The organism is Streptomyces camponoticapitis (genome assembly GCF_014646115.1).
GTDB lineage: Bacteria > Actinomycetota > Actinomycetes > Streptomycetales > Streptomycetaceae > Streptomyces > Streptomyces camponoticapitis.
The window spans coordinates 173,015-230,235 of the sequence record NZ_BMMV01000008.1 but is presented as its reverse complement, the minus strand read 5'-3'; the positions used below and the strand labels follow the sequence as shown (position 1 = coordinate 230,235).

Annotated in this window: 50 protein-coding genes (2 of these 50 running past the window's edge); 21 read left to right on the top strand and 29 right to left on the bottom strand. The window is 71.0% G+C overall.

The window, feature by feature from the left end; translation table 11 throughout:
* Positions 1-560, top strand: the final stretch of a protein-coding gene (locus tag IEY79_RS15330) for a WD40 repeat domain-containing protein (protein WP_189108007.1). The gene continues 673 nt to the left of window position 1, outside the view; the window shows 560 of its 1,233 coding nt (coding positions 674-1,233); its start codon lies off the left edge, out of view; it ends in the stop codon at positions 558-560.
* Here IEY79_RS15330 and IEY79_RS15325 read toward each other — a convergent pair.
* Positions 522-1,880 carry a hypothetical protein gene (locus IEY79_RS15325; RefSeq protein ID WP_189108006.1) on the bottom strand — a complete coding sequence of 453 codons (1,359 nt, stop codon included), beginning with the start codon at positions 1,878-1,880 and terminating at the stop codon, positions 522-524. The two genes, IEY79_RS15330 and IEY79_RS15325, sit on opposite strands and share 39 nt — an antisense overlap.
* A 204-nt stretch (positions 1,881-2,084) precedes the next feature.
* Here IEY79_RS15325 and IEY79_RS15320 point away from each other — a divergent pair, with 204 nt between their 5' ends.
* The gene (locus tag IEY79_RS15320; RefSeq protein ID WP_229700880.1) at positions 2,085-3,299 is read left to right on the top strand and encodes a sialidase family protein; all 1,215 of its coding nucleotides are present in this window, start codon (positions 2,085-2,087) and stop codon (positions 3,297-3,299) included.
* A gap of 7 nt (positions 3,300-3,306) precedes the next feature.
* Here IEY79_RS15320 and IEY79_RS15315 read toward each other — a convergent pair whose 3' ends face one another.
* Both IEY79_RS15315 and IEY79_RS15310 read right to left on the bottom strand, forming a co-directional pair.
* A complete protein-coding gene (locus tag IEY79_RS15315) occupies positions 3,307-3,966 on the bottom strand; it encodes a response regulator (protein WP_189108005.1) in 660 nt (219 codons plus the stop codon).
* Positions 3,954-5,279, bottom strand: a complete 1,326-nt coding sequence (locus IEY79_RS15310) for a sensor histidine kinase (protein WP_189108004.1) — start codon at positions 5,277-5,279, stop codon at positions 3,954-3,956. Before IEY79_RS15310 ends, IEY79_RS15315 begins: the two co-directional genes overlap by 13 nt.
* 179 nt (positions 5,280-5,458) lie before the next feature.
* Between IEY79_RS15310 and IEY79_RS15305 the strand changes: the two genes are divergently transcribed.
* The 3 genes from IEY79_RS15305 to IEY79_RS15295 are packed head-to-tail and all read left to right on the top strand — an operon-like array spanning position 5,459 to position 9,146.
* Positions 5,459-5,701, top strand: a complete 243-nt coding sequence (locus tag IEY79_RS15305; protein ID WP_189108003.1) for a hypothetical protein — start codon at positions 5,459-5,461, stop codon at positions 5,699-5,701.
* 38 nt (positions 5,702-5,739) lie between these two features.
* Positions 5,740-6,525 carry an ABC transporter ATP-binding protein gene (locus tag IEY79_RS15300; RefSeq protein ID WP_189108117.1) on the top strand — a complete coding sequence of 262 codons (786 nt, stop codon included), beginning with the start codon at positions 5,740-5,742 and terminating at the stop codon, positions 6,523-6,525.
* A gap of 2 nt (positions 6,526-6,527) precedes the next feature.
* Positions 6,528-9,146, top strand: coding sequence for an FtsX-like permease family protein (locus IEY79_RS15295; protein WP_189108002.1), 2,619 nt, complete (start codon positions 6,528-6,530; stop codon positions 9,144-9,146).
* Positions 9,147-9,227: 81 nt separating this feature from the next.
* Here IEY79_RS15295 and IEY79_RS15290 read toward each other — a convergent pair whose 3' ends face one another.
* Positions 9,228-10,409, bottom strand: a complete 1,182-nt coding sequence (locus IEY79_RS15290; RefSeq protein WP_189108001.1) for an epoxide hydrolase family protein — start codon at positions 10,407-10,409, stop codon at positions 9,228-9,230.
* A 193-nt stretch (positions 10,410-10,602) separates the two neighbouring features.
* On the opposite strand from IEY79_RS15290, the gene IEY79_RS15285 reads away from it, so the two are divergent.
* The gene (locus IEY79_RS15285) at positions 10,603-11,178 is read left to right on the top strand and encodes a CGNR zinc finger domain-containing protein (protein WP_189108000.1); all 576 of its coding nucleotides are present in this window, start codon (positions 10,603-10,605) and stop codon (positions 11,176-11,178) included.
* Positions 11,179-11,228: 50 nt separating this feature from the next.
* Here IEY79_RS15285 and IEY79_RS15280 read toward each other — a convergent pair whose 3' ends face one another.
* Positions 11,229-11,951 carry an alpha/beta fold hydrolase gene (locus IEY79_RS15280; protein WP_189107999.1) on the bottom strand — a complete coding sequence of 241 codons (723 nt, stop codon included), beginning with the start codon at positions 11,949-11,951 and terminating at the stop codon, positions 11,229-11,231.
* A gap of 141 nt (positions 11,952-12,092) precedes the next feature.
* Between IEY79_RS15280 and IEY79_RS15275 the strand changes: the two genes are divergently transcribed.
* The gene (locus IEY79_RS15275) at positions 12,093-12,680 is read left to right on the top strand and encodes a TetR/AcrR family transcriptional regulator (RefSeq protein ID WP_189107998.1); all 588 of its coding nucleotides are present in this window, start codon (positions 12,093-12,095) and stop codon (positions 12,678-12,680) included.
* 47 nt (positions 12,681-12,727) lie between these two features.
* Positions 12,728-13,288, top strand: coding sequence for a hypothetical protein (locus IEY79_RS15270; protein WP_189107997.1), 561 nt, complete (start codon positions 12,728-12,730; stop codon positions 13,286-13,288).
* 1,039 nt (positions 13,289-14,327) lie between these two features.
* On the opposite strand, the gene IEY79_RS15265 is transcribed toward IEY79_RS15270, so the two are convergent.
* Positions 14,328-14,846: a hypothetical protein gene (locus IEY79_RS15265; protein WP_189107996.1), complete on the bottom strand. Its 519-nt coding sequence runs from the start codon at positions 14,844-14,846 to the stop codon at positions 14,328-14,330.
* Positions 14,847-15,613: 767 nt separating this feature from the next.
* Here IEY79_RS15265 and IEY79_RS37365 point away from each other — a divergent pair.
* Positions 15,614-15,961, top strand: a complete 348-nt coding sequence (locus tag IEY79_RS37365) for an RRQRL motif-containing zinc-binding protein (protein ID WP_229700878.1) — start codon at positions 15,614-15,616, stop codon at positions 15,959-15,961.
* Between the two features lie 506 nt (positions 15,962-16,467).
* Here IEY79_RS37365 and glnA read toward each other — a convergent pair.
* Positions 16,468-17,877, bottom strand: a complete 1,410-nt coding sequence (gene glnA / locus IEY79_RS15260) for a type I glutamate--ammonia ligase (RefSeq protein WP_189107995.1) — start codon at positions 17,875-17,877, stop codon at positions 16,468-16,470.
* A gap of 318 nt (positions 17,878-18,195) precedes the next feature.
* On the opposite strand from glnA, the gene IEY79_RS15255 reads away from it, so the two are divergent.
* Positions 18,196-18,660 carry an RDD family protein gene (locus IEY79_RS15255; protein WP_189107994.1) on the top strand — a complete coding sequence of 155 codons (465 nt, stop codon included), beginning with the start codon at positions 18,196-18,198 and terminating at the stop codon, positions 18,658-18,660.
* Between the two features lie 139 nt (positions 18,661-18,799).
* On the opposite strand, the gene IEY79_RS15250 is transcribed toward IEY79_RS15255, so the two are convergent.
* The 4 genes from IEY79_RS15250 to lipB all read right to left on the bottom strand — a co-directional run bounded on the left by IEY79_RS15250 (position 18,800) and on the right by lipB (position 22,135).
* Positions 18,800-19,498, bottom strand: a complete 699-nt coding sequence (locus IEY79_RS15250) for a DUF4191 domain-containing protein (RefSeq protein ID WP_189107993.1) — start codon at positions 19,496-19,498, stop codon at positions 18,800-18,802.
* 10 nt (positions 19,499-19,508) lie between these two features.
* Positions 19,509-19,751, bottom strand: a complete 243-nt coding sequence (locus tag IEY79_RS15245) for an SCO2195 family GlnR-regulated protein (RefSeq protein WP_444544900.1) — start codon at positions 19,749-19,751, stop codon at positions 19,509-19,511.
* 335 nt (positions 19,752-20,086) lie between these two features.
* On the bottom strand, positions 20,087-21,052 hold the full coding sequence (gene lipA, locus IEY79_RS15240) for a lipoyl synthase (RefSeq protein ID WP_189107992.1): 966 nt from the start codon (positions 21,050-21,052) through the stop codon (positions 20,087-20,089).
* Between the two features lie 207 nt (positions 21,053-21,259).
* Positions 21,260-22,135 (bottom strand): lipoyl(octanoyl) transferase LipB, encoded by an 876-nt coding sequence (lipB, locus tag IEY79_RS15235; RefSeq protein ID WP_189107991.1) that lies wholly within the window; start codon positions 22,133-22,135, stop codon positions 21,260-21,262.
* 313 nt (positions 22,136-22,448) lie between these two features.
* Between lipB and IEY79_RS15230 the strand changes: the two genes are divergently transcribed.
* Positions 22,449-24,047, top strand: coding sequence for an NsdA family TPR-like regulatory protein (locus IEY79_RS15230; RefSeq protein ID WP_189107990.1), 1,599 nt, complete (start codon positions 22,449-22,451; stop codon positions 24,045-24,047).
* 55 nt (positions 24,048-24,102) lie between these two features.
* Here IEY79_RS15230 and IEY79_RS15225 read toward each other — a convergent pair whose 3' ends face one another.
* Together IEY79_RS15225 and IEY79_RS15220 are read right to left on the bottom strand one after the other, a co-directional pair.
* On the bottom strand, positions 24,103-25,491 hold the full coding sequence (locus tag IEY79_RS15225; protein WP_189107989.1) for an NAD(P)/FAD-dependent oxidoreductase: 1,389 nt from the start codon (positions 25,489-25,491) through the stop codon (positions 24,103-24,105).
* 582 nt (positions 25,492-26,073) lie between these two features.
* Complete coding sequence (locus IEY79_RS15220) at positions 26,074-26,976, bottom strand: TIGR01777 family oxidoreductase (RefSeq protein WP_189107988.1); 903 nt, start codon at positions 26,974-26,976, stop codon at positions 26,074-26,076.
* A gap of 36 nt (positions 26,977-27,012) precedes the next feature.
* Here IEY79_RS15220 and IEY79_RS15215 point away from each other — a divergent pair, with 36 nt between their 5' ends.
* Positions 27,013-27,507, top strand: coding sequence for a GNAT family N-acetyltransferase (locus tag IEY79_RS15215; protein WP_189107987.1), 495 nt, complete (start codon positions 27,013-27,015; stop codon positions 27,505-27,507).
* A 10-nt stretch (positions 27,508-27,517) separates the two neighbouring features.
* Here IEY79_RS15215 and IEY79_RS15210 read toward each other — a convergent pair whose 3' ends face one another.
* Positions 27,518-28,042, bottom strand: a complete 525-nt coding sequence (locus IEY79_RS15210; RefSeq protein ID WP_189107986.1) for a DUF4240 domain-containing protein — start codon at positions 28,040-28,042, stop codon at positions 27,518-27,520.
* Between the two features lie 165 nt (positions 28,043-28,207).
* On the opposite strand from IEY79_RS15210, the gene IEY79_RS15205 reads away from it, so the two are divergent.
* Positions 28,208-29,137 (top strand): SDR family oxidoreductase, encoded by a 930-nt coding sequence (locus tag IEY79_RS15205; protein ID WP_189107985.1) that lies wholly within the window; start codon positions 28,208-28,210, stop codon positions 29,135-29,137.
* Here the strand turns inward: IEY79_RS15205 and IEY79_RS15200 are convergent.
* The 8 genes from IEY79_RS15200 to IEY79_RS15165 form a co-directional block, all read right to left on the bottom strand.
* Positions 29,128-30,093 carry a helix-turn-helix transcriptional regulator gene (locus IEY79_RS15200; protein WP_189107984.1) on the bottom strand — a complete coding sequence of 322 codons (966 nt, stop codon included), beginning with the start codon at positions 30,091-30,093 and terminating at the stop codon, positions 29,128-29,130. The genes IEY79_RS15205 and IEY79_RS15200 overlap by 10 nt on opposite strands.
* Before the next feature lie 226 nt (positions 30,094-30,319).
* Positions 30,320-31,138 (bottom strand): MerR family transcriptional regulator, encoded by an 819-nt coding sequence (locus IEY79_RS15195; protein ID WP_189107983.1) that lies wholly within the window; start codon positions 31,136-31,138, stop codon positions 30,320-30,322.
* A gap of 139 nt (positions 31,139-31,277) precedes the next feature.
* Entirely contained in the window at positions 31,278-33,947 is a 2,670-nt protein-coding gene (aceE, locus tag IEY79_RS15190; protein WP_189107982.1) for a pyruvate dehydrogenase (acetyl-transferring), homodimeric type, read from the bottom strand.
* A gap of 216 nt (positions 33,948-34,163) precedes the next feature.
* Positions 34,164-34,787 (bottom strand): GntR family transcriptional regulator, encoded by a 624-nt coding sequence (locus IEY79_RS15185; protein WP_189107981.1) that lies wholly within the window; start codon positions 34,785-34,787, stop codon positions 34,164-34,166.
* Positions 34,788-34,928: 141 nt separating this feature from the next.
* Complete coding sequence (gene sucB / locus IEY79_RS15180; protein WP_189107980.1) at positions 34,929-36,761, bottom strand: 2-oxoglutarate dehydrogenase, E2 component, dihydrolipoamide succinyltransferase; 1,833 nt, start codon at positions 36,759-36,761, stop codon at positions 34,929-34,931.
* A gap of 108 nt (positions 36,762-36,869) precedes the next feature.
* On the bottom strand, positions 36,870-38,258 hold the full coding sequence (lpdA, locus tag IEY79_RS15175; protein ID WP_189107979.1) for a dihydrolipoyl dehydrogenase: 1,389 nt from the start codon (positions 38,256-38,258) through the stop codon (positions 36,870-36,872).
* Positions 38,259-38,714: 456 nt separating this feature from the next.
* Positions 38,715-40,259 carry a leucyl aminopeptidase gene (locus IEY79_RS15170; RefSeq protein WP_189107978.1) on the bottom strand — a complete coding sequence of 515 codons (1,545 nt, stop codon included), beginning with the start codon at positions 40,257-40,259 and terminating at the stop codon, positions 38,715-38,717.
* Positions 40,260-40,476: 217 nt separating this feature from the next.
* The gene (locus tag IEY79_RS15165) at positions 40,477-41,274 is read right to left on the bottom strand and encodes an adenosylcobinamide-GDP ribazoletransferase (protein ID WP_189107977.1); all 798 of its coding nucleotides are present in this window, start codon (positions 41,272-41,274) and stop codon (positions 40,477-40,479) included.
* 112 nt (positions 41,275-41,386) lie between these two features.
* Here IEY79_RS15165 and IEY79_RS15160 point away from each other — a divergent pair, with 112 nt between their 5' ends.
* The gene (locus tag IEY79_RS15160) at positions 41,387-42,166 is read left to right on the top strand and encodes a hypothetical protein (RefSeq protein WP_189107976.1); all 780 of its coding nucleotides are present in this window, start codon (positions 41,387-41,389) and stop codon (positions 42,164-42,166) included.
* A 38-nt stretch (positions 42,167-42,204) separates the two neighbouring features.
* Here IEY79_RS15160 and cobT read toward each other — a convergent pair whose 3' ends face one another.
* Both cobT and IEY79_RS15150 read right to left on the bottom strand, forming a co-directional pair.
* The gene (cobT, locus tag IEY79_RS15155) at positions 42,205-43,299 is read right to left on the bottom strand and encodes a nicotinate-nucleotide--dimethylbenzimidazole phosphoribosyltransferase (protein ID WP_189108115.1); all 1,095 of its coding nucleotides are present in this window, start codon (positions 43,297-43,299) and stop codon (positions 42,205-42,207) included.
* A 207-nt stretch (positions 43,300-43,506) separates the two neighbouring features.
* Entirely contained in the window at positions 43,507-44,763 is a 1,257-nt protein-coding gene (locus IEY79_RS15150; protein ID WP_189107975.1) for a bifunctional adenosylcobinamide kinase/adenosylcobinamide-phosphate guanylyltransferase, read from the bottom strand.
* A gap of 93 nt (positions 44,764-44,856) precedes the next feature.
* On the opposite strand from IEY79_RS15150, the gene IEY79_RS15145 reads away from it, so the two are divergent.
* Positions 44,857-45,084 (top strand): hypothetical protein, encoded by a 228-nt coding sequence (locus IEY79_RS15145; protein WP_189107974.1) that lies wholly within the window; start codon positions 44,857-44,859, stop codon positions 45,082-45,084.
* 118 nt (positions 45,085-45,202) lie between these two features.
* Here the strand turns inward: IEY79_RS15145 and IEY79_RS15140 are convergent, their stop codons facing one another.
* Together IEY79_RS15140 and IEY79_RS15135 are read right to left on the bottom strand one after the other, a co-directional pair.
* Positions 45,203-45,955: a class I SAM-dependent methyltransferase gene (locus tag IEY79_RS15140; protein ID WP_229700888.1), complete on the bottom strand. Its 753-nt coding sequence runs from the start codon at positions 45,953-45,955 to the stop codon at positions 45,203-45,205.
* 41 nt (positions 45,956-45,996) lie between these two features.
* Positions 45,997-46,593 (bottom strand): DUF3043 domain-containing protein, encoded by a 597-nt coding sequence (locus IEY79_RS15135; RefSeq protein WP_189107973.1) that lies wholly within the window; start codon positions 46,591-46,593, stop codon positions 45,997-45,999.
* A 272-nt stretch (positions 46,594-46,865) separates the two neighbouring features.
* Between IEY79_RS15135 and IEY79_RS15130 the strand changes: the two genes are divergently transcribed.
* The 5 genes from IEY79_RS15130 to IEY79_RS15110 all read left to right on the top strand — a co-directional run bounded on the left by IEY79_RS15130 (position 46,866) and on the right by IEY79_RS15110 (position 53,374).
* Positions 46,866-47,666, top strand: coding sequence for a PspA/IM30 family protein (locus tag IEY79_RS15130; protein WP_189107972.1), 801 nt, complete (start codon positions 46,866-46,868; stop codon positions 47,664-47,666).
* A 9-nt stretch (positions 47,667-47,675) separates the two neighbouring features.
* A complete protein-coding gene (gene pspAA, locus IEY79_RS15125) occupies positions 47,676-47,957 on the top strand; it encodes a PspA-associated protein PspAA (RefSeq protein ID WP_189107971.1) in 282 nt (93 codons plus the stop codon).
* A gap of 170 nt (positions 47,958-48,127) precedes the next feature.
* Positions 48,128-49,354 carry a sensor histidine kinase gene (locus IEY79_RS15120; RefSeq protein ID WP_189107970.1) on the top strand — a complete coding sequence of 409 codons (1,227 nt, stop codon included), beginning with the start codon at positions 48,128-48,130 and terminating at the stop codon, positions 49,352-49,354.
* Complete coding sequence (locus tag IEY79_RS15115; protein WP_189107969.1) at positions 49,351-50,037, top strand: response regulator; 687 nt, start codon at positions 49,351-49,353, stop codon at positions 50,035-50,037. Before IEY79_RS15120 ends, IEY79_RS15115 begins: the two co-directional genes overlap by 4 nt.
* Before the next feature lie 145 nt (positions 50,038-50,182).
* Positions 50,183-53,374 (top strand): efflux RND transporter permease subunit, encoded by a 3,192-nt coding sequence (locus IEY79_RS15110; protein WP_189107968.1) that lies wholly within the window; start codon positions 50,183-50,185, stop codon positions 53,372-53,374.
* A gap of 133 nt (positions 53,375-53,507) precedes the next feature.
* Here IEY79_RS15110 and nadA read toward each other — a convergent pair whose 3' ends face one another.
* Positions 53,508-54,704, bottom strand: coding sequence for a quinolinate synthase NadA (gene nadA, locus IEY79_RS15105; RefSeq protein ID WP_189107967.1), 1,197 nt, complete (start codon positions 54,702-54,704; stop codon positions 53,508-53,510).
* 299 nt (positions 54,705-55,003) lie between these two features.
* Here nadA and IEY79_RS15100 point away from each other — a divergent pair, with 299 nt between their 5' ends.
* The gene (locus IEY79_RS15100; protein ID WP_023542295.1) at positions 55,004-55,360 is read left to right on the top strand and encodes a HesB/IscA family protein; all 357 of its coding nucleotides are present in this window, start codon (positions 55,004-55,006) and stop codon (positions 55,358-55,360) included.
* 108 nt (positions 55,361-55,468) lie between these two features.
* Here IEY79_RS15100 and IEY79_RS15095 read toward each other — a convergent pair whose 3' ends face one another.
* Together IEY79_RS15095 and IEY79_RS15090 are read right to left on the bottom strand one after the other, a co-directional pair.
* Positions 55,469-56,989, bottom strand: a complete 1,521-nt coding sequence (locus IEY79_RS15095; protein ID WP_189107966.1) for a hypothetical protein — start codon at positions 56,987-56,989, stop codon at positions 55,469-55,471.
* A gap of 84 nt (positions 56,990-57,073) precedes the next feature.
* Positions 57,074-57,221: the 3' portion of a hypothetical protein gene (locus tag IEY79_RS15090; RefSeq protein ID WP_189107965.1), read on the bottom strand. 65 nt of this gene lie beyond the right edge of the window; only the last 148 of its 213 coding nucleotides appear in the window; its start codon lies beyond the right edge, outside the window; it ends in the stop codon at positions 57,074-57,076.

The window sequence follows — 57,221 nt, the reverse complement described above, 5'->3', positions numbered from 1 at the left end:
CCGTGGCCTGCCGCACCGGCTTCGCGATCGTCGACGTCGAGACGGGCGAGTCGGACTGGCACGCGCTGCCAGCTTTCACGGATCCGGAGTACGGCAGGTCGTTCGGCTCCGGCGAGTGGCTGCGGTTCAACAACGACGGCACGCTGGTGTACGAATTCATCAACATGGCGCCCGGCCGGATCTTCCGCGATCTGCGCGGCAAGGAGGTGCCCGCCCCGCCGAAGGAGAAGCACGTCAACCTCGTCATGGCCCCGGCCGGCCTCTCCCCGAACGGCGAACTCGTCGCGGGGCCCTTCGCGGGCGGAGCGCGTACGACGGCGACCGAGGTCCTCGACCCGGCGACCGGCAAGCGCGCGGCCAAGCTCAAGGGCCAGGAACTCCTCGTCTGGGCGGACGACAAGCGTCTGATCGCCTGGGACATCGCGCCCGGTGGGAAAGAGTTCGACAACCGTCTGGTGCTGATCACGATCGGCAGCGACAAGGTGGTCTCGCTGAGCGGAGCCCGTACGCCCCAGGACAACTCACCGGGCCGCTGGGAACCGATCTTCGCCAGACGCTGACGGCAGTTCCCCGGCCCCGGCCCCGGGGACGGCCCCAGGGCCGTCACCCGCTCTCGTCCGCCGCCGACGCCACCGCACCAGGGCGGGCAGCCACGGCGCCGCGCCGACGAGGAGCAGGAGCACCAGAAGGGGGAGACGCCACCAGGGCGAGAGGTGCGCGGGCGGCGGGTCCCCCGGCTCGGCGACCCACGGCCGCGCCGTCTTCGACCACGCGAGGAACGCGTCGCCGATCGGGATCAGACCGAAGGCGTACCGCTTGGTCCACGGGGTGCTGACCGGCACGCCGAGCAACTCCCCGTAGCCGGCCATCCCTTCGGCGAGCGGGGCGTCGCCCTGGACCTGCGCGGCGCCGATGGTGACGACCGTCGCGGACAGGCTCACACCGAGGGGGAGCGGCCCGGAATCGACATCGGCCGGGCCGTCCATGCCCTCCGGGTACTCGCGCGTCGTCGGCCCGAGACCGAGCGGTGAGACGACGTACCGGTCACGGAAGAGCAGGTACTGCTCGCGGGCGAAAACCGGGTCGATGTCGACCAGGAACCGCTGGATGATGCTCTGTGAGGTGCCCCTGGCCACCTCGAGAGGGTCACCGGTGTCGGGGGAGACGCGGTGCGGCAGCAGTCTCGTACGGGGGTCGAGACGCTGCCGCACTCCGTCGAGCCACCGTTCCACGGTGCCGGTGAAGCGGGCGGGCAGCAGCGTGTCGTGCAGCCGCAGCGAGGCCATGGCTACGGTCGAGTCGACGGGCCACGCCTGCCCCGGATACGCCGCCAGATACGGCGACTCGGAGCCGTCGAACGCCGCCCCGAGAGCGGCGGAATCCTCCGCGAACCGCCTCACCTGCGCGGCGTCGCGCTCGCCTGCCGGCCGCAGCATGAGCGTGCCGCCACGAAGCCAGTTGGTCCAGCCGCGGTAGAAGACCCCGTACGACGGGCTGAGTTCGGCACTGAACGCGGCACGCCCGGCCTCCGACTCCAGCCGCTCCAGCGCCCACCGCGCTTCCCGCGACGCCTCCTCCCGCGCCTCGCCCGCGGGCTCCCGCATCCCCAACTCGACCCAGCTCAGGCCGTACAGGGCGTGCAGGAAGAAGTACCCCTCGGGGAACTGCTGTTGGGCGTCGTCAGCGGCACCGTCGTCCAAGGCCGAACGTATGAAGGCCAGTTGACCACGGACCCCGGCGGGCTCTCCGTCGATCCCTCCGGTGGCGGGCACCACCAGCCGCACCGCCCCGATCAACGCGCAGAGACTGACGAGCACGGCGACGACGAGACGGGCCCGTCGCAGCACGTGGCGCGTGGTGGTGGACGCTTGATCCGGCATCCGCCGATCGTAGGCGCTCGGCGCGCCCGCGAGCCGGGGGGAGCCCGAGGGTACGGCGACGCGTGCTGTTCACCTCGAAGCTGCGCGCCGTTCCCGGTCGTGCAGGTTCGGCGCGCTGGGCTGGGGGCGATGAGAAGTTCAGTGATGGGTTGGGCGGGACGTCTGGTCCTCGTCGGGCTCGGAGCGGTGATGGCAGGGTGTCAGATGGGATCGGGTACGGGACCGGGAGCGGCTTCCGGGGCGGACGGGGCGGACGGGGCGCGGGCGGCGGGGAAGTGCGGGGCCGTCGATGTGTTCGTCTCCGGGGAGAGTGGCTACGACACCTTCCGGATCCCGGCCGTGGTGGCGGTGAAGGAGCCGGGCTCCGGGCGTGACGTGCTGGTCGCGTTCGCCGAGGGACGGCGGCTGGGCAAGGCGGACCACGGGGATGTGGACGTGGTGCTGCGGCGTTCGTACGACGGTGGGTGCACCTGGTCCGAGGTACGGGCGGTCGCCGAATCGGGGCAGGACACCCTGGGCAACCCCGTGCCCGTGGCCGTCGGCGACAGCGGCCGGCTGGTGCTGCTGACCACCCGCAACGGCGGCGACGCGACGGAGAGCGCGATCATGACCGGGCAGGCCGCCCCGGAGGACGGCCGCCGGGTCTACGTCCAGGCGAGCACGGACGCGGGCGCCGGCTGGTCCGCGCCGCGTGAGATCACCGAGCAGGTCAAACGCCCCGACTGGCGCTGGTACGCCACCGGCCCCGGCCACGGCGTCGAGCTGACCGCGGGCCCCGACGCGGGCCGTCTCGTCGTCGGCGCCAACCACTCCGTCACCCCTCCGGACGGCAGTACGGACACGGGCGCCGAGCCCAGCCACTACGCCGGGCACTCCCTGCTCAGCGACGACGGCGGGGAGAGCTGGCGGATCGGTTACGTCGACCCGGCGGACGAGGGCACCCTCCATGTGAACGAGACCGCCGTCGCCCAACTCCCCGACGGTACGGTCTACTTCAACGCCCGCGACCAGAAGGGCAGCGCCCCCGGCAACCGGGTCCACGCCTGGAGCCAGGACGGCGGCGCCACCCTCGACGGCCCCTTCGAGCCGGCCACCGGCATCACCGCGCCGCCCGTGCAGGGCAGCCTCCTCCAGGTCACCGGGGGCAGAGAAGCGGACGACGCCCCGCTGCTGATGGCGTCGCCGGCCGACCCCCGGGACCGGGCGTGGATGACCGTACGCGCGAGCCTGGACGGCGGCGCGACCTGGTCCGCCGGATACCGGCTCTCCGACGCCAAGGCCGCCTACTCCGACCTCGTACAGCTGGACGACGAGCACGTCGGGGTCCTGTACGAGACGGGGAAGGCCACCGCGTACGAGGCCATCCGCTTCGCCCCGCTGCCCCTCACCTCACTGAAGCCGGAGCAGCCGAGTACCTGACCGCCCATCAGGTGCGGCGGCGGACGTCGTCGAGATAACGCAGCACCGCGGCCACCCGCCGGTCCATCTGGTCGGTGGGCGACAGATCGAGCTTGGCGAAGATGCTGCGGATGTGTTTGTGGACGGCGCCGTCCGTGACGAAGAGCCGTTCGGCGATGGCCGAATTGCCCAACCCCTCGGCCATCAGGGCGAGTACGTCGCGTTCACGCGGACTGAGGCGTTCCAGACGCGTGTCGTCGCGGCTGCGTGTGAAGAGCTGCGCGACGACATCGGGGTCGATCGCGGTCCCGCCGTCCGCCACCCGCCGCAGCGCGTCCAGGAACTCCTCGACGCGGCCGACCCGTTCCTTCAGCAGATACCCGAGCCCCGTGACACCGCCGACGAGCAGATCCGTGGCGAAGCTCTGCTCGACGTACGCGGACAGGACCAGCACCGCCAGATCCGGACGGCGGCGCCGGGCCTCGACCGCGGCGACGATCCCCTCGTCGGTGTGGGTCGGCGGCATCCGTACGTCGAGGATCGCGACATCCGGCTTGTGCTCGTCGATGGCGTCGAGGATCCCGTCGGCGGTACCGGCCGTGGCCACCACGTCGAGACCTTCCGCGCGCAGCAGCAGCGCGAGCCCCTCGCGCAGCAGCGGGTCGTCCTCGGCTATCACGATCCGCATGGGAGTTCCACCTCGATGGTTGTGGGGCCGCCGGGAGGGCTGGCCACGGTGAGAGTGCCGTCGAGCGCCGCGATACGGCGGCGGATGCCGATGATCCCGGATCCGCCGTCCTCGTCCGCACCGCCCCGGCCGTTGTCACTGATGCTCAGGCGCAGCCTGCCGCCACCGCCGCGCACCGTGACGCCGGCCTGCTCGGCGCCGCTGTGTTTGGCGATGTTGGTCAGCGCCTCGGCCACCACGAAGTAGGCGGTCGCCTCGACGGACGCCGCGCGCCGCTCGGGTGCCTCGACATCGATCCGGCACGGCACCGGACAGGACGCGGCGAGCCCGGCGAGCGCGCCTTCGAGCCCGCGGTCGGTCAGCACGGGCGGCAGGATGCCCCGGGCGACCGAGCGCAGCTCGGCCAGTGCCTGCTCGGCGGAGGTCTGGGCGCGTTCGAGGAGTTCCTCGGCCCCGGCAGGATCGCGGGCGACCATGCGCCGCGCGGCCCCGAGCAGGACGGTGACGGTGACGAGCCGGTTCTGGGTGCCGTCGTGCAACGAGCGTTCGATGCGCCGCAGTTCGGTGGCGTGGGCGTCCAGGGCGGCGGCCCGGGTGGCGGTGAGTTCCGCGATCCGCAGCGACAGGTCCGCGTCGGGACCGACCGACAGCAGCCGCCTGCCCGGCTTCGCCTGGAGCCTGGCCATCCCCGGCGTGAGCCCCACGATGATGGCGATCCACCCCAGTCCGAGCAGGGCGACGGCGAGCACGTCGGACCAGCCGCGCGCGACTCCCAGCCCGATGGAGGCGCTGGTGGCGTCGTCCGGGAGCAGCTGCCAGTAGAGGGGGAAGGCGCTGTCGCGGATCGCGCAGAGCGGCAGCAGTACGCCGATCAGGCCCAGGAACAGCCCCACCGTCGCGTGGCGGACCAGCCAGCTCAGCTCGCGGCGGGTGGTGGGATCCGTGAGGGCGGGGCGGAGTCGGGTCGGAGCAGGGCCGGGACCGACCAGTTCGGGGCCCCAACGGTTCAGCCTGCCGCGTTCACGGTCGGCGACGGAGTGCAGGAGGCGCAGCCCGACGGGCGCCAGGAGGAGTCCGACGCCGACGAGGGCGGTCACGGCGGAGACGGCCAGCCACGCGAGGGTGAAGAGCGCGAGCAGGGCCGTGCCGAACCCGCCCGCGAGCCGTTCGAGCGCGACGAGCGCGGTGCCGCCGGCCCGGACGACGAGGTCCCGGACGCCGGGCCGGGGGTTCGGACTCCGGGAGCCGTGACCTACGGATTCCGGCTCGCCGGACTCGGCGGCCCCGTCGAGTGTGCTGCGTTGGGTCGACATGCACCTCTCCTTCGGCAGCGACCTTATGTGGCCCGCCAGTTGGTCGCCAGCCGGACCGGCGATGAGTACAGCAGGCTGTACCGACGACTGGGGAGCAGGCGGGCTCGGCCGCGAGGGGTGCCAGTTCATAGCGTCGGTGACGACAGCGAGACACCACCGAGCGGAAGAGGAAGCACCTCATGACCTACACCGACCCCTACCGTCTGACCGGCTCCGAGGGAGACCACGACGCGTCGCGGAGCGAGGTCACCCGGGCCACGGTGGTACGTGCCCTGCTCTGGCTGGTGCTGGTCATCAGCGCGGCCGGCAACATGGTCGCCTCGTACAGCGGCTCCGGTGCGCCGGCGCACCTCATGTGCGGCGCGGTCACCGCGCTCTGCGTGACCGCGCTCGTCGCCCAGCGCCTGCGGGGCCGGCGATGAGGGCGCCCGTCGGGCGGGCCGAGAAGCGCGCGGGCCGCATGGGCATCGGCCCCGAGCAGGGGCAGGCGCGGGGTTACGCGGCGGGCCAGGGTTACGGCCAAGGCCACGCACCCGCGATCGCGTTGGAGAACCTCGGCAAGACGTACCCCGGGGGAGTCACCGCCCTGCACGATGTGTCACTGACCGTGGAACGCGGCACGTTCCTCGCCGTGATGGGCCCGTCGGGGTCCGGCAAGAGCACCCTGATGCACTGCGCCGCCGGGCTCGACGCGCCGACCGGCGGAAGCGTCCGGATCGACGGCCAGGAGATCGGCGGGCTCAACGAGAACCGCCGCACCGAACTGCGCCGCGAACGCATCGGGTTCGTCTTCCAGTCCTACAACCTCGTCCCGTCGCTCAGCGTCGCGGACAACATCACCCTGCCGCTGCGCCTGGCGGGTCGGGCCCCGGACCGGGAGTGGCTGCACACCCTGACGGAGCGGGTGGGGCTGTCCGACCGGCTGAACCACCGGCCGGCCGAGCTCTCCGGCGGTCAGCAGCAACGCGCCGCGATCGTACGGGCGTTGGTCGCCAAACCGGCCGTCGTGTTCGCCGACGAACCGACCGGCGCGCTGGATCTGCGCAGCGCCCACGGCGTGCTGAACCTGCTGCGTGAGCTCGTCGACGAGCTCGGCCAGACCGTGGTGATGGTCACCCACGACCCGGCCGCCGCCGCGCAGGCGCACGAGGCACTGGTGATGGCGGACGGCCGTGTCGTGGACACCCTGCCGATGCCGACCGCACCACAACTGGCCGCCAGGCTCGTCGCGTTGGGAGAGCACTGATCATGTTGCGTCTCGCGGTACAGATGGCCCGGCACCGGATCAGCGCCCTGCCGGCCGTGGTGTGCGCGGTGCTCGGCGGTGCGGCCCTGATCACCGGCACGGGCGTCCTGACGGAGTCGGGACTCCGTTCCCAGCTGCCGCCCGGCCGGCTCGGCGGCGCCGACATCCTGGTGTCGGCCGACCAGACCTTCCGGGGCGGCCCGGACCTGCCGCTCGCCCTGCCGGAACGCGGCACCGTACCCGCCGAGCTGGTCGAAAAGCTGGCCCGACTGCCGGGTGTCACCGCCGCGGTGGGGGACATCGGCTTCCCCGTCGGGCTGCTCGACGCCCGTGGGCGGGCCGTGCCCGTCGGGGACCCCAGGACGGCCGGGCACAACTGGTCCTCCTTCGAGCTGCTGGACGGCGCGGACACCGGCGGCCCGGAGATGGACGGCAAGAAGCCGTCCGGTTCCGGTGAGATCGCCGTGGACAGCGACATCGCCGCCGCCTCGGGCGTGAAGCCGGGCGGTGAGGTCCGCGTGGTCGCGGCCGGCCGCGCCGCCGCCGACTACCGCGTCTCCGCGGTGATCGACGCGCCCGGCGCCGGTGTCCTCTTCGCCGACCCGACCGCCGCCCGACTGGCGGGCAGCGAAGGCGGATCCACTTCCGGGCCGAGGTCCGGGACGGTCGACATGATCGGTCTGCGTACGGAGCCGGGCACGACCGACAAGGTCGCGGCCGCCGTACGGGCCGAGCTCCGCGCTGCCGAACCCCGCGCCGGGAAGGACGCCGACGGCTCGGAGGAACTGCCCGCCCCCCAACTGGTGGTGGCCACCGGCACCGACCGCGGTGACCTCGCCGCCCCCGACGCGGTGGCCGCCCGGTCCCTCCTGATCCTGCTCTCGTCGTCGCTCGCGGGCATCATCCTGCTGATCACCGGTTTCGTCACGGCGGGCGCGCTGGGCGTCGCCATTGCCGGGCAGCGACGCGAACTGGCCCTGATGCGCGCCGTCGGCGCCACCCCGAAGCAGATCCGCCGGCTCGCCGCCGACCAGGCCACTGTCATCGCGGCCCTGGCGCTCGTACCGGGCATACCCTTCGGCTACCTGCTGGCCGGCCAGTTCCGGCGTCTGCTCGTCGACCGCGGCGTACTCCCCGAAGCACTCCCGCTGACGTACAGCCCACTTCCCGCCCTCGCCACGATTCTCCTGCTGGCGCTGGCAGTTCAGGTCTCCGCCCGGGGCGCCGCCCGGCGCACCTCCCGTATGCCCGCCACCGAGGCCGTCGCCGAGTCGCGCAGCGAACCGCGCAACCCCTCACGCCTGCGGACCGGCGCCGGCCTGCTGCTCATCGTCGCCGCGACCACCCTCTCCGTGGTGCCGCTGCTGTCACGGACCGCACTCGGCGCGACCGCGACCTCCATCGGCGGCATCATCGCGGCGATCGGGCTCGCCATGGCCGGCCCCGCCCTGGTCCGGGGTGTCAGCGGCACGCTGGCCCGGCGGCTGCCCGCCGGTGCCTCGCCCGCCACCTGGCTGGCGATGTCCAACGTCCGCGGCTACGCCATCCGTATCGCCGGAGTCGTCAGCACCCTCGCCATGGCGGTCGTCTTCACCCTGACGTACACCCTCGCCCAGACCACGGTGCTGACCGCCACCACGAACGACGTCCGCGCGGGCACCCTCGCCCAGGAACGCCTGAGCGCGCCGGGCCTCGGCGGAATCCCCGAGGGGACGCTCGCCGCCGTACGGGGCACCTCCGGCGTACGGGACGCGGCACCCGTCACCACCACCACCGTCCTCTGGCCGTACGAGCAACTGGGCGACCCCGTGGTCGAGTCGGGGTCCGCCATGGTCCTCGACCCCAGCGCGCCGGACGTGCTCGACCTCGACGTACGCTCCGGCAGCCTGGCCCGCCTCACCGGCGACACGGTCGCGGTGGGCAGCGACGTGGCCACGTCGCGCGACGCGAACGTCGGGCAGCGGATCAGCCTGATCCTGGGCGACGGCACGCGTGTCACCCCCCGGGTGGCCGCCGTCTACAGCCGTAGCCTCGGCTTCGGCCCGGTCGTCGTCTCCCGCGATCTCGCGATCGACCACACCACCACCCGTCTCGACCAGACCATCCTCATCCGCACCGACGACTCGGCGACGGCACGCGACAACCTCGCCGCCCTGGCCGCCTCCCGCCCCGGTCTCTCCCTCGAACCCGCCGACACCACCGGCGCCAGGCTGAGCGACGCGCCGCCCGAGGTCTGGGTGAACCTCGCCACCATCGCCGTACTCCTCGGCTACCTGCTCCTCTCCATCGCCAACAAGCTCACCGCCACCACGGCCCAACGCCGCACCGAGATCGCCACATTGCGGCTCAACGGCACCACCCCACGTCAGATCCGCGCCATGATGCGCCGTGAAGCCGCGCTGATCGCCGCCGCCGCACTCGTGGCCGGTCTCGCCGTCTCCGCGATCCCGCTCGCACTCCTGGGCATCGGCTTCCTCGACCACCCCTGGCCGGCGGGCCCGGTCTGGCTGCTCCCGGCCATCGCGCTCACCGTCGTGAGCATCGCTTTCCTCACGATCGAACTTCCCACCCGCCGGGCCCTGCGCACCTCACCCGCCGCCGCGCTGGCCAGCCATGAGTAGCTGGGGGCCGTCGTCGTCCGAAGTGGCAACGGCCAGGGAGGCCACCGGCCCCCTCACGTGTCCATGCCGGCGTCGGCGACGTCATGACCGATTGCCGCCGGCGGCCAGGACCGCCGTGAGGCCTCCTTGGAGATCCCTGACGAAATACCCGGGTACCTCCAGCGACGGGAAATGGCCCCCGGTCTCGGGCGACCTCCATCGGACGATCTGTCGGTACCGCTCCTGTGCCCAGGGGCGCGGACACTTCTCGATGTCGCGGGGATAGACACTGATCGCCGACGGGACGTCGACCCGGAGTTCGGGGTCGAGCGAGTTGTGGCTCTCGTAGTAGATGCGGGCTGACGATGCTCCGGTCCGCGTCAGCCAATACAGGGTGACGTCGTCGAGAACGCGGTCTCTGGAAATCGTCTCGAACGGACTGTCCTCGGTATCCGTCCACTCGGCGAACTTGTCAAGGATCCAGGCGAGAAGCCCGACCGGTGAGTCGACGAGCGAGTACCCGATGGTCTGCGGTCGGGTCGCCTGCTGCTTCGCGTACGCCGCGCGGTGGCGCCAGAAATCGCGGGTTTCCTCGGTCCATTCGCGCTCGGCCGCCGTCAGCCCGTCCGTTGTCAGCCCGGGCGGTGCCTGCGCGAGCGTGGTGTGGATGCCGAGGACGTGCGCCGGGAACCGGCCGGCGAGGACCGTGGTGATCACACCGCCCCAGTCGCCGCCGTGGGCAAGGAACTTGCCGTAGCCGAGCCTTCCCATCAGTTCCACCCAGGCTTCCGCGATCTTCTCGGTTCCCCACCCGGTGGTGGCCGGTTTGTCGCTGTAACCGAAACCTGGCAGCGAGGGGACCACGACGTGGAACGCCGGCGTGTCCGCGTCTTTCGGATCCGCCAGCTCGTCCACCACATCGATGAACTCGGCGACGCTGCCCGGCCAGCCGTGCGTCAAGAGCAGAGGAGTGGCGTTCGCGCGTGCGGACCGGCGGTGCAGGAAGTGGATTCCCAGACCGTCGATGGTCGTACGGAACTGGCCGATCCGGTTGAGGCGCGCCTCGAACGACCGCCAGTCGTACCCAGTGCGCCAGTAGTCCACGACATCCACGAGGTCGGCGAGAGGAACTCCCTGTTGCCATCGGCGAGGGCCGGGCGCGGCGCCCTGGACCGTCTCGGCTTCCGGCAGCCGCGCCGCGGCCAGACGCGCGCGCAGATCGTCGAGGTCGGCGTCGGTCGCGTGGGCTTCGAATGCCCGCACGTCGCTGGTCGGACGGTTCATGAGATGCCCCCGCCGGGGTGGGCGGACGTGGTGACAACGCCACGATCAACTCCGGCCGCGGAGCCGGTGACGCACCAGTGCGTGGACATGAGGCCTCCTGGTCATCGGGCGAACCGGCTTGCGACACGTCGGAACCGGCTAAGGCGGTTCTAACAGATCTCGACGTCGGCGAGCAACCGGCTAAGGTGGTTCCATGAGCGCTCAGTTCCCTGACTTCCGTCTCGGCAAGGTGCTTGCGACCAGCTTCACGGGGACTCTGTCGGAGCGTCGCGGCAACGCTGTGGAACGTATTCCCACGCCGAACCGGCTCGTCGACTGGCTGGCCGTGAGTGGCCTCGCCGTGGAGTCCTGCACCACCGCCCAGCTCGAACGCGCCCGGGAGCTGAGGGAGGCGATTCACGCCGCCGCGACGGCGGCCGCGCGCCGAGACCCCCTCCCCGTGTCGGCCGTCGAGCTCATCAATGAACGCAGCGCTCAGGGTCGGGCCGCGGCTGTCCTGACGCCCGAGGGCGCTCGTCGATGGCGGCTTGGCTCGACTTCCTCCGTGGAGGATGCCCTGGGCGTTGTCGCCGCCGACGCGATCAGCGTCATCGCGGGCGAACGAGACGGGAAATTGGCCCTGTGCTCATCGCCGACCTGCCAAGCGGCCTTCTTCGACACCAGCCAGAGCCGCACCCGTAAATGGTGCGACATGAACACGTGCGGAAATCGTCAGAAGAAGGCGCGCTTCAATGCCTCCAAGCGCGAGAACCCCGGATCGGCGAAGTAGCCGTCGCCCTCCGTGCGTTCAGGTGGGCCCATGGCGGGGGGGTGAACGGGTCAGGAGAGTTTGAGCAGCAGGCCGGCGAGTTCCTCCGGCATGGTGATCATGCAGTCGTGGCCGGTCGGCAATTCCCATATCTGTGCGGGAGTGCCGTTGGGCTGTATCGCGGGAACGGGGCGACGGGTAATGCCTTCCGGCTGGACGGTGCAGTGGATGTGCGTGCGTGGGATTGTGTTCGCCGCCGGGTTGTCGAGCCGGACCCGTTCCTGGAGGCAGCGCACCGGCTGATCCGACAGCATCGTGCGCAGCCAGGCGATGTCCGCCGGGTCGGTGACCCCGAACAGGCCGAAAGGCGGCGGCATCTCGGGGAGTGGCGGGACCCGCCAGGGGCTGTCGGAATTCACGGTCCGGTCGATCAGGGCCCGGGTGGCGGGTTGCGTGTCGGCCGCGCTCTCGCCGTCCCGCGGGACCATCGCGTCGAGGTAGACCAGATGCGCGATCCGGTCCGGGAGTTGGTTGGCCGCGGACGAGATGACCAGTCCGGCGTAGCTGTGGCCGACGAGTATCACGTCGGTGAGGTCTTCTTCGGTGATCAGTCCGACGATGTCGTCGACGTGGGTGTGGAGTCCCACCTCGGGACCGAGCAGGTGCACCTTGTCGCCGTAGCCGGTCAGGGACGGGTTGAGCACCCGGTGTCCGGCCGACGTCAGAGACGGGACGACGCGCTCCCAGGACTGGCCGCTGTGCCAGGCGCCGTGTACCAGCAGGTATGTGGACATGGTTCTCGCTCCGTTCGGATATGGAGTCGTTGGTTGCCGGCGTCGTGTTCTGGCATTATTAAGAAACGGGACGCCGTCCCGGTTGAAGATACGGGACAGTGTCCCGTTTGGTAAACCCGGGAGCGGGGAGATGGGAGCGCGGTGAACGAGGGCGGTCAGGACTCGGGACGGACAGCCCGGTCGGTCAAACGGGCGGACGCCCGGCGCAACGAGAAGACCCTGCTCGCCGCGGCAGCCGAGGTCTTCGTCACGTCAGGCGTGGAAGCACCGATACGCGACATCGCGACCAAGGCCGGCGTCGGGACAGCCACCATCTACCGCCACTTCCCGAGCCGGGCGGACCTCATCGTCGCCGTCTACCGCCACCAGGTCGAGGCCCTCGCGGAGGCAGGTCCCGACCTCCTCGCGACCAGCGCGACCCCCCACGCCGCGCTGGGGCGGTGGATGGACCTCTTCGTCGACTTCCTGGTCACCAAACTGGGACTCGCCGCGGTGTTGCAGTCCGACGACCCCTGCTTCGACCCCCTGCACTCCTACTTCCTCGACCGGCTCCTGCCCGTATGCACCCAACTGCTCGACACCGCGGCCGGTGCGGGGGAGATTCGCCCCGGCCAGGACGCCTACGAGCTCATGCGCGGCGTCGCCAGCCTTTGCGCGGGCGCGGGCGACAACCCCCGCTACGACTCGCGCCGCCTGGTCGCACTCCTCATCGCGGGACTGCGCGGATGACGGCACGGGGGCCGCGGGGCCCGATCCTGGCGCCTCCCCACACCCCCGTGTCCGGCCACGAGCCGTTCTCAGGTCTGGAGGCAACGCTGTTGGACTTCTGGCGGTTCGCCATGTCCGACCTTCGGACCAATACCGTGCGCGGATACCTCGCGGAATTCCTTGTCGCGCGGGCGATGGGAGCACTGGCGACCCGGGTGGAGTGGGATTCCTACGACGTGCTGAGCCCGGAGAACATCAGGATCGAGGTGAAGGCGGGCGGGTACGTCCAGGCGTGGACGCAGACACGGCCGAGCGGGAATCCGTCCTGGGACATCCCACAGACCATTCCCTTCGATCCCGAGACCGGAAAGTACCTCCCCGAGGCACAGCGCGGCTTCCAGGCCGACGTCTACGTGTTCGCGGTCCACGAAGCCCGTACACACGCCGATTACGAAGCACTCAACCTGGCTCAGTGGACGTTCCACGTCTTGGACCGAGCTCAGATCGAGGCCATGCCCCGGGGAGTTCGGAACCAGGCACTGGCTACGTTTCAGCGTGTTCGCGAGGCTGCCCGCGGGGTTGCCTACGAGGCATTGCCCGCGGAAGTGCGAAAGTCCGCAGAGAGCTGAGACGGCTGGCTCGGCGGAAGCGGAAGGACTCCAGGTCAGCAAGCCTCAGGTCACTGACCTTGGGCTTCCTCAGATCCGACTCAGCCTCGGTTCGTGAGGCCATGAGGAACACCGCGTGAGTCAAGAAGTGCGGACAACCTGGCGGCTTGGCGCTCGGCCGTTCCTGGCGGATTCCGACGATGCCGAAGGGCGTCGTAAGACAAGAGGAACAACCAAAGGAGTGCCAGCAGCCTGCGGCATTCCGGCAGTCGCGCGCGTTCCGCGTCGCTCAGGTCGAACAGATCGAGGAACGCCTCCACATCGAGAGGCGGGCCGACCCAACTGGCCACGTGTTCCGTGATCTCAGCCAGCTCGAAGGGCGGTCGCTGAGTCCAGAGTCCTCAAAGTCGGCGACCCGCACACGAGAGCCGTCCCGCAGCGGCTCGCCCGGCAGGAGCGACATCACCACCGCCTACTCCGCCGCGATGTCGGCGCTTTGAGGGGCGGGAGCCAAGCCCGGACTGCGGGAGGCCCTTGAGGTGGCCGACCGACAGCTGGCGAGTCGGATCCCGGAGCACCAGTGGGAGGGCCCGAACCGCGCCTGGTACGAAGACCCGTTCCGCCATCCGTCGCTACGGCTGCCTGAGTACGTCCGGCGACAGAACGCGATTCTTGACGGCGCCGATCTCCCCGGCTGCCCCGCCTGCGGGGACGAGAGACCGCCGGTGTCGAACTCGACCGGGCACGGCTCGGTGGAGCTGTGCCGTGGGTGTGCGTGGGTGCTGGCGCCATGTCCGTGTGGGCAGTGGCACCGGTTCGTCCCAGAGACCCCGTTCAACTGGGAGGGAATCTGGCGGCGGGCGCACATGAGCGATGACGGCATGCCGAATCCACATTCGCCTGCGGGCTAGCCGGTTGGATTCGGCACTGGGGGCTTGAGTGTGGTTGATCGGCGGTGACGCGCGCTCTCCAGGTCGTTGCCCGCCGCGCAGGTGATCGTTGCCCGGAGCTCCTCGTAGCGAAGAGATATCGCGGATGGTGCTGGTAGGCCGCAGGCTGGTCACCACACGTCGATGGACCAGACGTCGCCCCTCTGATGTCCGTTTGGATCAGGGTCGCCTGACCCGTACGGGTCAGGGGCAGCGACGACGTGGATGCGGGCGGCGGACGCGGATACGCGGTAGTAGTCCATGTCACTCGACGTGTTGTGCTTGTCGAGTTCGATGGTGTGGCCCAGGACCAGGATGGCGGTCTGCAGTTCCTTGAAGGGGACTCTGGGTGCGAATTCCCCGTATTCCCGCGAGAGCGGGGACGGCACGGTGCTCGGGGACTGGTCGTACAGCAGTCGTTGGATCTTCACGCCGAAGCCGAAGCACGACATCTGCCCTTGCCTCCCTGGCTGGTCCGGCGAGAAGTTGATTTCCACGAGTCCGTAGTCCCGCCGCAGTAGGCCATCACCGGGAACATCGAGGCATGTCGCCTCCAGGGCGGCTTCCCAGGCTTCCGGGTCGGCACCGAGGCCGACTCCCAGGACCTCACCGCAAACGGCGACGTGAGCGTAGAAGTCCAAAGCGGACACCCGCCAACTCCCTCAACTATCCGGACAGGGCACCACTTGCTGATCTCCGCACAGGACAGGCGGACCAGCGCCCAGCATTCGGTGATCGTACAGAGCAGCCAGTCAGGGCAGTCGCCGGGTGGCTTTGCTGAAGGCGACCGCCGATCGGCCGGCGCACTACGCCGGCACGGCAGGCGCGGCGGGTCGTCGATCGTCCAGCCGTAGGGATCTCCAACTTCTCAACGCTCCGCGACCGCATAGGCATCAACTTCACCCAACTGCGACAGGCCTGGTTCCTGGACGAAGCGCGGGAGACCGCCGCCCCAGTCAGCTAGTGGCGAACTGACCGGGATCGTTAAGGCCTGAGCTTGTTCAGCTGAGGATCGAAGCAGACCAGGCCCATGGACCGCGCAAGGTCGGCCGCGAAGCCGGACGCCTCCTCCGCCATGCTCCAGCGCATCGGAAAGTAGATCAGTGAGCCACGGGCCTCGCCGATCAATGGACCAGTTGACACGGCGAGGTGTCGTCGTCGTCTTCGGTGAGGTCGCACCAGCGCTCAAGGAGTCCAGCAACGTATTCCCTGATGCGCTCGGTCGGAGGCTCGTCAGTCCGTCTCTATGAGGCGGTCGTATTGAAGACTCGTCCAGCGGTCTTGTCGTCCGCTGGACGTGGGCCTTCCCATACGGCCAAGTCGTAACTCATCCCGGCGAGGCTTTCACAGAGCACTGACACCACCTGAGCCGGGCGAACCCGCTTGCCTCCACGGGTGTTGCCCATCCACCGCCAGCGTGTTCCGGATCCGGTGGCTTTCAGATTCTGCGAACCCGCTGGTTTCTACCTTCCCCTGGAAGTACGCCACGGCCGGATACGCCACACGCCGTCAGCTACGGGCGCGCGGTCTGCGCCCGGCGCGCAGCCGGTCGCCGCACACCGGAGTAGCGGTCGCCCACCTGTACCGCATCGACCACGCCAAGCCCGTCCGGCCGATGACGCCGGGCCTGGCCGCTAGGCTCGCCAAGGCGGTACTGGCGCGCCGTACCTGTCCCAACTGCCGTACCGACGCCGTGTACTGCATCCCACCGTCGCCAGGCATGTGCGTGCCCTGCGCCTACCCGCCAGAAGAACTGGGGGGCTAGAGGCCGTCCAGCACACGGGCGAACAGCGACGTCGTGCGGAATTTGACCTGGTGCCACCGAGTGCAGAACCGCCGGGGCAGCCACCACCCGCGTGGTGCTACCGGCCGCATGCACCACGGGCAGACCAGCGCCCCCCTGCCCAACCTCAACTTCCCGCCCATGCCGCGACCTTAGCGGCACACCACATGAAGGGTTTCGCCAAGCGCGGGGCCCGGACGGCGGGCCTACCAAAGCGCCGTCCGGACGGTCGGGTACGACTCCGCACGAGTATGCCTAGGCCGACCAAGGCGATGATCGAAGCTGCGTCCATCCGGTGAGAGTGGGCGGGTTTTTGACATAAACCTAGGCAAATTCCTCTCCTTGTCTCGACATCAGCCTGGCCGAGGAGGCGCGCCAACTGCAAAACGACGAGGGCCGCCGGCCGTGCTCCTCGGTGACTGAGGAACACGGCCGACGGCCCACAGACGGCCCAGGCGAGCGGAAACCCGCTCTGACCTGCGGCCCTCCTAGATGTCGAAGTACAGCTCGAACTCGTGCGGGTGCGGGCGGAGTTGGATCGGGGCGATTTCGTTCGTGCGCTTGTAGTCGATCCACGTCTCGATCAGGTCCGACGTGAACACGCCGCCCGCCTGGAGGTACTCGTTGTCCGCCTCCAGGGCGTCGAGGACCGCCGGGAGGGAGGTGGGGACCTGGGCCACGTCCGCGTGCTCCTCCGGAGCCAGTTCGTAGAGGTCCTTGTCGATCGGCTCCGCCGGCTCGATCTTGTTCTTGATGCCGTCGAGGCCCGCGAGGAGCAGGGCCGAGAAGGCCAGGTACGGGTTGGACGACGGGTCCGGGGCGCGGAATTCGACGCGCTTGGCCTTCGGGTTGGAGCCCGTGATCGGGATGCGCATCGCGGCCGAGCGGTTGCGCTGCGAGTAGACCAGGTTGACCGGGGCCTCGAAGCCTGGGACCAGGCGGTGGTACGAGTTCACCGTCGGGTTCGTGAACGCCAGCAGCGACGGGGCGTGCCGGAGGATACCGCCGATGTAGTAACGGGCGGTGTCCGACAGGCCCGCGTAACCCTGCTCGTCGTAGAAGAGCGGGTCGCCGCCGGCCCACAGGGACTGGTGGACGTGCATGCCGGAGCCGTTGTCGCCGAAGATCGGCTTGGGCATGAAGGTCGCGGTCTTGTTGTTGCGCCAGGCGACGTTCTTCACGATGTACTTGAAGAGCATCAGGTCGTCGGCCGCGGCCAGCAGCGTGTTGAACTTGTAATTGATCTCGGCCTGACCGGCGGTGCCGACCTCGTGGTGCTGGCGCTCGACCTCGATGCCGACGCCGTCCAGTGCCAGGGAGATCTCCGCGCGCAGGTCGGCGAAGTGGTCGACCGGCGGGGTCGGGAAGTAGCCGCCCTTGTAACGGACCTTGTATCCGCGGTTGTCCTCGGTCGAGCCCGTGTTCCAGGCGCCGGCCTCGGAGTCCACGTGGTAGAAGCTCTCGTTCGACGTCGTGTTGAAGCGCACGCTGTCGAAGACGTAGAACTCGGCCTCGGGGCCGAAGTACGCGGTGTCCGCGATGCCGGTGGAGGCGAGGTACGTCTCGGCCTTCTTGGCGATGTTGCGCGGGTCGCGGCTGTACTGCTCACCGGTGATCGGGTCGTGGATGAAGAAGTTGATGTTCACCGTCTTGTCGCGACGGAAGGGATCCACGCGAGCGGTCGACAGGTCCGCGCGAAGCGCCATGTCCGACTCGTGGATCGCCTGGAAACCGCGGATCGACGAGCCGTCGAAGGCCAGCTCGTCATCCGGGTCGAACGCCTTCGCCGGGATCGTGAAGTGCTGCATCACGCCAGGCAGGTCGCAGAACCGGACGTCTACGAACTTCACGTCCTCGTCCGCGATGAACTTCCTGGCGTCGTCGGCGTTCTGGAACATCCAGCTCCTCCTCCTCCCGTCCCCGGGGAGGGGCGGGGGTTTATCGCTACTGGTCGTGCGGCCAGTGCGGTGGCACACGCAGGACCCGACCATAGGTATGCGGGATTTCTCAAGCATGACCCATTTGTTTCGCCGAAGTTAACCGGCCCGGGTGTGCCGCGTTCCACAGACGGGCCACGGCGGCCTGAAACCGCCATACGGTCTGCGCCACGCGACGGGGCGATTCGCCCCCGCACCTCTTGTCTCCCCTGTACCCCGTGTCCCCGTCCCGTACCCCCGGGGCCCGGTGTGCGGACGGTCGCGCAGTACCGTGGTCGGGTGGACAACAGGCAAGCAATCGGATCGTGGCTCTCCGGGCCGCGCGCGACGGCCGAGGAGATGGGCACGGACTTCGGGTACCGGGGCGAGCGCCTCGGTCTGCCGAAGGAGGGCCCCGGTTCCGCCGCCCCCGTCGGGCGGCGTTTCGGCGCGCTCTTCCTCGACTGGGCGCTGTGCATGCTGATCGCGTACGGGCTCTTCGCCCGCGACGCCCAGACCGCCTCCAACTACGCGCTCGGCGTTCTCCTCGTCCTGAACATCGTCACCGTCGGGACCGTCGGCTGCACCCCCGGGAAGCGACTCTTCGGGCTCCGGGTCATCTCCGAGGGCCGCGGGCGGCTCGGCTTCGGGTGGGCCCTGGTCCGCAGCGCGCTTCTCTGCCTCGCCCTGCCCGCCCTCATCTGGGACCGCGACGGGCGCGGCCTGCACGACCGGCTCGGCCGCGCCGTCCAGGTCAGGATCTGACGCGCAGGATCTGACGCGCCGGATCCGGCGCAGGAGTCACGGCGGGAGTCGTGGAGACACCGGAGTCATAGGAGAGGGCGGCGAAGGAACTCACGTTCCTTCGCCGCCCTCCATGTGTCCGAAGACCGGAGATCTCCGGTCAGCGCATCTTTCCGCCCCGCGGCATCCTCATGCCCTTCGGCATCGGGCCCTTCGGGAGCGGCATGTTGCTCATCAGGTCGCCCATCGCCCGCAGTCGGTCGTTGGCCGCCGTCACCTGCGGGCCGGAGAGCACCCGAGGCAGCTTGAGCATCGTCGTGCGGACCTTCTTCAGCGGCACCTGGCCCTCGCCGTCGCCGACGATGATGTCGTGCACCGGCACATCGATGACGATGCGTGCCATCTTCTTCTTCTCGGCCGCCAGCAGGCTCTTCAACCGGTTCGGGTTGCCCTCGGCCACCAGGACGATGCCGGCCTTGCCGACCGCGCGGTGGATCACGTCCTGGCTGCGGTTCATCGCGACAGCGGGGGTGGTGGACCAGCCGCGGCCCACGTTCTCCAGCACGGCCGCCGCCGCTCCCGGCTGGCCCTCCATCTGCCCGAAGGCAGCACGCTCGGCGCGGCGTCCGAAGACGATCGCCATCGCGAGGAAGGCCAGAATGAAGCCCAGGATGCCCAGGTAAATGGGGTGACCGACCAGAAAGCCGATCGCGAGGAGGACGCCGAAGGTGACGATGCCCACGCCCGCGACGACGAGGCCGACCTTCTTGTCGACCCGTCGGGTCATCTTGTAGGTAAGGGCGATCTGCTTCAGTCGCCCAGTTTCCGCCGCAGTGTCTGCGTTTTCCTTCCTCGCCATGAACCGAAGTTTACGTGGCTCGGGAAGTGCGGCCCGACACGGCCTCCAGTACGTGCTGCGCCTCGACCCGGTCCTTGGCCCTGCGGCGGTCTTCGAGGACGGCCGTCCAGGCATTCCTGCGGGCTGTGCGCTGGCCGCCGCTCATGAGGAGCGACTCCACGGCGCGCAGGGCGTTGGAGACGGAGGGCAGGGCGTTGGGGCGGCTGGCTGCCGCCATCACCTCGGTGACGGGTCGTACCGGCGCGGCCTGCATGGTGGCTGTTCCCCCTTGGAACGAGTGCGAGTGCGAGTGCGGGTGGCGATGCGGGGTGCGGGTTCGGCCCCGGGGGCGGGGTACGGAGTGCGAACCGGAATGGCGCGGTGCGTAATAAAGAGGATTACCTCTTGGTGTTACCAGTGCGTGACCAAGCGGTCAAACGGCCGTGAATGTCCGAAGCCGTACCTCCGAACGGCGCCGCGGCCCGTATCCGACCCCTTACCTGCGGGGAGAGTACGGGCCGCGGCGGTGCGGCCGTTACTGTTAAGTAGCCGCTTGTGCTCGGATTCACACAGCGGGCGCGCGCAAGCGCTCGGCGGAAGGCGCCGGATTCACACCGCCTGGCGGACAGAGTCCGCGCCGCGGCGCTCCGTCGCCTGCTGGAAGAGCCGTCCGGCGCGGTAGGAGGACCGGACCAGCGGTCCCGACATCACACCGGAGTAGCCGATCGCGTCGGCCTCGTCCTTCAGCTCCACGAACTCGTGCGGCTTCACCCAGCGTTCGACGGGGTGGTGACGCGCGGAGGGCCGCAGATACTGGGTGATCGTGATCAGCTCGCAGCCCGCGTCGTGCAGGTCGCGCAGCGCGTCGCTGACCTCTTCGCGGGTCTCGCCCATGCCGAGGATCAGATTGGACTTGGTGATCAGACCGGCCTCGCGGGCCCGGGTGATGACGTCGAGGGAGCGCTCGTAGCGGAATCCGGGACGGATCCGCTTGAAGATCCGCGGGACCGTCTCGACGTTGTGCGCGAGCACCTCGGGGCGCGAGGAGAAGACCTCGGCCAGCTGCTCGGGCTCGGCGTTGAAGTCGGGGATGAGGAGTTCGACCTTCGTACGGCCGGCCGGGCGCTCCGCGGTCTGCCCGTGGATCTGGCGCACGGTCTCCGCGTACAGCCACGCGCCGCCGTCCTCCAGGTCGTCGCGTGCGACGCCGGTGATCGTGGCGTAGTTCAGGTCCATCGTGACGACGGACTCGCCGACCCGGCGGGGCTCGTCGCGGTCCAGCGCCTGGGGCTTGCCGGTGTCGATCTGGCAGAAGTCACAGCGCCGCGTGCACTGGTCGCCGCCGATGAGGAAGGTCGCCTCGCGGTCCTCCCAGCACTCGTAGATGTTGGGACAACCGGCCTCCTGGCACACGGTGTGCAGGCCCTCGCTCTTCACGAGCTGCTGCATCTTGGTGTACTCGGGCCCCATCTTCGCCCGGGTCTTGATCCACTCGGGCTTGCGCTCGATGGGGGTCTGGCTGTTCCGGACCTCCAGGCGCAGCATCTTGCGTCCGTCGGGTGCGACAGCGGACACGTCCGGCACCTCTCTCTGCTGGCGCGGCATTCGAATCTTCGGCGAACACCAGAGTACGCCCGTTGATTGCTTGGTACTGCGGGGCCATGGCGTCGCATGGCGTTGGCTGGCGTCGTACGGCGTTGACTGGCGTAGGGGCAACCCGGGGTCGGCGAGGGGCATTCCCCCAGGGAGGTGCCGGGCGGTGGCGGTCCCGGCGGTGGCGGGTCAGGCGCGTGCCGGCTGCCCGACCGGGTCGGCGGCCGTCGTGGACTTGGCCTCGGCCGGGGACTTGGCGCCGGTCCTGAGAGCCGCCTCCGCCTCGATGTCGCGCGGCTTCGGCTCCGCCTGCTCCAGCACGTTCCGCAGGTGGTGTTCGACCACGGGAAGCACCTCGGCGACGGTGAGGTCGTGGCCCAGTTCGTACGAGAGCGAGGTCACGCCCGCGTCCCGGATGCCGCACGGCACGATCTTGTCGAACCAGGTGTTGTCCGGGTTCACGTTCATCGAGAAGCCGTGCATCGTGACGCCCTTCGCGACCCGGATGCCGATCTGGGCGAGCTTGCGGTCCTCGCGGCGCTGGCCCGCGTTGGAGGGGGCGTACTCCGGCCCGTTCAGCCGGGGGTCGAACTCCCCGTCGGTCATCCGGGGATCGAAGTCCAGCGACAGACCGCCCAGGGCCCGGCGCTCCTCCACCGGATCGCCGAGCACCCATACGCCGCTGCGGCCCTCGACGCGCGTCGTCCGCACGCCGAAGTCGGTCGCCGTACGGATCAGCGCCTCCTCCAGGCGGCGTACGTGCGCCACCACGTCCACGGGGCGCGGCAGCTTCAGGATCGGATAGCCGACGAGCTGCCCGGGGCCGTGCCAGGTGATCTTGCCGCCGCGGTCTACGTCCACGACAGGAGTGCCGTCCAGCGGGCGTTCACTGTCCTCGGTACGCCGCCCCGCCGTGTAGACGGGCGGATGTTCGAGCAGCAGACAGGTGTCGGGGATCTCGTCCGCGTAGCGCGCCGCGTGGACCTCGCGCTGCTTCTCCCACGCCTCCAGGTACTCGACGGCGTCGCCGCCGAAGCCCAGATGGACGAACCGCAGCTCACTCACGGCATTGCCTCCTTCGTCTGCGCCCGGTATCCGGGGGGTGTGATCCGGGGGTGTCCCCGCGACAACCGGGCACGTGCACATATCGCGCCTCAGCCACTGTACGGCCGCGTTCCGCGGAGTGGTCCGGCAGGCCCGCGGGGGCCAGGAGGCCGTACAGGACCGGTGGGTGCGGTACGTCAGCTAAGCCCGCAATCCTCACACGATCGGATGAATGTGGGACGAAGGTGACGGTGCGGGCAGCTCCGACCGCTAAATTCGCGCCGTTCCATGAGGGCTGCTCCCGGGGCCCGGAAGGCAGGAGACCGTACAGCTGATGTCGGAACGACCTCCGCAGCGCATCCCCAACCGCCAGCTCGCCGCGCTCATCGCAGAAGCCGGTTTCTCCAACGCGGGTCTCGCCCGCCGGGTGGACCAGCTCGGGCTGGAACACGGCCTCGATCTGCGGTACGACAAGACATCCGTGACGCGGTGGCTGCGCGGCCAGCAGCCACGCGGCACCACGCCCGCACTGATCGCCGAGGTCTTCACGCGCCGCCTCGGCCGGCGCCTCTCCGCGCAGGACCTGGGGCTGGACGCCTGCGCGCCCGTGTACGCGGGGCTCGAGTTCGCGGCGACGCCCGAGGAGGCCGTCGACATCGTCAGCGGACTCTGGCGCAAGGACTCGGGCAGCCACGCGGAGCTGCGGAAGATCGCGTTCACCGCGGCGGGGCTCGTCGTCCCGAGCCGCGACTGGCTGATCGGCCGCGCGGACGAGCGGGTCGGACACGACGGGTCGGGCGCGCCGGAGGCCGCCGGACCGGGTCAGGTGCCCGGCCACCAACTGGCGGCGGCCGGGGGCGCGGGCGCGCCCTCGTACGGGACGTCGCCCTCCTACGGAGGCGGCGGCGGGGGCACGGGCCGCCCGGGGGACGGCAAGGGCACCCGAGTGCCCCTCCAGGGCCGCTCCACCGTGCCGCGTCAGGCCGCCCCCGGAGTCCTGCCGGCCCGGCAGACGGACCGCGTCGCCGGGCAGCGGGTGGGCAGCGGCGACGTCGCCGCCCTCCGGTCCGTCGGCGAGCTGTTCCGCACCCTGGACCAGGCGTACGGCGGCGGCCACGCCCGCCAGGCCCTCGTCCGGTATCTGGAGCACGAGTGCGAGCCGATGCTGCGCGGCGTGTACGGCGAGTCCACCGGGCGACGGCTGTTCGCCGCCGCGGCCGACCTGACCAGGCTGGCCGGCTGGACCTCGTACGACATCGCCGCGCACGGACTCGCCCAGCGCTACTTCGTACAGGCGCTGCGGCTGTCCCAGGCGGCGGGCGACCGGGCGTACGGCTCGTTCGTCCTGATCACCATGAGCCGCCAGGCCGTCTACCTCGGACACGGCCGGGAGGCGGTCCAGCTCGCCCGCGTCGCCCAGCAGGGCGTCGGTTCGTCCGCGCCGCCCGTGGTGCAGGCGCTGCTGCACTCCGTGGAGGCGCGCGGGCACGCCGTGCTCACCGAGGCGCGGGCCTGCACCGCCTCGCTCGCGCGGGCCGAGCGCGCCCTGGAGTCGGCGCGGCCCGGCGACGAGGTGCCGCACTGGGCGAGCACCTTCGACGAAGGGCAGCTCGCCGACGAGTTCGGGCACTGCTACCGGGATCTCCAGCAGTACCGCGCCTCCGTCCAGCACGCCGAGCGCTCACTCCAGCTACGGTCGCCCGCGTTCGCGCGCAGCCGGCTCTTCTGCCGGGTGGTGCTGGCCTGCGGCCGCCTCGGGCTCGGCGAGCTGGACCAGGCGTGCGCCCTGGGAGCGGAGGCGGCGCAGCAGGCGACGGAGATCCGGTCCGCGCGCGCGGTGGACTACGTACGGGACTTCGAACGGCGGCTGGAGCCGTACCGGGAAGCGGCCGCGGTACGCAACTACCGTGACCGGATCGCGGCGTTCGGCTGAGCGGGGCGCCGTTCCCGGAGCCGTGGCCGCGCCGGGCCGTGGCGCCGGATTCCGGCTACGCCGCCGTGGGGAGCTGGACGGGCCCGTCGCCGGGCCGGACGCCCAGGTCGTCCAGGATCGCGTACGCGGCCCTGCGGCCCGACGAGAGCGCGCCCTGGACGGTGCTGGTGTCACGGTGGTCCCCGCACACGTACAGCCCCGACAGCAGCCGCACCTGACGGCGGAGATCATGCGGCGCCGGCATGGCGGGGACCGCCTCCGGGTCGTGCTGGACGGCCAGCAGCTCCCAGTCGGCGGTGGACGTGCCGTACAGCGTCGCGAGATGCGCGCGGACAGTGGCGTCGAGCTCCGCCCCGGGAGGCGGCGTACGGAGCCCGAGCACCGTGGAGGAGATCAGCGACCGGCCGGCCGGCGCGCGCGACGGGTCGACCGCGCTCATGACCGTCGTGTGGGCGACGGGGCCGCCACGCCGGTCGCCGTCCAGGAGCAGTGCCGGTTCCGTCATCGGCGGCGTGGGGGCCGTGTGGTGAAGGACCGTCACGGGGTGGAAGTCCGGTACACGCAGCCCCGGCAGCAGCTCGGCGGCGGCGCGGGCGCCCGTCGCGACGAGCAGGGAGCGGCAGGAGATCTCGCCGTGCTCCTTCGTACCGACGGAGCTGATCGACGCGTCCGTCACGCACACACCCGTCCGCACCGTGCCGGGCGGCAGCGTGGCCGCCAGCAGCTCCGGCAGGGCGGAGGAGCCGCCCTCGGGGACGCACAGCCGGCCCCGGGAGAAGCTCCGCAGGGCCAGGTCGGCGCAGCGGCTGGAGGTGGTGAGGTCCGGGTCGCAGAGCAGCGCGGACAGCAGGGGGCGTACGAAGCCGTCGACCGTCCGCGCGGGCAGTCCGCGCGCGGACAGCGCGGCCAGGGCGGGGCGTTCGGGGCGGGCCAGCAGACGGTTCACCGGCGTCGTCGCGAGGCGGCCGAAGGCCGCGTGGAGGCGGGCCTGGTCGAGAGCGTTGCCCAGCGGGGGGCGGGAGTTGAGCCGGGTGGCCCTGACACCGCCCGGGACGCGGGTCCGTGCGGCCTTGGCGCGTGGGGCGCTTGCCAGGGCGCGTGCGGCGGTGAGTGCGCCCCGCGCGCTCCCCGTGCTGACGGTGACGCCCGCGCGGTGGTGCCGTCCCTCGCTGTGGACGACCACGCCCGGCGAGAAGACCCGTAGCGGGGTGTTCGTCAGCGCGGGTGTGCGGAGCAGTTCCGGATACGAGGTGTTCAGCAACTGGCCGATGCGGTCGAGCCGGAAGCCGTCGAGGTGGTCGGTGGCCATCCTGCCGCCGATGTAAGGGGCGGCCTCCAGGACGGTGACTGTTACGCCGGCGCGGGTGAGCTGATGAGCTGCGGACAGTCCTGCGATTCCGGCGCCAATGATGACGACGTCCGCGTGATGTTCAGTGGTGAGCACGTGCCCCTCCCCGAGGTCGGCGCGGCTGTTCGGTCCGGGGGCTGGTGCCCCGCCCCACTCAGGGAATACCCGAGTGCGGGTCGAGACTAGGAAGGGAACCGGCCGTTCGCAGTCGCGCAGTGGCGGGGGCATCGGTGCGTGCGGGGCGCACACGGGGGTCGCCTCCGGCGCGGTTGGGGGTCTTGGTTGCTGTCTCGTTGCCGGGGGCGGGGTTCGGGGCCTCCGGAGGGGTATGTCCGGACGGCGTGATTTACGGCGCGTGCACCGTTCGTTGGACCCGACGGGGCGTTCTTGTTCACGCGCCACAAATCAGCCTGAGTGTCCGAACACACCCCTCCTGCGACCCCGCCCCCCTCACGCCGGTGGGGGATCCGTACAACCCCGTACCGGTCCGCGGGATGGAAGGGGGACGCGCAGGGGTCGTGTCCGGACACTTGGGCTGATTTGTGTCGCGTGGGAATGCTGGTTCCCCCGGATCCAACGAGCCCTGCACGCGACGTAAATCACGCCGTCCGGGCATGACCCCGGAGCGGCACCCGGACACCGGCCCGCACCACCAACCGCGCCGGAGGCGACCCCGCGCTACACGCGTACCGCCGCCGCGATCGATTCGTCGATCTTTGGGAACGCGAACGTGAATCCCGACTCCAGCAGCCGCCCCGGCAGGACCCGTTGGCTGCCCAGCACGTCCTCCGCGAACCCGCCCAGCGCCGTCCGCAGCGCCACCGCCGGGACCGCGAAGACCGTCGGGCGCCGCAGCACGCGGCCCATCGCCGCCGTGACCTCGCGGTTCGTCACCGGTTCCGGGGCCGTGAGGTTCACCGGGCCCGACAGGGACTCCGTGTCGATCAGATGCCGCAGCGCCGCCACATGGTCGTGCAGGGAGATGAAGCTCCAGTACTGCCGCCCGTCACCCAGCCGGCCGCCCAGCCCCGCCCGGAAGATGGGGAACAGCCGCCCCCACGCGCCCCCTTCGCGGGACACGACGAGCCCCGTGCGGCCGAACACCGTCCGTACGCCCGCCTCCGACGCCGGGGCCGCCGCCCCCTCCCACTCGACGCATACGGAGGGCAGGAAGCCCTCGCCGGGCGGCGCCGACTCGTCCACCGGGCGGTCGCCCGTGTCGCCGTAGTAGCCGATGGCGGAACCGCACAGCAGGACCTTGGGCGCGGTGCCGAGGGACGCCACCGCCTCGGCGATCGCCGCCGTACCGAGGACCCGGCTGTCCCTGATCTTCTGCTTGTACGCCTCGGTCCACCGGTGGTCTCCGACCCCCGCGCCCGCGAGATGGACGACGGCCTCGCAGCCGTACAGCCCGCTCACGTCCACGTACTGGCGCGCGGGGTCCCACTCGACCTCGTCGCCCGCGCGGGACGGATGCCGGACCAGACGGACCACCTCGTGCCCGTCGGATCGCAGGGAGCGCGTGAGCGCAGTGCCGATGAGCCCGGTGGAGCCGGTGATCGCGATCCTCATGAAAACCATCCTGCCGGTACGGGCCCACATGGGACAGTTGCCGGTATGCCGGAACCACTCATACGTGCCGCTCTGCCGTCGGACGACGACGCCCTGAGCCGCCTCGACCACGACACGTGGTCGTCTCTGCACGCGGTGACGCCCAGGCAGGAGCCGCCGTTCGAGCCGTTCTTCGACGCGCGTCACCGGCCCCGGGACTATCTGATGGCGGAGATCGACGGCCGGACCGCCGGCTACCTCCGGCTGGTGCCGCCCACCCCGCTCGCCTGCAACGCGCACGTCCGGCAGATCCAGGGGCTCGCCGTGTACGAGTGGGCGCGCGGCCAAGGGGTGGCGCGGCGGCTGCTGCGCGCGGCGATGGAGAGGGCGCGCGGCGAGGGCGCGGTGCGGATGACGCTGCGGGTGCTCGGGCACAACAAGCCGGCGCGTGCGCTCTACGAGTCGGAGGGCTTCGTGGTGGAGGGCGTGCTGCCGGGGGAGTTCTTCCTGGACAGGCGGTACGTCGACGATGTGCTCATGGGCCGTTCGCTGGACGTCTGACGCGGGGGCGTCAGTCGACACCGAACCGCTCCCAGAGGCGGGGAAGCCGGTCGGCGAGCGCCTGTGAGTCCTCGAAGTCGATCGGTGTGCCGTCGGGCTCCGGGGCCTGTCGGCCGATGCCCAGTTCGGGCGCGACGGCGCCGGTGAGCTGCTCGTACGCCTCGTCGGCCGCGTAGCCCAGTTCCTCGCCGTCGCCGTCGATCTCCTCGTCGAACTCGCCGAGCAGGTCCGCGAGGCTGTCCGGATCATGCACCCCGCCCTCGAAGACCTCCCGGCCCTGGCCGATGAGCCAGCAGCGGAAGTAGTCGAAGGCGTCGTCGCTCGCCCCGCCGAGCAGAATCGCGGCGGCGGCCCACAGGTCCCACCGGTACGCGCGGTTGTAGCGCGTCTCGAAGTGCCGTGCGAAGTCCAGGACCGAGTCGGGGTCGAGCTGAAGCAGCCGCTCCACGAGGAGATCGGCGTGCTCGTCGGGGTCTCCGCCGGCGGCATCGCGCGTGGCGTCGATGATCTCCCAGAACTCCGTCTCGTCGGTCACGGATACAGCATCGTGCTTGGCGGAGGGCGGCGCACGCGGAGCGCGGAAAGCGGGCGAGATCCGCGCCGGGCGGCCGAACGGAGTCGGCCCGCGGAAGCCGGACAGAAGATGTCTCCTTTCCGTGGAACGGTCACAGGGAGAGACGACGGAGAGGGAGACCGCCTGATGACCGACAACTGCGACAAGCCACTGACAGGCAAGATCGCGCTGGTGGCCGGAGCAACCCGGGGCGCGGGCCGCGCGATCGCCGTGGAGCTCGGCGCCGCCGGGGCGACCGTGTATGTGACGGGGCGCACCACGCGCGAGCGGGTCAGCGAGGTGGGGCGGCCGACGGAGACCATCGAGGAGACCGCCGAACTGGTCACCCGCGCGGGCGGCGAGGGCATCGCCGTACCGACCGACCATCTGGAGGCGGAGCGGGTGCGGGCCCTGGTGGAGCGAATCGACCGGGAACAGGGCCGGCTGGATGTGCTGGTCAACGACGTGTGGGGCGGGAACAGGCTCCTCGACTTCCACACCCCCGTGTGGGAGCTCGACCTGGAGCGCGGGCTGCGGATGCTCGACCTCGGGGTGAAGACCCATCTGATCACCAGCGCGCTCGCGCTCCCGCTGCTCGTACGGCGGCCGGGCGGCCTGGTCGTCGAGGTCACCGACGGCACAGCCGAGTCGAACCGGAAGCCGCGCGAGAACTTCTACTACGACCTCGCCAAGAACGCCCCGATCCGGATGGCCTATCTGCTGGCCGAGGAGCTGAAGCAGGTGGGCGGTACGGCGGTCGCCGTCACGCCCGGGTTCCTGCGCTCCGAGGAGATGCTGGACGGCTTCGGCATCACCGAGAAGAACTGGCGGGACGGAATCAAGATCGAGCGGCACTTCGCGCTCTCGGAGACGCCGGTGTATCTGGGGCGGGGAGTCGCGGCGCTGGTCGCCGACCCGGAGCGGGAGCGCTGGGCCGGGCAGGCGCTCTCCAGCGGGCTTCTGGCGAAGGAGTACGGCGTCACGGACGTGGACGGCAGCCGGCCGGACGTGTGGGCCTACATGGCGGCGGAGGCGGCGGCTCCCGGCACGGAGATCCCGATGGACGGCTACCGGTAGAGGCGCGCGGTCCGATCGGCCAGGTCGGCGAAGCGGGCACGCAGCTCCGCCGGCTCCAGCACCTCCAACTCCGGCCCGAAGCCGAAGAGCTGGGCGAACGCCACGTCGGCCGACTCGACCGGCAGCGTGAGCGTCGTCCAGCCGTTCTCGTCCGGGGGGCCGGCCGCGTCGGCGGCCTCCTGGGCCGAGGCGCGGTCGGTCATGTACGGCAGCCGGCGCAGGCCGTCGGGGGAGAGCCGGAGGACCACCTCCGTACGGAGGATCGAGCGGGCGAACTGCGCGGCCCGCTCGTCCCAGAAGGCGGGCAGGTCGAAGGACTCGTCCCGCTCGAAGCGTTCGTCCGAGAGCGTGACGTCCGTGAAGCGGTCGATCCGGTAGACCCGCAAGGACGTGTCGACGCGGGCGCAGAGGTACCAGACGCCCGCCTTGAGCACGAGTCCGTACGGTGCCAACTCCCGCTCCACCTCGGCGTCCTGGCGCCGGTAGCGGGCGACGACGGTGCGGTCGTCCCAGACGGCCTCGGCGACGGCGGGCAGCCACCGAGGCGTCCGGGGCTCCTTGTACCAGCCGGGCGCGTCGAGGTGGAAACGCTGCGCCGCCGAGTCCGACGCCCCCCGCAGGGAGGGGAGCAGCGCCGCCGACACCTTCAGGCGGGCGGCGGACGCGGCGTCCTCCAGGCCCATCTCACGGAGCGCGTTCGGCAGCCCCGAGAGGAACAGGGCCTCCGCCTCGCCCCGTGCCAGGCCCGTGAGGCGCGTACGGTAGCCGCCCACGAGCCGGTAGCCGCCCGAACGCCCCCGGTCCGCGTAGACCGGCACTCCGGCCTCGGAAAGGGCCAGGGCGTCGCGTGTGACGGTCCGCTCGGACACCTCCAGCTCGCGTGCCAGCTCGGCCCCGGTCATGGATGGCCGCGCCTGGAGGAGCAGCACCATCTTGATCAGCCGGGCAGCGCGCATGGACCCATTGTCCACGCACGCCGCCCGGGACCGGACAGCCCCTGGGGGCTGTCCTGTGGATCTTGCCGGGCTCGCGGGGTCCGGCACGCGCGCTCGCCGCGTTGTCGTCGGTCGGCATGGCTCCGCCATGCCTCCCTCCTCCGCCTTGCGATCGCACGCACCAACGAGACATCAGCCGCTGCCGCGGCGGGCGCTCCCTGATCCGGCCTGATCCACACGACAGCCCCTAGGCGAGGGGCTCCTGGAGCTCCGTCACCCATTTGTCCTTGTCCGCCGGGCATTCGAGGTTGATCTCGCGCGCGTAGCCCGCCGAGCGGTGGCCGCCCGTGTCCATCCAGCGGGCCAGGATCTGGGCCGTCGGCATGATCGTGTCCATCGAACCCCGGTGCACGATCGTCGCGGCCCGCTCGATGGGAGGCAGGTCCACGATCTCGAAGTCATGGCCTGGCGCCGGGTCGGCGGCGACCACCACTCCCGCGTGGACGACGACAGCGCCGTTCCCCTCGGGGGCGTCCTCGTAGCGGGCGACACCGGGCCCGGTGGGAGCCACGCCGGCCGCCTCCAGGCGCCGGAACAGCTCCTCGTACAGAGGCACGATCACCGGGCCGATGTCCTGGGGTTCGTAGGTGGCGGCCACGGCGGACAGTTCGGCCACCCGTACCGACGGAATGCTCTTGACGACGACGTCTTCGGTGGGCATACGCCCCTCACTCTCGATCGACCGGAGCCTCGCCTCGACCTGGACCAGCGTGGCCGCCGCCGCGGCCATCGCGGCCTCCAGCTCGGCCCGCCGCAGCGTCAGCATCCCGCGCAGCTCGTCGGAGTTCACCCGGTCCTCCAGGATCTCCCGCACCTGCTGGAGCGTGAAGCCGAGATCCTTCAGGGCGATGATCCGGTTGAGCTGGGCGAGCTGGGCCGCCGTGTAGTGGCGGTAGCCGCTGTACGGGTCGGTCCGGGCAGGACGCAGCAGCCCGATCGCGTCGTAGTGACGCAGCATGCGGGCCGACACGCGGCCGTATCTGGCGAAGTCTCCGATGGTGAACATGACGTCCCCTACTGCACTGCTTCACACGGTGTCAGGGTCAAGCATGTCGTGGACGTGACCTCATGAGGAAGCGGCCCCGGCCGGCCCGTGGGGCCCACCGAAGCCGCTTTCTCACAGAGGACGTGTCTCATCGATCAGTTCAGAGGCCGTAGCGCTCCCGCGCCTCCTTGACCGCCGACGCGGGCACCTCTCCGCGCCGCGCGAGCTGCGCCAGCGCCGCGACCGTGATCGATTCGGCGTCGACACCGAAGTGCCTGCGGGCCGCCTCACGGGTGTCGGAGAGGCCGAAGCCGTCCGTACCGAGCGAGGAGTAGTCCTGCTCGACCCACTGGCTGATCTGGTCCGGCACCTGGCGCATCCAGTCGCTGACGGCCAGCACCGGGCCCGGCGCCCCGTCCAGGGCGCGCGTCACGTACGGCGTGCGCTGCTCGCCGCGCAGCAGCGCCTCGTCGCACTCCAGCGCGTCCCGGCGCAGCTCGCCCCAGGACGTCGCCGACCAGACGTCGGCCGTGACCCCCCACTCGTCCGCGAGCATCCGCTGGGCCTCAAGAGCCCAGTGGATGGCCGTGCCGGAGGAGAGGAGCTGGAGGCGCGGCGAGTCCGCCTTGGCGGGCACGCCCTCCTTGAAGCGGTACAGGCCCTTGAGGATGCCCTCCTCCACGCCCTCGGGCATGGCGGGCTGCGGCATCGGCTCGTTGTAGACGGTCAGGTAGTAGAAGACGTCCTCGGGGGCCGGGCCGTACATCCGCCGCAGACCGTCCTTGACGATGACCGCGATCTCGTACGCGAACGCCGGGTCGTAGTTGAGCGAGGCCGGGTTCGTCGCCGCGAGCAGGTGCGAGTGGCCGTCCGCGTGCTGGAGGCCCTCGCCCGTCAGGGTTGTACGGCCGGCGGTCGCGCCGACGACGAAGCCCTTGCCGAGCTGGTCGGCGAGCTGCCACATCTGGTCGCCCGTGCGCTGCCAGCCGAACATCGAGTAGAAGATGTAGAACGGGATCATCGTCTCGCCGTGCGTCGCGTACGACGTGGCGGCGGCGATGAAGTCGGCCATCGAACCGGCCTCGGTGATCCCCTCGTTGAGGATCTGGCCGTCCTTGGCCTCCTTGTAGTACATGATCTGGTCGCGGTCGACCGGGTCGTACGTCTGGCCCAGCGGCGAGTAGATGCCCGCCGACGGGAACAGCGCCTCCATACCGAAGGTGCGCGCCTCGTCCGGGACGATCGGGACCCAGCGCCTGCCGGTCTCCTTGTCCCGCATCAGGTCCTTCACCAGCCGGACGAACGCCATGGTCGTGGCGACCGACTGCTTGCCGGAGCCCTTGTAGACGGTCTGGAACGCCTTCTCGGACGGCTCGGGCAGGGCGACGGCGTGCACTCGGCGGGCCGGGGCGGGCCCGCCGAGCTCGGCACGCCGCTCCTGCAGATACCGGACCTCGGGGGAGTCGGCGCCGGGGTGGCCGTACGGCACCAGGTCTTCGTTCAGCTTCGAGTCGGGGATGGGAAGTTCCAGCAGGTCCCGCATGGTGCGGAACTGCTCGCCGGAGAGCTTCTTCATCTGGTGGTTGGCGTTGCGCGACTCGAAGCCGGTGCCGAGCGTGTAGCCCTTCACCGTCTGCGCGAGGACCACGGTCGGCGCGCCCTTGTGGGCGAGCGCCGCGCGGTAGGCCGCGTACACCTTGCGGGCCTCGTGGCCGCCGCGCGAGGAGTGGAAGCACTCGTCGATCTTCGCGTCGGTCAGCAGCTTCGCCATCTCGACGAGCGCGGGCTCGGCGCCGAAGAAGTGCTCACGGATGTACGCCACGTCGCGGGTCGCGTACGTCTGGAACTGCGCGTCCGGTACGGCGCGCAGCCTCCGTACGAGGGCGCCCGTGGTGTCGAGCGCGAACAGCTCGTCCCAGGCGGAGCCCCACAGCGACTTGACGACGTTCCAGCCCGCGCCGCGGAACTGGGACTCCAGCTCCTGCACGATCTTGAAGTTCGCGCGGACGGGGCCGTCGAGGCGCTGGAGGTTGCAGTTGATGACGAAGGTGAGGTTGTCGAGCCCTTCACGGGCCGCCAGCGCGAGTGCCGCCGTCGACTCGGGCTCGTCCATCTCGCCGTCGCCGAGGAACGCCCACACGTGGGAGGCGGAGGTGTCCTTGATCCCGCGGTTCGTCAGGTAGCGGTTGAAGCGCGCCTGGTAGATCGCGGAGAGCGGGCCGAGGCCCATCGAGACGGTGGGGAACTCCCACAGCCAGGGCAGCCGCCGGGGGTGCGGGTAGGAGGGGAGGCCCTTGCCGCCCGCCTCCTGGCGGAAGTTGTCGAGGTGCTCCTCGGTGAGGCGGCCGTCGAGGAACGCGCGGGCGTAGATGCCGGGGGAGGCATGGCCCTGGATGTAGAGCTGGTCGCCGGAGCCGTCCCCCTCCTTGCCGCGGAAGAAGTGGTTGAAGCCCGTCTCGTAGAGCCAGGCGGCGGAGGCGAAGGTGGCTATGTGCCCGCCGACACCGAGGCGCGAGCCGCGGGTGACCATGGCGGCCGCGTTCCAGCGGTTCCAGCCGGCGATCCGGGACTCCATCGCCTCGTCGCCGTCGAAGGCGGGCTCGGCGGCGGTCGGGATGGTGTTGAGGTAGTCCGTCTCCAGCAGAGCGGGCACCGGGACCCCGGCGCTTTCGGCGTGCTGGAGCGTGCGCCGCATCAGGTACGCCGCACGGTGCGGGCCCGCATGCTCGGTGACGGCGTCGAGAGAGGCCGCCCATTCGGCGGTTTCCTCGGCGTCGCGGTCCGGGAGCTGGTCGAGCTCGCTCGGAAGCTTGCCTACGGGGTCGGGCATGGTCGCCGCCTTCCGGACAGGAGAAGGGTCGAGAGGAGCCGTGTCTGGCAGGACAGGGCGATGGGCTGGGTGCAGCCCGATGTCGACTGTAAATCGCTGATCGATGATCGATCAAAGACTTGACAGCAAAATTTCACGTTCTGAAGAAATTGGCATTCAGTGCCCCAAGGTGGGGCACGCGGTGACGCCGTAAAGCGGTACGAACCGGGCGCCGGTTCAGGCGCGCGGCGCGCATCCGAGCACGTGGTCCTTCACCAGTGCACCGATGAGGGGATCGCGCCGGTGGAAGGCCTCGACCAGCTCCTGGTGCTCCTCGGCGTACGACTGCTGGACGGTGCCGAGCCACCGGATCGACAGCGCCGTGAAGACCTCGATCCCGAGCCCCTCCCAGGTGTGCAGCAGCACGCTGTTCCCCGCGGCACGCACCAGTTCCCGGTGGAAGTCGACGGTGTGGCGCACCTGCGCTGTCCCGTCGGCCCGCCGGTCGGCCTCGTACAGCGCCGTCACATGCGGCTCCAGGGCGGTGGTGTCCTCCGCCAGCCGCTCGGCGGCCAGCTCGGCCGCGATCTGCTCCAGACCGGCCCGTACCGGGTAGCTCTCCTCAAGATCGGCGGCGGTCAGATTCCGTACCCGCACACCCTTGTTCGGCGCCGACTCGATCAGCCGCAACGACTCCAGCTCGCGCAGCGCCTCGCGTACGGGCGTCTGGCTGACGGCCAGCTCGGTCGCGATCCGCCGCTCCACGATCCGCTCACCCGGCTTCCAGCGTCCGCTGACGATGCCTTCCACGATGTGCTCGCGGATCTGCTCGCGCAGCGACTGGACGACGGGCGGGATCATGTCGGTGCTCCTTCGGGTGACCGAGCCCGAGGTTACCCCTCCTGGGGCGCACGTTGATCGGTCACGGGGTGTGGGGCCGACGACGGCGCCCCCGGCCGGATCTCTCCGGGCGGGGGCGCCGTCGTGATGTGTGCCGGGTGACTAGAGGCCGAGCTCGACCTCGAACTCGCCCGCCTCCAGGATCGCCTTGACCGCCACCAGGTAGCGGGCGGCGTCCGCACCGTCCACCAGACGGTGATCGTAGGAGAGCACGACGTGGACCATGTCGCGCACCGCGATGGTCTCGCCGAGGTCCGGGTGGTTGATGACCACGGGACGGCGGACCGTCGCACCGATGCCCAGGATGGCGACCTGGTTCGGGGGCACGATGATCGTGTCGAACAGGGCGCCGCGCGAACCGGTGTTGCTGATGGTGAAGGTCGCCCCGGACAGCTCGTCCGGCGTGATCTTGCTGCCGCGGACCTTGCCCGCCAGCTCGGCGGTCTTCTTGGCGATGCCGGCGAGGTTCAGGTCGCCCGCGCCCTTGATGACCGGCGTCATCAGACCCTTCTCGGAGTCCACGGCGATGCCGATGTTCTCCGAGTCGAAGTACGTGATGGTGCCTTCGTCCTCGTTGATACGGGCGTTGACGACCGGGTACGCCTTCAGCGCCTGGGCCGCGGCCTTGACGAAGAACGGCATCGGGGAGAGCTTGACGCCCTCACGGGCGGCGAAGGACTCCTTGGCCTGCGCGCGCAGCTTCATCAGCTTGGTGATGTCGACCTCGACGACCGACGTCAGCTGAGCCTGGCCGTGCAGCGCCTTCATCATGTTCTCGCCGATGACCTTGCGCATGCGCGGCATCTTGACCGTCTGGCCACGCAGCGGGGAGACCTCCAGCTTGGGGGCCTTCGACGCGGCGGGGGCAGGGGCGGCCGTGGGCGCCGGAGCCTGGGCGGCGGCCTTGGCGGCCTCCGCGGCGGCGACGACGTCCTGCTTGCGGATACGGCCACCGACGCCGGTGCCCTTGACCGAGGCCAGGTCGACCCCGTTCTCGGCGGCGAGCTTGCGCACGAGCGGCGTCACGTACGCGCCGTCGTCGCCGGGAGCGGCGGCGGGGGCGGAAGGAGCGGTCGTGGCGGCAGGTGCCGCGGGCGCCGACGGGGCGGGAGCGGCGGCAGGCGCGGGTGCCGCGACCGGAGCGGCGGGGGCCGGCGCGGGCGCCGGGGCCTCCTGCTTCGGCGCGGGGGCGGGCGCGGGGGCCTCCTGCTTCGGCGCGGGGGCGGGAGCAGCGGGTGCGGGAGCCGGCGCCGGAGCGGCGGCAGGAGCCTCCTGCTTCGGCGCGGGAGCGGCCGCCGGAACGGCACCCTCGGCGCCGATCACGGCCAGCTTCGCGCCGACCTCGGCGGTCTCGTCCTCGCCGACCACGATCTCCAGCAGCACACCGGCGACCGGGGCGGGAATCTCGGTGTCGACCTTGTCCGTGGAGACCTCGAGAAGGGGCTCGTCGGCCTCGACCGCGTCGCCGACCTCCTTGAGCCAGCGGGTGACGGTGCCCTCGGTGACGCTCTCACCGAGCGCCGGGAGCGTGACGTCCGTGCCCTCGGCCGAGCCGCCGGCCGGAGCCTCGGCTGCCGGCTCGGGCGCCGGAGCCTCGGGCTCGGGGGCCGCCGCCGGGGCCTCCTGGGCGGGCGCCGGCGCGGGCTCGGCCGGAGCCTCGGCCTGCTGCGGCGCCTCGGGGGCGGCCTCGCCGCCGGAACCGTCGTCGATCACGGCCAGCTCGGCGCCGACCTCGACCGTCTCGTCCTCGGCGACCTTGATGGACGCCAGGACCCCGGCGGCGGGCGCCGGGATCTCGGTGTCGACCTTGTCCGTGGAGACCTCGAGCAACGGCTCGTCGGCCTCCACGCGCTCGCCCTCGGCCTTCAGCCAGCGGGTGACAGTGCCCTCGGTGACGCTCTCGCCGAGCGCCGGCAGGGTTACGGAAACCGCCATGGTCTCAGTTGCTCCTAACGGTGGGATCTCCCCAGCCGGCGCGGAGCGCCGTGCGAGGGGAAGTGCGGAAGTGGTCGTCGCGCCCGGACTGAGGCATCAACCGAGGCATCAGTCGTGGGAGTGGAGCGGCTTGCCGGCCAGGGCCAGGTGGGCCTCGCCGAGGGCTTCGTTCTGCGTCGGGTGCGCGTGGATGAGCTGCGCGACCTCGGCCGGCAGCGCCTCCCAGTTGTAGATCAGCTGCGCTTCGCCGACCTGCTCGCCCATCCGGTCACCGACCATGTGGACGCCGACCACGGCGCCGTCCTTGACCTGGACGAGCTTGATCTCGCCCGCGGTCTTCAGGATCTTGCTCTTGCCGTTGCCCGCCAGGTTGTACTTCAGGGCGACGACCTTGTCCGCACCGTAGATCTCCTTGGCCTTGGCCTCGGTGATACCGACGGAGGCGACCTCGGGGTGGCAGTACGTCACCCGGGGCACGCCGTCGTAGTCGACGGGGACGGTCTTCAGCCCGGCCAGCCGCTCCGCCACGAGGATGCCCTCGGCGAAGCCGACGTGCGCGAGCTGGAGCGTCGGGACGAGGTCACCGACGGCCGAGATCGTCTCCACGTTCGTCCGCATGTACTCGTCCACGAGCACGAAGCCGCGGTCCATCGCGACGCCCTGCTCCTCGTAGCCGAGGCCCTGCGACACGGGGCCGCGGCCGATCGCGACCAGCAGCACCTCCGCCTCGAAGGTCTTGCCGTCGGCCAGCGTGACGCGCACACCGTCCTGCGTGTACTCGGCCTTGTCGAAGAAGGTGCCGAGGTTGAACTTGATGCCGCGCTTGCGGAACGCGCGCTCCAGGAGCTTGGAGCTGTTCTCGTCCTCGACCGGTACGAGGTGCTTGAGGCCCTCGATGACGGTGACGTCCGTGCCGAAGGACTTCCACGCCGAGGCGAACTCGACGCCGATGACGCCGCCGCCCAGCACGATCGCCGTCTTCGGGACGCGGTCCAGCTTCAGCGCGTGGTCCGAGGAGATGATCCGCTCGCCGTCGATCTCCAGGCCGGGCAGCGACCTCGGTACGGAGCCGGTGGCGAGGAGGACATGACGGCCCTCGACGCGGCGGCCCTCGACGTCGACGGAGGTGGGGGAGGAGAGCCGTCCCTCGCCCTCGATGTAGGTCACCTTGCGGGAGGCGACCAGGCCCTGAAGGCCCTTGTAGAGGCCGGAGACGACCTCGTCCTTGTACTTGTGCACCCCGGCGATGTCGATGCCCTCGAAGGTGGCCTTGACACCGAACTGCTCGGACTCGCGCGCCTGGTCGGCGATCTCGCCCGCGTGCAGCAGGGCCTTCGTGGGGATGCAGCCGTTGTGCAGGCAGGTGCCGCCCAGCTTGTTCTTCTCGATCAGGGCGACGTCCAGGCCCAGCTGCGCTCCGCGCAGCGCCGCGGCGTAACCGCCGCTACCGCCGCCGAGGATCACTAGGTCGAAAACGGTGCTGGCGTCGTTCGCCACGTCACGTCCTCCATGCATGTGCGCCGGGCGCGGTCGATGACCGGGCGGCGGCTGGTGTTCGGCCGCTGTTTCGTCGGCCCTGTGGTGGGGGCCCTGTCCTGCCGAGAACCCATCTTCGCACTTGTCGGAGGGCGACGGGACGCGGGGCCGGGGTCTGAGACGGCCGGCCGGCCGTCATCAGGGGTTACTGACTCGTACGGGTGCTCGTGCGGATGCCCGTACAAACGCCGCACGCGTGTCGTAGTCGCGCGAAGCGCGCGCTCCGTACGTATGCCGCCGCGCATCCGGCCGGCGAACGCCCTCCTCAGGAGGCCCTCGCGGACGACCGGCGTGACCACTTTTTCGCTGGGGGCGGAACGGCCCGCCCCGCTGTCCCAGTACTCGGCTGGAACCAGCGGGGCGGGTCACGCATTCCCTGTCGGCCGGGGCCGACGGCGGGTCAGCGGCGGTCCGTCGTCAGCCCAGCTCGCCCGCGGCGGTGCGCTCGGCGAGCTTGACGAGCGTGCGGATCGAGGAGCCCGTGCCGCCCTTCGGCGTGTAGCCGTACGGGGCGCCTTCGTGGAAGGCCGGGCCGGCGATGTCGATGTGGGCCCAGGTGATGCCCTCGCCCACGAACTCCTTGAGGAACAGCCCGGCAACCAGGCCGCCGCCCATGCGCTCACCCATGTTGGCGATGTCGGCGGTGGGGGAGTCCATGCCCTTGCGCAGCTCGGTCGGCAGCGGCATCGGCCAGGACGCCTCGCCGACCTCCTCGGCGATCTCGTGCACGGAGGTACGGAACGCCTCGTCGTTCGACATGATGCCGAAGGTCCGGGTGCCCAGCGCCACGACCATGGCCCCTGTGAGCGTGGCCACGTCGATGATCGCGTCGGGCTTCTCCTCCGAGGCGCGGGTGATCGCGTCGGCGAGGACGAGCCGGCCCTCGGCGTCCGTGTTCAGGACCTCGACGGTCTTGCCGCTGTACATGCGCAGGACGTCGCCGGGGCGCGTCGCGGTGCCCGACGGCATGTTCTCCGCGAGCGCGAGCCAGCCGGTCACGTTGACCTGGAGGCCGAGGCGGGCCGCGGACAGGACGGTGGCGAAGACGGCCGCGGCGCCGCTCATGTCGCACTTCATCGTCTCGTTGTGGCCCGGCGGCTTGAGCGAGATGCCGCCCGAGTCGTAGGTGATGCCCTTGCCGACAAGGGCGATGGTCTTCTTCGCCTTGGCGTGCGTGTACTCCAGGCGTACGAGGCGCGGGCCGTGCTCCGAGCCCTGGCCGACGCCGAGGAGGCCGCCGTAGCCGCCCTTGACGAGCGCCTTCTCGTCGGTGACCTGGACCTTGACGCCGTGCTCCTTGCCGGCCGCGGTGGCGATCGCGGCGAAGGTCTCCGGATACAGGTCGTTCGGCGGGGTGTTGACCAGGTCGCGGGCGCGGTTGATCTCCTCGGTCAGGGAGATCGCGCGCTCGACGGCCGCCTTGTGCGCCTTGTCGCGGGGCTTGCCGCCGAGCAGCGTGACCTCGCCGAGGGGCTGCTTCACACCGCCGTCGCCCTTGTCCGCGCCGGACTTGGCGGTCTTCTCGGTGCCGCGGTACGTCGTGAAGGCGTACGCGCCGAGCAGCGCGCCCTCCGCGACGGCCGCGAGGTCCTCGGCGGCCTCCACCGGCAGCGCGAACGCGGCCTTCTTGGCGCCGGAGAGAGTACGGGCGGCGACACCGGCGGCCCGGCGGAGGGTCTCGGCGCCGTACGCCTCGTCCTTCTCCGGGGCCGTGCCGAGGCCGACCGCGATGACGATCGGGACCTTGAGGCCGGACGGCGCCGGGAGCTTGGTCGCCTCGCCCTCGGCACCCGTCGCGCCGAGGGACTCCAGGACGGAGGCGAGCTTGCCGTCGTACGCCTTGTCCACGGCCTCGGCGCCCGGCGCGACGGCCGGTCCCTTGGCTCCCTTGGCGACGCCGACGACGATCGCGTCGGCGCGCAATGTCGCCGCGCCGGCTGTGCTGAGAGTGAGAGCAGTCACGGTGGTGAAATCTCGCTTCCATAGAAGTTCATTCGGCGGAAGCCGGTCATTCGCAGGGCCGGCCGTGCCCACCGCATCGTAATTCGGCCCGCGGAGCACCTGGAACGAGCCTACGCGCGGTGTTCACCTCCAGTCGCGGCGGTTATCGGGCGCGACCGGCGGAGACGGAGCTGACACACCGTCAGGAACCTTGTGACGGGCGCCTGTCGAAGGGTGGTCACCCCAGAGTCAGGACGATCAAAGTCGCGGTCGCCGCCGTCTCGGCGAGGCCGCCGAAGACATCACCCGTGACGCCGCCGAAGCGGCGCACGCAGTGAGCGAGCAGCGACTGGGCGGCGCCGAGACCGGCCGCGAGGGCCAGCGTGTGGTGCAGAGCGCCGTACGCCCCGAACAGGCCGCCGCACGCCGCCGCGGCGACCGCCGTCACCACAAGCGCCGCCAGTACGGCCGCCCGCGCGGGCACGGAACCCGCGACGCTGGCGCCCAGTCCGTCGGGCCGCGCCGGCGGTACGCCCGTGCGCGCGGCCAGCGTGAGGGCGAGCCGCGCGGTGACGCCCGCGAGGGCGGCGGCGACGGCGCCGTACGCCCAGCCCTCGTCGTACAGCTCCGTCAGCGCGGCCACCTGCGCCAGCAGGACGAGCAGCAGGGTGATCACGCCGAACGGCCCGATGTCCGACTGCTTCATGATCCGCAGCGCGTCCCCGGCCGGTTTCGCGCTGCCGAGCCCGTCGGCGGTGTCGGCGAGACCGTCGAGATGCAGGCCCCGGGTGAGCGCGGCGGGGACGGCGGTGGTGGCCACGGAGGCGAGCAGCGGTCCGGCGCCGGCCAGGAGCAGCGCGCCCCCCACGGCGGCGGCGCAGAGGCCCACGACGAGACCGGCCAGCGGCGCCGCCAGCATCCCGGCACGGGCGGCGTCGCGGTCCCAGCGGGTGACCCGGACCGGGAGCGCGGTGAGCGTGCCGAAGGCGAACCGTATGCCGTCGGCGGGCGCGTGCGTCGAACGTGGGGCGCTCATCGCGCGAAGGGTAGCGGGAGCGGGTGCGGGGACGGGCGTGGGGAGTCGGGCGGGCGTTCAGACGGTAAGTTGCCCATAGGTGTACGAAAAGGTCAAAGCGGAGGCAGGCGGCATGGGTTCCTGGTTCCATCAGAACTTCGTCGAGCCGGGCAAGATCCCCATGCTGCTCGTGCTGGCCTCCTTCGTGCTGACCTTCGCGATCACACGGATGATCACCCGGCTGATCCGGGCGGGGAAGGGGCCGTTCCGGAACATCGGGGGGTCCGGCGGGACGCACATCCACCATGTGGTGCCCGGCGTGGTCCTCATGGTGGTCGGCGGCTTCGGCGCGGTCGGCAGCTCCAGATCCGGAGTCGGGGCGGCCGTGTGCGCCGTGATCTTCGGCATCGGCGCCGGTCTGGTCCTCGACGAGTTCGCGCTGATCCTGCATCTGGACGACGTGTACTGGTCCGAGCAGGGCCGGCAGAGCGTGGAGGTCGTCGTCCTCGCCGCCGCGCTGGCCCTTCTCGTCCTGAGCGGCTTCTCACCCCTCGGCGTCGACTCGCTGTCGGAGGAGGAACGCCAGGACCGGACGTCGCTGCTGCTGACTCTCAGCTCCAGCTTCGTCTTCGTACTGATCACGCTGTCCAAGGGGAAGCTGTGGATGGCGCTCGTGGGCACTCTGGTGCCCCCGGTGGCGATTGTCGGCGCGCTGAGACTGGCCCGGCCCTGCTCGGTCTGGGCCCGCCGTTTCTACCGGCGCCGCCACCGGGCACGCGCCCGGATGACGCTGCGCGAGTACCGCCGCGTCCGCCGCTGGTCGGCGCCGCGCCGCCGCGTCCAGGACTGGATCGGCGGCGCCCCCGACGACGAGCTCGCACAGCGGGCGGGGGCGCCCGACCCGCCGCGCTGAACCCCTCGCGGCGGGTGAGCCCTCGGGCGACGGCCCCGCTACGTCACGTCCTCGATGCCCGCGCTCTCGGCCGTCGGCTCTGCCGCCGGCTCGGGCTCCGGCCGCTCCGGCAGTTCCGCCGCGAGCGCCGCCGCGGCCTGCACCATCGGCAGCGCCAGCAGCGCGCCCGTCCCCTCGCCCACGACCACCCCGTGGTCGAGCAGCGGATTGATCGCCATCCGGTCCAGCGCCTTCGCCTGCGCCGGCTCCCCGCTCACCTGGCCCGCGAGCCACCAGTCCGGCGCCCGGAACGCCGCCCGCTGGCCGACCAGCGCGCACGCCGCCGAGACGACGCCGTCGAGAATCACCGGCATCCGCCGCACCGCGCTCTGCAGCAGGAACCCGGTCGTCGCCGCCAGATCCGCACCGCCCACCGTCGCCAGGAGCTCCAGCTGGTCCCCGAGGACCGGCCGGGCCCTGCGCAGGGAGTCCCTGATCGCCGCGCACTTGCGCATCCACGCCAGGTCGTCGATCCCCGCACCGCCGCGCCCCGTGACCACGGACGCGTCCGTGCCGCACAGCGCCGCGATCAGGGCGGCGGCCGGAGTCGTACCGCCGACGCTCAGATCGCCGAGGACGACCAGGTCCGTGCCTGAGTCGGCCTCCTCGTCGGCGATCGCCATGCCGAGCCGTACGGCCTGCTCGGCCTCCTCGATCGTCAGCGCGTCCTCGACGTCGATACGCCCGCTGCCGCGCCGGACGCGGTGGCGTACGACCTCCGTGGGAAGCAGCTCCGGATCGCAGTCGAGACCGGCGTCCACGATCCGTACCGGCACCCCCGCGCGGCGCGCCAGCACGGCGACGGGGCTCTCGCCCTCCAGCACCGCGCGCACCAGCAGATGCGCGCTGCCCGCGGGGCGCGCCGAGACATTCAGCGCGGCGACACCGTGGTCGCCGGCGAAGAGCACCACGCGCGGCCGCTCAATGGCGGTGACGGGCACGGCGGCCTGGGCGGCCGACAGCCACTCGGCCAGCTCGTCGAGCCGGCCCAGCGCACCGGGCGGGACGGTCAGCCGCTCGCGGCGTTCCTCGGCGTCACGCCGCAGACCGCCGTCGGGGCGCTCGATCAGATCGGAGAAGTCGTCGAGATTCAGCGAGCTCATTCGCCGAACAGTACCGGCAGCCCGTGGCCTCCCGGCAAAGTCCCGCCTGCCTCACGAGCCCCGGCACGCACACGCCCCGCGTCGTCATCGGTCGCCCGGGCGCGTGCGGTCAAGTGCGTGCGGTGGCAGGGCGATACTCCGCCGTGCGCTCGCGCGCGACAAGCCGGCGTGAGGGCGCCGCGGTCGCCCCGCCCGCCGTCAGGCGCGGAGGGTCAGGGCCTGCCCGGCCACCACCAGCAGGACGTGTTCGCACTCGGCCGCCACCGCCGCGTTCAGCCGGCCCAGCTCGTCCCGGAAGCGTCTGCCCGACGCCGTCGCCGGTACGACTCCGGAGCCGACCTCGTTGGTCACCAGCACCACCGTGCGCCGCGTCGCGCGCACCGCGCCCACCAGTTCGTCCGTCCGCTCGCGCAGCGCCCCCTCGCCGCCGCCCGCCCACGCCGCGTCGTCCCAGGCGCCCACCCGGTCCATGGCGTCCGTCAGCCACAGCGACAGGCAGTCGATCAGCATCGGCGGGCCCTCGTCGGTGAGCAGCGGCACGAGGTCGCAGGTCTCGGCGGTCCGCCAGGAGCCCGGCCGGCGGTCGCGGTGCGCCGTGACCCTGGCACCCCACTCCGGGTCGCCCTCACGGGTCCCGCCCGTCGCGACGTACAGCACGCCGGGGAAGGCGGCCAGCCGCCGCTCGGCCTCCACGGACTTGCCGGAGCGCGCGCCGCCCGTGACCATGGTGCGGCGCGGCAGATCGGGTCCGTCGTGGTACTCGCCGACCGTCAGCGTCGTCCCGTCCGGCACCGCCCGCGCGCCCGCCGCCGCCAGCCTGCGGTCCAACTCGGCGCCGGGCGGCACGTCGTGGCCGATGTGGACGGCGATGACGTCGGTGCCCGGGCCCACCGATCCGGCGGCGCGCAGCCGGGCCAGGGCGTCGGGGCGGCCGATCACATCGGCGAGCAGCATGTCGTACGGGGCGGGCCCGGCGTCCCGCGCGGAGCGGCCTCCGCCGCGGCCGGTCCCCTCCCCGTCCCCGTTGCCGCCCGGGAGCCCGGCCGGCGCGCCGCCCGGCGGCAGATACAGCAGCCGCTCGCCGTCGGGGGCCGTCACCTCGTACCCCGTACCGGGCGAGTCCATCGGCACCGCCCGCACCCGGTGCCCGCTGATCAGCGTCAACACCCGTCCGTCGGCGACCCGTCCGGCCGTCGGCAGCCCCGCGGGCAGTTCGACGGCCGGCCCCTCGTGCGGGTGCGTGAGCAGCACCTGCCGCACACCGGCCAGTGAGTGCCCGGCCCGCGCGGCGGCGAGCGCGGCGCCCGGGGTGAGGTCGAGCAGCACCGCCCCGTCCACGAGCAGCGCGGTCGCCGCACGCGCGAGGGGGCCGCGGGCGGTCGCGCAGGACGCGCAGGGGCAGTGGGCGCGGGGCAGTCCGTCGGGAGCTCCGGTGCCGAGCAGAGTCAGTTCCACGCGGATGATCCTCCCGTGTCACCGCGCTGGGTGCGCGCCCGGCTACGCTGCGGACAGCAGACAGATCATTTTGGCGGGCCCCGGGAGGCGGACATGGCGTGGACGTGGCGGTTCGAGAAGGCCGACGGGACGGAGGTCCAGCCGGCCGTGGAACCGGAGGAGTTCACCACGCAGGGCGACGCCGAGTCCTGGATCGGTGAGGCCTGGAAGGAGCTGCTGGAGGGCGGCGCCGACCAGGTGACGCTGTTCGACGACGGCAGCAAGATCTACGGGCCGATGAGCCTTCAGGCCGATCCGGAGAGCGCGCCCGACGAGACCTGACGGCGGGTACGTCCTCGCGCGCCCGGCCACCCGCCCGGCGCCCGGGGACGTACCGGTCTCCCTCAGCCTCCTTGAGAGGGCGCCGGGTTCCGCGGGCGAGGCCAGGAACGGCGGGCCGTCAGCCCCGTACACCGCACAGATGCAGCAGCGCCGCGACCCTCCGGTACGGCTCCGTACGTCCGGCCCGGTCCTCCGCGGCCAGCAGCAGCTCCAGTTCGGCCGCCGGAGGGAGCTCCACGTCGTTGGATATGTTGTCGGAGAAGACACGCACCCCGTACCAGGTGTGCAGCGGCGCCGCGATTCCCGCGAGCGTCGCCGTCAGCGCCGACAGCCGGTCCGCGCGGACCCGCAGGCCCAGCCTGTTCGTGTACGTGGGGGACTCGAAGGCGTCCAGAGCCCCTGCCCAGTCCCCGGCGATCCCCGGCCGCAGGGCGAGCGCGTCCGCGTTCCGTACGAGGAGCGAGAGCAGCCCGCCCGGCGCCAGCATCCTGGCAAGCCCTGCGAGCATGGCGTCCGGCTCCTCGACGTACATCAGCACGCCGTGACAGAGCACCACGTCGAAACTGCCCGGCAGGAAGTGCACCCCGGTCTGGAGCCCGTCGCCCTCGACGAGCCTGACCCGCTCACGGATCCCGGCGGGCTCGGCTTCGAGCGACTTGCGCGCCGAGGCCATCATCTCGGGATCGGACTCCAGCCCGGTCACGGTGTGCCCGGCGCGTGCCAGCCGGAGCGCCTGGGTGCCCTGGCCCATGCCGACGTCCAGGACCCGCAGCCGCTGCCCGACCGGGTAGCGGGAGGTCAGCTGTTCGTCGAGCTGCCGTGAGACCAGCTCCTGGCGGACGATGTTCCGCAGCCCGCCGAGGCCCGCCAGCCAGTCGGCCGAGCCCCCCGTGAAGCCGGATGCCCCAGTGCTCAGGGCCGGTCCCCGCGCTTGACCTGCGGCTTGGGCAGACGCAGCCGGCGCATCTGGAGCGTGCGCATCAGGGCGTAGGCGATGGCGCCGCGCCTGGACTCGTTCGGGAATCGCTCCGCGAGCTGCTTCTTCAGCCGGATCCAGATGCCGATGGAGTCGACGACGATCAGCACGATGATGCCCAGCCAGAGCAGCAGCGCGATGTTCTGCAGCTGACCGACGCGGACCATGCTCAGTACGAGGATGATCACCGCGAGCGGCAGGAAGAACTCGGCCATGCAGAAACGCGCGTCCACGTAGTCGCGGACGAAGCGGCGCACCGGGCCCTTGTCGCGGGCCGGCAGGAAGCGCTCGTCACCGCTGGCCAGCGCCTCGCGCTGCTTCGCCAGATCGATACGGCGCGCCTCACGCTGCTTCTTCATCGCCGACTTGCGGTCCGTCGGCGTCGTCGAGGCGCGACGGCGCTGCGTCTGGGCCTCACTGCGCTTCGGTGTCGGGCGGCCCTTCGGGGCCTGCGGGTCTCTGGTCTGCGTGGAGAGGTCCGCCGTCACCTTGCCGGTGGGCGCCTTCTCGTCCTTGGAGCGGCTACGGAACACAAAGCCCAAGGGTACGGGGTGATGCGCGGGCGACCCACCCCCGAGGGGAACGATCCGGCAACGGCGGACGTCTGTACTGGTGCAGAGGGGACTTAGCGCCCACTGCCCCCGAAGGTCACCTACTCCCTGCGCCGGAGCGATACGGGGGCCAGTCGTCCTTGGGGATGAGCCCATCCGTGCCCGAACAGTGCGGTAATAGAGGCAGGGCCCGTACTGTGGGTTCTGTTGGAGTGCTGGATCCGGAGTCCGTCAGAAGGGGGCGCGCGAAGCCCATGAGCGGTGTGATGAAACGTATGGGGATGATCTTCCGCGCGAAGGCCAACAAGGCCCTGGACAGGGCTGAGGATCCGCGCGAGACACTTGACTACTCGTACCAGAAGCAGCTTGAGCTGCTTCAGAAGGTACGGCGCGGTGTCGCCGATGTGGCCACGTCGCGCAAGCGGCTGGAACTGCAGCTGAACCAGCTCCAGGGCCAGTCCACCAAGCTGGAGGACCAGGGCCGCAAGGCGCTGGCGCTCGGCCGTGAGGACCTGGCGCGTGAGGCGCTGTCCCGTCGTGCCGCCCTCCAGCAGCAGGTCAGCGATCTGGAGACGCAGCACACCACGCTGCAGGGCGAGGAGGAGAAGCTCACCCTCGCGGCCCAGCGTCTTCAGGCCAAGGTCGACGCCTTCCGTACGAAGAAGGAGACCATCAAGGCCACGTACACGGCCGCGCAGGCGCAGACCCGGATCGGGGAGGCCTTCTCGGGCATCTCCGAGGAGATGGGCGACGTCGGCATGGCCATCCAGCGTGCCGAGGACAAGACCGCGCAGCTCCAGGCGCGGGCCGGTGCGATCGACGAGCTGCTGGCGTCGGGCGCCCTGGACGACCACTCGGGGCTGGCGAAGGACGACATCGCCGCCGAGCTGGACCGGATCTCCGGTGGTACGGATGTAGAGCTGGAGCTCCAGCGGATGAAGGCCGAGCTGGCCGGCGGTCCGTCGGCGCAGCAGCAGGCCATCGAGGGCGGCAAGGGCGACCAGCAGGACAGCGCCCAGCCCTCGCAGAGTCCGAACAAATTCGACAAGAGCTAAGGGCGAGTCATGATCGTACGGATCATGGGGGAGGGCCAGGTGGAGCTCGCGGACAGCCACCTGGCCGAACTGGACAAGCTCGACGACGATCTTCTCGCCGAGATCAACGCGGACGACGGTGACGGCTTCCGCCGGACCTTCCACGCGCTTCTCGACAAGGTGCGCGAGCTGGGCGATCCCGTGCCCGACGACTCCCTGGAGCCGTCGGGGCTGATTCTGCCCGCCCCCGGCGCCACGATCGAAGAAGTACGCGCACTGCTCAGCGACGACGGTCTGATCCCTTCTCCCTGATCCTTCCGCCGCCCCGCACACCACGCTCCAGCACTCCCGATGCCCCGTGCCCGACCGCACGGGGCATCGTGCTGTGACCGGGCCCCGCGCCACGCGGGAACGGGCGCCGGGGAGGAGTGCCGGCGAACGGATATCACCTGTTCGGCCGTACACGTCGTACCGTTCCGGTTGTGACCTCACTCGGAACCGGCTTCGACCGCGTAAGGAGCTGGCTGCGGGCCCACCCCCTCGCGTTCGACGCCGGGCTGGCCGCGGCCGTGCTGGTGTGCATGATCGCGGGCGCGTTCGCCGACCCGCGCTCCCGGCACGACGCGCTCCCCGCGTTCGGCCAGGAGGCCCCCGGGCTGCGAAGTGTGGTCCTGATGACCCTGGGGGCGGGCGCGCTCGTCTTCCGGCGTCGCAACCCCCTGCCCGTGCTCGTCTTCACCGGGGCGGTGAGCGTCGCCGAGCTGCTGGCCAACGACGCGGTCTCACCGGCCGCGATGAGCGCCGTCGTCGCCCTCTACACCGTCGCCTCGCGCACCGACCGCCACACCACCTGGCGCGTCGGCCTCGCCACCATGGCCACGCTGACGGTCGCCGCGATGATCTCCGGGCCCACCCCCTGGTACACGCAGGAGAACCTCGGCATCTTCGCCTGGACCGGGATGGCCGGCGCCGCCGGTGATGCCGTACGGAGCCGTCGCGCCTTCGTCGACGCCATACGGGAGCGCGCGGAGCGGGCGGAACGCACCCGTGAGGAGGAGGCGCGCCGCCGCGTCGCAGAGGAGCGGCTGCGGATCGCCCGCGATCTGCACGATGTCGTCGCCCACCACATCGCGCTGGTCAACGTCCAGGCGGGCGTCGCGTCGCACGTGATGGACAGACGCCCCGACCAGGCCAAGGAAGCGCTCGCGCACGTACGTGAGGCCAGCCGCTCCGCGCTCAACGAACTGCGCGCCACGGTGGGCCTGCTCCGCCAGTCCGGCGACCCCACCGCCCCCACCGAACCGGCCCCCGGCCTCGCGCTGCTCGACGAACTCGTCGGCACCTTCCGGCACGCGGGCCTGCCCGTCCAAGTGGCCCGCGGCGACGCGGGCGCGCGCCTGCCCGCGGCCGTCGACCTCGCGGCGTACCGCATCATCCAGGAGGCGCTGACCAATGTCCGCAAGCACGCGGGCCCCGGCGCGAAGGCCGAGGTGAGTGTCGTACGGGTCGGCCCGACCGTCGAGGTCACCGTCCTCGACGACGGCGCCGGCACCGGCGAGCCCGCCGACGGCAGCGGCCACGGCCTCCTGGGGATGCGCGAACGCGTCACCGCGCTGGGCGGCACCCTGACCGCGGCCCCCCGCCACGGAGGCGGCTTCCGTACGCAGGCGATACTGCCGGTCAAGGCCCGCACGGGGGAGGACACATGACGATCAGGGTGCTGCTCGCCGACGACCAGACCTTGCTGCGCAGCGCGTTCCGGGTGCTGGTGGACTCGGAGCCGGACATGACGGTCGTGGGAGAGGCGGCCGACGGGGCCGAGGCCGTGGCGCTGGCCCGTTCCGAGAAGGCCGACGTCGTCCTGATGGACATCCGGATGCCCGGTACGGACGGTCTCGCGGCCACCCGCATGATCAGCGCCGATCCGGAGCTGGCCGGGGTCAGGGTGGTCATGCTGACGACCTTCGAGGTCGACGAGTACGTGGTGCAGTCGCTGCGGGCCGGTGCCGCAGGCTTCCTCGGCAAGGGGGCCGAGCCCGAGGAGCTCCTCAACGCCATCCGTATCGCCGCGGCCGGTGAGGCGCTGCTGTCGCCCGTCGCGACGAAGGGCCTGATCGCCACCTTCCTGGCCCAGGGCGGCAGCGCGGGAGAGGGGCCCGACGCGGCGGCGTACTCCAAGCGGCTCGCCGCCCTGACGGTGCGCGAGCGCGAAGTCCTCGTCCTCGTCGCCGGCGGGCACTCGAACGACGAGATCGCCGAGCGCCTGGTCGTCAGTCCGCTCACCGTCAAGACCCATGTCAACAGGGCCATGGCGAAATTGGGGGCACGCGATCGCGCTCAATTGGTGGTAATCGCCTACGAATCGGGTCTGGTACGTCCAAGGGTGGAGTAGGTCCGGGGGGTCACTACTCCAGGCGCGGTATGCCACGCGTAAGGAAATGGACCTGGGGTTCGACGGAACAGCCCTCTCGGATGGCAGATCGTATAGACGGGCCCCTGCGCCCTTCTGCACGCGTACACCACAGAAGAGAGACCCCATGTCCTGGCTGTCCAGATTCAGCCTCGCGCAACGGGCCCTCATAGGGCTGATATCGATCATCGCGCTCGTCTTCGGGGCGATCGCGATCCCCCAGCTCAAGCAGCAGCTGCTGCCTTCCATCGAGCTCCCGATGGTCTCGGTTCTCGCCCCCTACCAGGGCGCTTCTCCCGACGTGGTCGAGAAGCAGGTCGTCGAGCCGATCGAGGCCTCACTCGAATCCGTCGACGGCATCACCGGCGTCACCTCCACGGCGAGCGAGGGCAGCGCCGTGATCATGGCCAGCTTCGACTTCGGCGGTGACGGTTCGCAGCAGTTGGTCGCCGACATCCAGCAGGCCGTGAACCGCGCGGGGCCCCAGCTTCCCGAGGACGTCGACCCGCAGGTCATCGCCGGCTCGACGGACGACATCCCCACCGTCGTCCTCGCCGCCACCTCGGACGAGGACCAGCAGGCGCTCGCCGACCGGCTGGAGCGCACGGTCGTCCCGGCACTCGAAGACATCGACGGTGTCGGCCAGGTCTCCATCGACGGTGTCAGGGACCTCCAGGTCTCCGTCACCCCCGACGAGAAGAAGCTCGCGGCCGCGGGCCTGAACACCATGTCCCTCTCGGAGGCGCTGAAGGCGGGCGGCGCGACCGTCCCGGCCGGCTCGTTCTCCGAGGACGGCAAGAGCCGCACCGTCCAGGTCGGCGGCGGCTTCACCTCCCTGAAGCAGATCGAGGACCTGCGGGTCGGCGGCCCGGGGCCCGGCGTTCCCGAGGGCGGGCAGGCGGCCGAGCCCGTGCGCCTCGGTGACATCGCCACCGTCGAGCAGGAGCCGTCCGAGGCGGCGTCCCTGACCCGTACGAACGGTCAGCCCAGCCTCGCCGTGATGGCCACCATGGACAACGACGGCAGCGCCGTCACCATCTCGGACGCCGTCAAGGACAAGCTGCCAGACCTGCGCAAGGACCTCGGCGCGGGCGCCGACCTGACCGTGGTCAGCGACCAGGGCCCGGCCGTCTCCAAGTCGATCTCCGGCCTGACGACCGAGGGTGCGCTCGGTCTCGTCTTCGCCATTCTCGTGATCCTGGTCTTCCTCGCCTCGATCCGCTCGACCCTGGTCACGGCGGTCTCCATCCCGCTCTCGGTCGTCCTCGCGCTGATCGTGCTGTGGACCCGCGACCTGTCGCTCAACATGCTCACCCTCGGCGCGCTCACGATCGCGATCGGACGCGTCGTCGACGACTCGATCGTGGTGCTGGAGAACATCAAGCGGCACCTGGGCTACGGCGAGGAGCGCGAGTTCGCGATCACCTCGGCGGTCAAGGAGGTCGCGGGCGCGGTCACCGCATCCACGCTCACCACGGTCGCGGTGTTCCTGCCGATCGGCCTCGTGGGCGGCATGGTGGGCGAGCTGTTCGGCTCGTTCTCGCTGACGATCACGGCGGCCCTGCTGGCGTCGCTGCTCGTCTCGCTCACCGTCGTACCGGTGCTCTCGTACTGGTTCCTGCGCGCCCCGAAGGCCGTACGCGGGATGGACCCCGCCGAGGCCCGCCGGATCGCGGAGGAGAAGGAGTCCAACAGCCGTATGCAGCGGGTGTACGTCAAGGTGCTGGGCTTCGCCACCCGGCGCCGGATCACGAGCGTCGTCCTGGCGTTCGTCGTCCTGCTCGTCACCCTGGGCATGGCCCCGCTGCTCAAGACCAACTTCTTCGACCAGGGCGAGCAGGAAGTGCTCACCGTCAAGCAGGAGTTGGCCCCGGGCACCAGCCTGGAGGCGGCCGACGCGGCGGCGAAGAAGGTCGAGAAGACCCTCGACGGCATCGACGACATCAAGGAGTACCAGGTCACCGTCGGCTCGTCCGGCTTCATGGCGGCGTTCGGCGGCGGTACGGGTGCCAACCAGGCGTCCTACCAGGTCACCCTGAAGGACTCGGGGACGTACGAGAAGACCAGCGACGCCATCGACGATGCCCTGGGCAAGCTCGACGGCATCGGTGACACGAACATCACGGCCGGCGACGGCTTCGGATCCCAGGACCTCAGCGTCGTCGTCAAGGCGCCCGACGCGAAGACCCTGGCGACGGCCGCCGAGCAGGTACGCAAGGAGGTCGCCGGCATCGACGACGTCACCGACGTCCAGAGCGACCTGGCGCAGAGCATCCCGCGTATCTCGGTCAAGGCCAAGCCCGCGGCCGCCGAGGCCGGGTTCACCGACGCCTCGCTCGGCATGGCCGTCGGCCAGGCCGTGCGCGGTACGCCGTCCGGCAAGGCGATCCTCGGTGACACCGAGCGCGACGTGTACGTCACGTCCGCCGAGCCGGCCAAGACGCTCGCCGAACTGAAGGCGCTGCCGCTCGGCGGTGTGAAGCTCGGTCAGATCGCCGACGTCAAGCTGGCGCCCGGTCCGCTGTCGAAGACCCGGATCGACGGGGCCACCGCCGCGACGATCACCGCCAAGCCCGAGGGCGACAACACCGGCGCGATCGGTACCACCCTCCAGTCGAAGATCGACGCGCTCGACCTGCCGGAGGGGGCGACCGCCTCCATCGGCGGCGTGTCCGAGGACCAGGACGAGGCGTTCCTCCAGCTGGGGCTCGCCATGCTGGCGGCCGTCGCGATCGTGTTCATGCTGCTGGTGGGCACGTTCAAGTCGCTGATCCAGCCGATGATCCTGCTGGTCTCCATCCCGTTCGCGGCGACCGGCGCGATCGGTCTGCTGCTCCTCACCGGTACGCCGCTGGGTGTGCCGGCGATGATCGGCATGCTGATGCTGATCGGCATCGTGGTGACCAACGCGATCGTGCTCATCGACCTGATCAACCAGTACAGGTCGCAGGGGCTCGGTGTGGTCGAGGCCGTCGTCGAGGGCGGCAGGCACCGGCTGCGGCCCATCCTGATGACCGCTCTGGCCACGATCTTCGCGCTGCTTCCGATGGCGATGGGGATCACCGGCGAGGGTGGCTTCATCGGCCAGCCGCTGGCCGTGGTGGTGATCGGCGGTCTGCTGTCCTCGACGCTGCTGACGCTGCTGCTGGTGCCGACGCTCTACACGATGGTCGAACTCCGCAAGGAGCGCCGCGCAGGAAAGAAGGCGGCGAAGCGCGCCCGGAAGTCGGACGGTGGGAACACCGAAGGCGGCGGGAGCGCCGGAGGCGGCGTACCGCCGCACTCCGACGCGCCGCCGGCCCAGCCGGTCAACGTCTGACCGGGGTCCGGGGCAGTAACCGGGTAAGGGGCGCCCGCCAATGGCGGGCGCCCCTTACCGCTGTCCGGGTACGTGTACGGACTCGCCGCGCACGGGCGCCGCGTACGGATACGCCGTCCACGGCGCCGTGCCGCTACGGCAGCGCCAGCATCCGCTCCAGCGCCAGCTGGGCGAAGTCCGCCGTCCGACTGTCGACCTGGATCCGGTTGATCTCCTTGCCCTCGGCGAGCGATTCGAGCGCCCACACCAGATGCGGCAGGTCGATGCGGTTCATGGTCGAGCAGAAGCACACCGTCTTGTCGAGGAAGACGATCTCCTTGTCGTCGGCGGCGTACCGGTTCGCCAGCCGCCGCACCAGATTCAGCTCGGTGCCGATCGCCCACTTCGAGCCGGCCGGCGCCTCGTCCAGCGTCTTGATGATGTACTCCGTCGAGCCGACGTAGTCGGCGGCGGAGACCACCTCGTGCTTGCACTCCGGGTGGACCAGCACGTTCACCCCGGGGACCCGCTCGCGGACGTCGTTCACCGAGTCCAGCGAGAAACGGCCGTGCACGGAGCAGTGGCCGCGCCACAGGATCATCTTCGCGTTCCGCAGTTCCTCGGTGGTCAGGCCGCCGCCCGGCTTGTGCGGGTTGTAGAGGACGCAGTCCTCCAGCGACATCCCCAGGTCCCGTACGGCGGTGTTGCGGCCGAGGTGCTGGTCGGGGAGGAAGAGGACCTTCTCGCCCTGCTCGAAGGCCCAGTTGAGGGCGCGTTCGGCGTTGGACGAGGTGCAGATGGTGCCGCCGTGCTCGCCGGTGAAGGCCTTGATGTCGGCGGAGGAGTTCATGTACGAGACGGGCACGACCCGCTCGGCTATACCGGCGTCGGTCAGCACGTCCCAGCACTCGGCGACCTGCTCGGCCGTCGCCATGTCCGCCATGGAGCAGCCGGCCGCCAGATCGGGCAGGACGACCTTCTGGCCGTCGCCCGTCAGGATGTCCGCCGACTCGGCCATGAAGTGGACGCCGCAGAAGACGATGTACTCGGCCTCGGGGCGCGCGGCGGCGTCCTTGGCCAGCTTGAACGAGTCCCCGGTCACGTCGGCGAACTGGATGACCTCGTCGCGCTGGTAGTGGTGGCCGAGGATGAAGACCTTCTCGCCGAGCTTCTCCTTCGCCGCGCGGGCGCGTTCGACCAGATCCGGGTCGGACGGCGACGGCAGGTCGCCGGGGCACTCCACGCCGCGCTCGCTCCGGGTGTCGGCCTCGCGGCCGAGCAGGAGCAGTGCGAGGGGTGTCGGCTGGACATCGAGATCCTGACGAGCTTGGGCCGTGGTCACGTCACGCACCCTTTCTTCTCTGCGGAGGAGCCTTTTCGTCTAATTGACGTTATCTATCATAACCCCTTCACGTCACTTTGACGATGTGGATTGCGTCGATGTGACGCATTCCCGGGAACACGGCACATGCCGCCGCGGAGCCGGGTGTGCGAGCATGAAGGTGAACGCAGAAGCTCGACAGTAGGACGGCAGACGAGGCGAGCGGCGGGGCCCGGAATGAATCCGTGGCCGTACCGGTTGTAGCTGTCGGCAATGAGTCCGTACTTCCCCTGCCTCGGCGGGGAGGCCCCACCCCGGGAGAGAAGCAGATGTCCGTATCGGACGAGACCACCACCGTGAGCGACGGCATCCTCCTGTCCGATGCCGCCGCGGGCAAGGTCAAGGCCCTGCTCGACCAGGAAGGCAGGGACGACCTCGCGCTGCGCGTCGCGGTCCAGCCCGGCGGCTGTTCCGGTCTCCGTTACCAGCTCTTCTTCGACGAGCGCTCGCTCGACGGCGATGTCGTCAAGGACTTCGGCGGCGTCAAGGTCGTCACCGACCGGATGAGCGCCCCGTATCTGGGTGGCGCCTCCATCGACTTCGTCGACACCATCGAGAAGCAGGGCTTCACGATCGACAACCCCAACGCCTCCGGCTCCTGCGCCTGCGGCGACTCCTTCAGCTGATCGCCGATCGCTGATCGCAGTCTGAAAGGCGGCGGCCCCCCATCCGGGGCCGCCGCCTTCCGCGTGTGTGTGGCGCCGTGCGAGAGCGCCCCGCTCCTTCCGCCCCCGCTACTTCCGCAGGGGCACGGCGTCGCCCGTGATCGCGTTCAGGACCTCACGGTCGCCGAGCGGCCGGTCCAGTGTCACCTTCTCGGTGAAGCGCTTGGCCACCGCGATGCACATGAGTCCCGGCGGCGCGGTGTCCACGATGTCCACCTCGACCGTGGATGCGGTCTCGTTCGCCCGCAGGGTGTACTTGCCGCACATGCCGCCCACGAAGCGCACGCTCAAGGTGCTGCCCTCGGCGCTGTAGCCCTCGATCGGCGACGCTTCCTCCGGTTCCCGATCCTCCGGGGGTTCCGCGGGGGCTTCCTCGGCAGGGGGCGCCGTGCCGTCACCGCTCGCACCGCCGTTGAAGTCATGCGTCAGATACTCGGGAAGTACCGCCGTTCGGGTGACCGTCGACATCGGCCCGCCCCCGGTGCCCGCCATCTCGAACCACCACGAGGGTACGAGCGCGGGCCGCCCGTCCAACTCCTTTGCCGACAGACCGAAGACGGGCTTTTCGAGCAGCACCCGCACGGGCTCCGCCGGCTTTCCGCCCTTGCCCTTCGGTTCGCACGGGGTGGCGGGCTCCCGCCCGTCCTTGTGCGGCACCGCCGACGCGCAGCCGCCGATCCCGCCCGTGCCCGGCGCCCCGCCCGACTCGTTCAGCAGCTTCACGGCCTCGGCCGCACCCACCACCGGATACTCGTCACCCTTCTCGGGCGGCTGCAACTTCCCGTTGCCGGCGACGACTTGGCCGTCCGTGCCGACCTGGATGGCGGTCGACCAGCCGTACGTCGGCAGCCCGCCGATCACCGGGGCGGCGTTCACCACCCGTACGGCGCCCATCAGCTGACTCGCGTCGAGTGCCGCGTCCTGCAGTCCGAGCGCCTTCAGTACGGGCGCGGCGGCCTTCTTCGCGGCCTCCTCGCTCACCGGGCCGGTCCCGCTGCGCGGGCGGACGGGATTGTCGCCGACCGCGTCGCCGCCGCTCGGGCACTCCTTGCCCTTGAGGCAGTTGTCGCCGCTCGGCGCGCGGACGAAGCGGCCGAACGACCAGTCGCCCGGCGCCCGCTTGTCCACGCTGAGCAGCGGGTCCGAAATCTCCCTCTGAGTGCCGACACCCCAGGACGAATGGGAGAGTTTGGGCACCCCGGCCACACCCAGGGCCTTGGCGAGACGTGCCACATCGGCCGCCGCAACGGATCCCTTCGAGTGGTGTACGGCGGCCGAGCCGGGTCCCTCGGGCAGCTCGCCGGTCGTGCGGTACTCGACCCCGTACGGGCTGTGCTCGCCGGGCGCGACACCGGGACCCGGCACCGTGCCGCGGAGCGCCAGCGGCGGCCGGTCCGGGTCGCCGCCGCGTGCGGCGCTCCTGTCCTCACCGCCGCCGTCCGACGAGGTCGTGGCGTAGTAGGCGCCCCCGCCGCCGGCGAGCAGGACGGCCGCCGCCACCGACGCGATCACGAGCGGGGAACGCCGCAACCCCCGGCGGGCGCCCTCGCGTTCGCCGCCGCTGTCCTGAGGTCGTTCGGTACTGGTCACCGTCTGCTCCTTCGGGCCGGATGGCCCCGCCGTGGCAGGGACACCGGTGGGACGGGCGCCAGGAGCACTCGGTTCCCCGGACCGTCAGTCGCCGTACTCGGACATGCCGTCGATCAGCCGGGCGGAGTCCGGCGGGACCGTGACGCCATGGATCAGCGACGGAGGGACGGGGTCGGGAGCGTCGGCGGCGGGCCGCACCCAGTCCGGCGCCATCCGCGCGCAGTCGCCGCGC

Coding starts and splice junctions, on each gene's coding strand:
- IEY79_RS15325 (WP_189108006.1), bottom strand. CDS start 1,880: ATGCCGGATCAAGCGTCCACCACCACGCGCCACGTGCTGCGACGGGCC.
- IEY79_RS15320 (WP_229700880.1), top strand. CDS start 2,085: ATGGGATCGGGTACGGGACCGGGAGCGGCTTCCGGGGCGGACGGGGCG.
- IEY79_RS15315 (WP_189108005.1), bottom strand. CDS start 3,966: ATGCGGATCGTGATAGCCGAGGACGACCCGCTGCTGCGCGAGGGGCTC.
- IEY79_RS15310 (WP_189108004.1), bottom strand. CDS start 5,279: ATGTCGACCCAACGCAGCACACTCGACGGGGCCGCCGAGTCCGGCGAG.
- IEY79_RS15305 (WP_189108003.1), top strand. CDS start 5,459: ATGACCTACACCGACCCCTACCGTCTGACCGGCTCCGAGGGAGACCAC.
- IEY79_RS15300 (WP_189108117.1), top strand. CDS start 5,740: ATGGGCATCGGCCCCGAGCAGGGGCAGGCGCGGGGTTACGCGGCGGGC.
- IEY79_RS15295 (WP_189108002.1), top strand. CDS start 6,528: ATGTTGCGTCTCGCGGTACAGATGGCCCGGCACCGGATCAGCGCCCTG.
- IEY79_RS15290 (WP_189108001.1), bottom strand. CDS start 10,409: ATGAACCGTCCGACCAGCGACGTGCGGGCATTCGAAGCCCACGCGACC.
- IEY79_RS15285 (WP_189108000.1), top strand. CDS start 10,603: ATGAGCGCTCAGTTCCCTGACTTCCGTCTCGGCAAGGTGCTTGCGACC.
- IEY79_RS15280 (WP_189107999.1), bottom strand. CDS start 11,951: ATGTCCACATACCTGCTGGTACACGGCGCCTGGCACAGCGGCCAGTCC.
- glnA (WP_189107995.1), bottom strand. CDS start 17,877: ATGTTCCAGAACGCCGACGACGCCAGGAAGTTCATCGCGGACGAGGAC.
- IEY79_RS15250 (WP_189107993.1), bottom strand. CDS start 19,498: ATGGCGAGGAAGGAAAACGCAGACACTGCGGCGGAAACTGGGCGACTG.
- IEY79_RS15245 (WP_444544900.1), bottom strand. CDS start 19,751: ATGCAGGCCGCGCCGGTACGACCCGTCACCGAGGTGATGGCGGCAGCC.
- IEY79_RS15230 (WP_189107990.1), top strand. CDS start 22,449: ATGTCGGAACGACCTCCGCAGCGCATCCCCAACCGCCAGCTCGCCGCG.
- IEY79_RS15220 (WP_189107988.1), bottom strand. CDS start 26,976: ATGGTTTTCATGAGGATCGCGATCACCGGCTCCACCGGGCTCATCGGC.
- IEY79_RS15215 (WP_189107987.1), top strand. CDS start 27,013: ATGCCGGAACCACTCATACGTGCCGCTCTGCCGTCGGACGACGACGCC.
- IEY79_RS15205 (WP_189107985.1), top strand. CDS start 28,208: ATGACCGACAACTGCGACAAGCCACTGACAGGCAAGATCGCGCTGGTG.
- IEY79_RS15200 (WP_189107984.1), bottom strand. CDS start 30,093: ATGCGCGCTGCCCGGCTGATCAAGATGGTGCTGCTCCTCCAGGCGCGG.
- IEY79_RS15195 (WP_189107983.1), bottom strand. CDS start 31,138: ATGTTCACCATCGGAGACTTCGCCAGATACGGCCGCGTGTCGGCCCGC.
- aceE (WP_189107982.1), bottom strand. CDS start 33,947: ATGCCCGACCCCGTAGGCAAGCTTCCGAGCGAGCTCGACCAGCTCCCG.
- IEY79_RS15185 (WP_189107981.1), bottom strand. CDS start 34,787: ATGATCCCGCCCGTCGTCCAGTCGCTGCGCGAGCAGATCCGCGAGCAC.
- sucB (WP_189107980.1), bottom strand. CDS start 36,761: ATGGCGGTTTCCGTAACCCTGCCGGCGCTCGGCGAGAGCGTCACCGAG.
- IEY79_RS15165 (WP_189107977.1), bottom strand. CDS start 41,274: ATGAGCGCCCCACGTTCGACGCACGCGCCCGCCGACGGCATACGGTTC.
- IEY79_RS15160 (WP_189107976.1), top strand. CDS start 41,387: ATGGGTTCCTGGTTCCATCAGAACTTCGTCGAGCCGGGCAAGATCCCC.
- IEY79_RS15145 (WP_189107974.1), top strand. CDS start 44,857: ATGGCGTGGACGTGGCGGTTCGAGAAGGCCGACGGGACGGAGGTCCAG.
- IEY79_RS15130 (WP_189107972.1), top strand. CDS start 46,866: ATGAGCGGTGTGATGAAACGTATGGGGATGATCTTCCGCGCGAAGGCC.
- pspAA (WP_189107971.1), top strand. CDS start 47,676: ATGATCGTACGGATCATGGGGGAGGGCCAGGTGGAGCTCGCGGACAGC.
- IEY79_RS15115 (WP_189107969.1), top strand. CDS start 49,351: ATGACGATCAGGGTGCTGCTCGCCGACGACCAGACCTTGCTGCGCAGC.
- IEY79_RS15110 (WP_189107968.1), top strand. CDS start 50,183: ATGTCCTGGCTGTCCAGATTCAGCCTCGCGCAACGGGCCCTCATAGGG.
- IEY79_RS15100 (WP_023542295.1), top strand. CDS start 55,004: ATGTCCGTATCGGACGAGACCACCACCGTGAGCGACGGCATCCTCCTG.